Source organism: Streptomyces sp. NPDC042259, assembly GCF_055582085.1.
In genome coordinates, this window is sequence record NZ_JBVJDW010000009.1 from 113852 (window position 1) to 171052 (window position 57201).

Here is a 57201-nt window from a genome sequence, read left to right on the forward strand (position 1 = left end):
CCGCCGAGCTGGGCTCCACGCCCGAGCGCGTCGGTGACGTGCTGGACTGGGCCCGCGACCCCGTCAGCCTCAACATGCACGTGGACGACGAGGGCGAGACCCAGTTCGGCGATCTGCTGGAGGACACCTCCGCGGTGTCCCCGGAGCAGTCCGTGCTCACGCTGCTGCGCAGTGAGGAGCTGGAGGACCTCATCAGCCGTCTCGACCACCGCACCGCGTCGATCATCAAGGCGCGCTACGGCATCGAGGACGGCCGGGAGCGCACGCTGACCGAGGTCGGCAAGCAGCACGGGCTCACCCGGGAGCGGATCCGGCAGATCGAGAAGCACGCGCTGCTGGAGCTGAAGAAGATGGCTCACGACACCGGTTTCGACGCGGCGGCCTAAAAAGGGCATACTCTAGACATAACCCCATAGACCGGGCCCCGGCGCTACCCCCCCTGCGTCGGGGCCCTTCCCTTTTCCGGGGCCGCCCCGCCGCGCACACCGCGCCCGTACGGCGGTGTGCCCGGCGGTGTCCGTCGCCTTACGGTCTGCGGGCATGACGTCGGGTTCGCGCAGCCGGGCGGGGTGCCCCGCCCGCCCGGACGGGTCATGCCTCCGGCGCGCCCGCCGCGCGGGTGATGCGGGCGCCCAGCTCCCGCAGGTGGTCCACCAGCTCCGGCGGCTCGTGCGCCTCGAATTCGCAGTCGATCAGGGCGAGCCGGAAGGCCACCCACTCCAGCGAGTCCGCGACCGTGACGTCCAGCCGGCAGGTGTTCTCGTCGACTGGGACCGGGGTGCCGAGGGAGGACTGCGTCCGGGCGGCGACGAACGCGGCGGGCGCGTGCAGCGTCGCCACCACCCGGTAGGTCGGCTGGAGGCGGGACAGGGACCGGCTCATGAACTCCGCGGCGTTCGCCGCCGGCAGCTCGCGCGGGGTGAACCGGGCACCGGTGGCGAACGGTTCGCTGACCCGGTCGACGCGGAAGGTCCGCCAGTCGTCGCGGTCCACGTCGTACGCGACGAGATACCAGCGGCGCCCGGTGCTGACCAGCTGGTGCGGCTCCACCAGCCGCCGGGTCTTTGTCCCGTCGCCCTTGCGGTAGGCGAAGCGCAGCCGCTCGTGCCCGGTCGCGGCCGAGGCCATCACGGTCAGCGTGCGCGGGTCCACGCTCGCGCCGTCGCCGCCCACGAGCGGCACCGTCGCGGCCTGGAGGGCGGAGACGCGGTGGCGCAGCCGGGACGGCAGAACCTGCTCCAGCTTGGCGAGGGCCCGTACGGACGCCTCCTCGATGCCGTCCACGGCGTGCCCGGCGCCCGCCCGCAGTCCCACGGCGATGGCGACGGCTTCCTCGTCGTCCAGGACGAGGGGCGGCATCGCGGCGCCCGCGGCCAGCCGGTACCCGCCCTCCGCGCCCATCGTCGCCTGTACGGGATAGCCGAGGTCCCGCAGCCGCTCGATGTCCCGGCGGATGGTCCGCGAGCTGACCCCGAGCCGTTCGGCGAGTTCGCTGCCCGGCCATTCCCGGGGCGTCTGGAGCAGCGAGAGGAGATTCAGCAACCGTGCCGGTGTGTCGCTCATGACACCAGCTTGGCAGCCATATGGGACACAAGGTGTCCTACATGGCCCTTAGCGTCGTCGACGTCCCCGGAAGTGAAATGCCAGGAAAGGCCGTACAGCAATGACCACCGATTCGCCGCCCGCCGACCGCCGCCGCTGGCTGGCGCTCGCGGTGGTGATGACCGCGTCCTTCATGGACCTGGTCGACGTCACCATCGTCAACATCGCGATGCCCAGCATCCAGCGCGACATCGACGCCTCCTTCAGCGCCCTGCAGTGGCTCAGCGAGGGATACGCGCTCGCGTTCGCTATCGGCCTGATCACGGGCGGCCGGCTCGGTGACATCTACGGCCGCAAGAAGGTCTTCCTGCTGGGCATGGGCGGGTTCACCCTCGCCTCGATGCTCTGCGGTGTCGCGGCCGACCCGCAGATGCTCGTCGCCTCGCGGGTGCTGCAGGGCGCGATGGGCGCGCTGATGGTGCCTCAGGTGCTGTCGATCGTGCACGTGACCTTTCCCGCCCACGAGCGCGGCAAGGTCTTCGGGATGTTCGGCGCGATCATGGGCCTCGGCGCGGTCTCCGGCCCGCTGCTGGGCGCGCTGCTGACGCAGTGGAACCTCTTCGGCCTTGAGTGGCGGCCGATCTTCCTGATCAACGTGCCCGTCGGCATCGCCGGACTGCTCCTGGGCCGGCACTTCATCACCGAGTCCAAGGCCCCCAGGGCGCTGCGTCTGGACCTCGTCGGCGTGGCCCTGGCCAGCGCCGCGCTGCTGATGCTGCTCTACCCGCTCACCCAGGGCCGGGAGCACGACTGGCCGCTGTGGGGCTTCGTCTCCATGGCCGGTGCGGTGCCGATGCTCGCGGCGTTCATCGGCTACGAGCGGTACAAGACGCGCAAGGACGGCTCGCCGCTCGTCGAGCTGTCGCTGTTCAAGGTCAAGAGCTTCGCGGCGGGCATCGGCGTGCAGCTGACCTTCGGTGTCGCGTCCGGCATATTCTTCCTGGTGTGGACGCTGTACATGCAGCTCGGGCTGGGCTGGTCGGCGCTGCGGTCGGGTCTGACGGGCATTCCGTTCTCGCTGGCCATCTCGGTGGCGGCGGGGCTGTCCGTGCAGAAGCTGGTGCCGAGGTTCGGGCGCAAGGTGCTGCAGGCGGGCGCGCTGGTGATGGCGGCGGGCGTGCTGACCTACATCTGGGAGGCCGACCGGTACGGCGGGGACATCCGGTCCTGGCAGATGGCGCTGCCGCTGGCCGTGATGGGTCTGGGCATGGGCCTGATCGTCGCCCCGATCACCGACGCCGTGCTGTCCGAGGTGCCCCGCGCGCACGCGGGCTCGGCCTCCGGTCTGATCAACACGACGCAGCAGCTCGGCAACGCCATCGGACTGGGCCTGGTCTCCGTGGCCTTCTTCGGTGTCGTGGACGACGCCGACCCGCGCCGTGAGGCGCCGTCGGACATCTTCGGGGGAGCGTTCACGCACGCCATGTGGTGGGTCGCGGGCGGACTGCTGGCGGTCTTCGCGCTGATGTTCCTGCTGCCGAAGCGGTCGAAGCACCACGAGGCGGCCGAGGGTGACGCGGCCGAGAACGTCGCGGCCATAGGTGACGCGGACGAGGCGGACGCCCCGGTCACCGCCGGTGCGGACGTGGCCGTCCCGGGTGCTTCCGCCCCGGGTGACGGTGACGGCGTGCGCGCCGACGCGGGCGAGAAGGAACTGCTGAAGCGGTAGCGCTCGCGCACGCTCCGGGACACCGGGGGAGGACAGGGCCCGGTCGGTGATCCGACCGGGCCCGTTTCTGTGGATCCGATGCCCGAGTCTGTTTACATTCCCTCATCGTGGTCGTAATCTCGCGGTGAAACCACAGGGTCGGGCACGGAACGGACGTAAATCCACATGTACGCACCGGAGCGTCAGCAGGAGATCCTCCGCCTCGCGCGCGAGAGCGGCCGGGTGGACGTGCTGTCCCTGGCCGAGGAGTTCCAGGTCACCTCCGAGACCGTCCGGCGCGACCTCAAGGCCCTGGACCGGGCAGGGCTGCTGCGCCGGGTGCACGGCGGTGCGATCCCCGTCGGACGGCTCGACTTCGAGCCGGACCTCGCCGAGCGCGAGAGCACGGCGGCGGACGAGAAGGACGCCATCGCCCGGGCCGCGCTCGCCGAACTGCCCGCCGGCGGCAGTGTGATCATCGATGCCGGTACGACGGCCGCCCGCCTCGCGGCCCTCCTCCCGCTGGAGTGCGCCCTCACGGTCGTCACCCACGCCCTCCCCGTCGCCGCCCGTCTCGCGGACCACCCCGGCATCTCCCTGCACCTCGTCGGCGGACGGGTGCGGCACCGTACCCGCGCGGCGGTCGACGCGTGGGCGCTGCGCGCGTACGCGGAGATCAACGCCGACGTCGTCTTCCTCGCGACCAACGGCTTCTCCGTCGACGACGGCCTCACCACCCCGGACCTGGCCGAGGCCGCCGTCAAACGGGCCACCGTCGGCGCCGCGCGGCGGGTGGTGCTCCTCGCCGACTCCGGCAAGTTCGGCCGCCGGCACTTCGCCCGCTTCGGGGACCTCTCCGACGTGGACGTGCTGATCACCGACACCGGCCTCGCCCCCGAGGACGCCCACGCCATCGAGCGCGCCGGGACCCGGACGGTACGCGCGTGATCCTCACCGTCACCCCCAACCCGAGCCTGGACCGCACCTACGAGGTCCCCCAACTGGAGCGCGGCGCGGTGCTGCGCGCCGCCACCGACCGGGTCGACCCCGGCGGCAAGGGCGTCAACGTCTCGCGCGCGGTGGCCGCCGCCGGGCACCGCACGGTGGCGGTGCTGCCGCTCGGCGGGCCGGAGGGCGCGCTGCTGGGGCGGCTGCTCGGCGAGCTGGGCATCGAGGTGGCGGGCGTGCCGGTGCGGGGCTCGACCCGGGTCAACGTCGCGGTCGCAGAACCGGACGGCACCCTCACCAAGGTCAACGCCGCCGGGCCCGAACTGGCCCCCGCCGAGGCGGAATCACTGCTGGCGGCCGTCCGGGACCGGTCGGCGGGCGCCGACTGGATCGCCTGCTGCGGCAGCCTCCCGCGCGGCCTCGCGCCCGAGTGGTACGGGCGGCTGGTGGCCCGCACCCACGACGCGGGCGCCCGCGTCGCCCTGGACACCTCCGGCCCGTCCCTGACCGCCGCGCTGCGGATGCGCCCCGACGTCGTCAAGCCCAACGCGGAGGAACTGTCGCTGGCCGTCGGCCGCCCGCTCCGCACGGTCGGGGACGCGGCCGAGGCGGCGGCGGAACTGCGGGCCATGGGCGCGCGGGCCGTACTGGCCAGCCTCGGCGCCGACGGCCAGGTGCTGGTCGACGACTCCGGCAGTTACTTCGGCACCGCGCGCGTCCCGTTCGTCCGCAGCAACGTCGGCGCGGGTGACGCGTCGCTGGCCGGCTTCCTCGCCGCGGGGGGCACGGGCCCCGAAGCCCTCGCCGCCGCCCTCGCCCACGGCGCGGCGGCGGTCCGGCTGCCCGGCAGCGCGATGCCGGCACCGGCGGACCTGGACCCGTCGACGGTGACGGTGACCTCCGAGGTCCCCGCCGGCCGCGCCCTGACGGAGCCCGTGCGATGACCCCCGGCGCGGTCGCCACGGGAGCGGGCGCGCGCCGCCTCGCGGGGCCGTCCCGGCGACGGGCGACCGCGCCCGGGCCGCCGCGCGGCGGTGACCAGGAGGCGGCCCGGCGGCGACGCCGATCAACGCCGGGGAGCGTTCCGGCACCCACGCGCGAGACCTCACCCGCCGTCCCCTGACTTCTCTCCCCCCACATCGCCCGCAGGGCGCTACCGCGAGCAAAGGAGCCCGCGATGAGTGAGCTGATCACCGCGGATCTGGTCGATCTCGACCTGTCCGCCGAGACCAAGGAAGCGGCGTCGAGATCGCTCGCCGCACGCATGCGGGACCTCGGCCGCGTCACCGACCTCGACGGCTTCCTCGCCGACGTCGCCGCACGCGAGGCCCAGATGCCCACCGGTCTCGACGGCGGCATCGGCATACCCCACTGCCGCAGCGCGCACGTCACCGAACCGACCCTCGCCTTCGGCCGCTCCGCCACCGGCATCGACTTCGGCGCCCCGGACGGCCCGGCGGACCTGGTCTTCCTCATCGCCGCCCCGACAGGGGGCGACGCCGACCACCTGTCGATCCTCTCCGCGCTGGCCCGGCACCTGACGGACCCGGAGTTCACCTCCGCGCTGCGCGCGGCGCGGGAGGCGGGCACGGCGGCGGCCCTGATCCGCGGCGACGAACCCGAGCCGCCGACGCACGGGGGCGAAGCGACCGCGAGCGCGGCGGCGGCGAGCGAAGTGCCCCCTTCCGTCGGTGGCGACACGGCCGCGACGGCCGAGGCTCCCCCCTTCCGCATCGTCGCCGTCACCTCCTGCCCCACCGGTATCGCGCACACCTATATGGCCGCCGAGGCCCTGGAGTCGGCCGGGCGGGCCGCAGGGGTGGAAGTGGTGGTCGAGACCCAGGGATCCGCCGGGTTCGTGAAGCTGGACCCGGCGGTCGTCGCGGCGGCGGACGGCGTGATCCTCGCGCACGACGTGGAGGTGCGCGACAAGGAACGCTTCGCGGGCCTGCCCACCGTGGATGTCGCGGTCAAGGCCGGGATCAGCCGGCCCGGCGAGCTGATCGCCGAAGTGCGGCGGAAGGCCGCGCGGGGCGAACGCGCCGCTCCCGCCGTCCCCTTGGGCGCGGGTGGCACGTCAGCCCCCATGGACGCGGGGGCCGGCCCCGGGGACGGCTTCGCGACCCGGCTGCGCACGTGGCTGATGACCGGTGTCAGCCACATGGTCCCGTTCGTCGCGGCGGGCGGGCTGCTGATCGCCCTCGCCTTCGCCATCGGCGGTTACGGGATCGACAAGGCGCCGTCCGTGGCCGGCCACTTCGCGTGGACCGAGTCCACGAGCTGGGCCGCGCTGCTGTTCCAGACCGGCGGCGTCGCGTTCGCGTTCCTCGTGCCGGTCCTGGCCGGGTTCATCGCCTACGGGATGGCCGACCGCCCCGGCCTCGTCCCCGGTTTCGTCGGCGGGTCCATCGCGCTGACGGTCAACGCGGGCTTCCTCGGCGGTCTGATCGCCGGTCTCCTCGCGGGCGCGGTCGTGATGGCCGTGCGCCGGCTGAACGTACCGGCCGTGCTGCGCGGCATTATGCCGGTCGTGGTGATTCCGCTGCTGTCCTCGGCGGTCGTCGGATTTCTGATGTTCCTGGTGGTCGGCAAGCCCGTCGCCGCGCTGCAGAAGGCACTGACCGACTGGCTGGGCGGGCTGTCCGGAACCAACGCCGTCATCCTGGGCGCCCTCCTCGGCCTGCTCATGGCCGCCGACCTCGGCGGTCCGCTTAACAAGGTCGCCTACGCCTTCGCCGTCGGCGGTCTCGCCGATCCCAACGAGGGCAGCCTGAAGGTGATGGCCGCGGTCATGGCGGCCGGCATGGTCCCGCCGCTGGCGATGGCGCTGGCCACGACCGTGCGCGGACGGCTCTTCACCGCCTCCGAGCGGGAGAACGGCAAGGCCGCCTGGGTGCTCGGGGCGTCCTTCATCACCGAGGGCGCCATCCCGTTCGCCGCGGCGGACCCCCTGCGGGTGATCCCCTCGGCGATGGCGGGCGGCGCCGTCACCGGGGCCCTGTCCATGGCCTTCGGCTGTACGCTGCGCGCCCCGCACGGGGGTGTCTTCGTGGTGCCGCTGATCGGCTCGCCGTTGCGCTACCTGCTCGCCGTCGCGGCGGGCACGGCGGTCAGCGCCGCCGTGGTGCTGCTGCTCAAGGGCCTCCGCGATCCCGCCCGGCCGCGGACCGCCCTCCCGGCCGAGGACGGGGAACGGCTCACGTCGGCTGTCTGAACCCCGGCACCGGCCGTTTCGCAAAATCCCGCCTGGCCCGGGACGCCTGGCATCGGGGGCACGTCCCAGCGGTAGCCGGGGAAGCCCGCCGCGTTGTCGGGCCGCCCGAGTACGCCCGGTACGAGGGCGGCCCTCCGCCGTGCGATCGCACGCGCCAGACGCCCCGGGCCACGCCCCGCGGGCGTACGGCTCCTTTCCGGACCCGGCCCGGGCGCCCGCTCAGTCGCCGTACAGCTCGCGGTAGGAGGGGAAGACGCCGCCCGGGCCGTCCACCCCCTCCGCCGCGAGCACGGCCTTCACCACGGACCGGGTGAGGACGTCCGCGCCCGCCGCCAGGATCTCGTTGAGAACGCCGAGTTCCAGAACACCGCGCTCCACATCCCCCAGTTCCTGGGCGGCGCTCCCGGCGGTCATCGGCCGCTCACCCGTGGCCAGGGCGAACACCGTGTCACCGTCGGTCAGCAGGTGCACGGGCCGGACGGCGCGGGCCAGGCCGTCGTGGGAGGTGCCCGCCAGCTTCTGGGCCTGGGCACGGGTCAGCACGGCGTCCGTGGCGACGACGGCGATCGTGGTGTTGAGCGACGGCCGTACGGACGCGGCCGAGCGCTTCGCCGACTCCCGCCGCGCGGCCTCCAGGGCCCGCTGCGCGGCGGCGTGACGGTCCGGGGCCGGGTACTCGACCCGGCCCTCGAAGAGCCGCCCGTACAGCGCCCCCGTCAGCGGATCGGCCGCCGAGCCCACCGCGTTGACCACCGCCAGCGCCGCGACCGTCACCCCAGAAGGCAGCACCAGGCTCGCCGTGCCGACACCGCCCTTGAGGCCGCCGACCACCGCACCCGTGCCGGCGCCCACGTTGCCCTGCGCGACACGCGCCCCCGGCTCCGTACGGGCCGCCGCCTCGACGGCCTCCCGGCCGAGCGCCGCGTCGGGACGGGCCCGCCAGTCACCGCCGCGCCCCAGGTCGAACAGCGCCGCCGCGGGCACGACGGGCACCACCTGGGCGGGGTCCGGGCCGACACGGAAGCCCCGCCCCGCGTCCTCCAGCCAGCCCACCACCCCGGACGCGGCGTCCAGCCCGAAGGCGCTGCCGCCGGTGAGCACGACCGCCTCGACCCGCTGGACGAGATTGCGCGGGTCGAGCGCGTCGGTCTCCCGCGTCCCCGGCCCGCCGCCCCGCACGTCGACGGCCGCGACGGCGCCGCCCTCCTCGGTGAGCACCACGGTGGTCCCGGTCAGGGCCCCGCCGCCGGTGCGCCCCGCGTGCCCGACCCGCAACCCGGCCACATCGGTCAGGGCGTCCGACGGGCCGGGGCGTGGGCCGGCGCCGGGGGAGGCGAAGAAGAGGGCATCGGTGCTGCCGGCGGTCCGCGCGATCCGGTCGTCAGTCATGCGGCCATGCGTATCACGCGCCGAGCACCCGTCACCCCTCCCGTACCGGCCGCTCGTCGGCCGGATCCGCCCGCGCTGCCAGGGTGACGCCCACCGCGACCGTCAGGGCCGCCACCAGCCCGGTGAACAGCACCGCCGTCCGGCCCGCGCACGTACAGGCCAGCACGAGCACGGCCGAGACGGGCAGCGTCAACTGCTGGGCCAACCCCCGCTTGTGGTGCCGGGAATGGATCAGCCACACCGAGAACATGAACAACGCCGTGGGCACCGTGACCGCGCCGGCCGCCGCGAACGCCGAGATGTGCGCCTTGCCGACCGCCTCCTCGATCGCTACCTCGATGCCCGCCCCGATCGCCGCCGCCGACCCGAAGACCGGATAGTGCCCGTACCCCCAGGCGAACGCCTGCCGGTTGGAGGCCAGATGGAGATGGATGGGCACGGCGAAGTAGATCCAGTAGGCCGCGAAGATGATCAGCAGACCACCGCCCGCGAGCGGCAGCAGGGTGCCCAGCGCCTCGTCCTCGTCCAGGGCCGACTGGACGGCCACCGTGGACGCGAGGACCGTCTCGCCCAGCACGATGATCGTGAACAGCCCGTACCGTTCCGCGATGTGCCGCGGATGCCAGCCCGTCTGATACCGCCGCTCGGCGAACGCGGGCACCGCCATCTCGACGATCGCCATCCCCAGGAAAAGCCAGGGCTTAGCGCCGTCGGGCAGGAAAAGCACACCCAGCCAGCCGACCTGGCACAGACTCACCCCCGCCGCGTACCTCAGCGCCGTTCGCCGCTCCTCGCCTCCCGTCGAGTACGCGGCCCGCAGCCACTGGGTCACCAGCGCCAGCCGCATCACCAGGTAGCCGAACCACACCACCGCGAAGTCGCTGTCGTTGAAGGCCCGGGGGATACCCGCCGCCAGGATCAGCACCCCGGCCATCTGGACCAGCGTCACCACGCGATACGGAACGTCGTCCGTGTCGTACGCGGAGGAAAACCAGGTGAAATTCACCCAAGCCCACCAAATGGCGAAAAACATCATCAGGTAGCCCGGAATGCCCGTGCCGGGGTGCCCCTCGGCGAGCGCGTGCACCAGCTGCCTGCCCGCCTGGGCCACCGCGGCCACGAAGCACAGGTCGAAGAACAGCTCCAGCGGGGTCGCGGCCCGGTGCGCCTCTTCGCGGCCGCGCGCTGCCATGCGGCGCAGCACGGAGGCGGGTGGGTGCCCGGTCATTGTCGGCGCTCCGCGGGGGCCGGGCTTCCGTCGCGCCTGTACGGGGTGAGTGTGGGCGGTTTCATATGGTTCATGCGGAGATTGTCACCGGTGGTGGCCGTTGCCGCCTCTTGCCGGGCCGGCGGATGTTTGGCTGGCGGCCGGTTTCGCCGCCTGCGGCGGCTGAGCGCCCTGCGGGCGCGTCCTCAAGCGCCGGACGGGCTTGATTTGGCTGGGCTCGGCCGTCAGCTGCGCCTCCGCGCCGCCGATCGCCTCGCCCGTCCGGCGATGAGACGAGCGTCAGCGCGAACGTACCCTGGAGGCATGAGTACTGCTCCCGAGCCCGCTGCCGAGTCGCGTAAGCCTGCTGCCCTGATCTTTGACGACCCGCTGTCGCAGCAGTCTTCGGACGATACCGACCGCGGCTGGGGCGACCGGCCGAGTGGTGGTGACAGTGCGGGTGACCTGGCCCGGTTCCTGGACGAGAAGCCGCCTCACCACATCTGACGCCCGGCCGCCCGGCGGGCGGGCCCGTCTTTATCGCTGGACCGGTACGGACTCCGGGGCCGGGCCGCGGCGCTGTTCGACGAGCGCGTCCCGGATCTGCTCGAGCAGCTCGATCTCCGTCACCTGCACCGGGGTGGCCGTCGCCGGGGCCTTGGCGGCCTGGCGGTCCTGCCAGCGCTTCATCGGCAGCAGCATGAGGAAGTAGACGACCGCGGCGGTGATCAGGAACGTCAGCGCGGCGCTGAGCACCGAGCCCCACTGGATGAAGACCCCGCTGGTCACCTCGCCGGCCTTGTTCATGGCGCAGGGGCCCTTGAGGCAGGACGCGTAGCTGGTGAGGTCCTTGGTGCCGAAGGCGCCGACGATCGGGTTGATGACCCCCTTGACCACCGAGTTCACGATGTTGGTGAACGCCGCGCCGATGACAACGGCGACCGCGAGGTCTACCACGTTGCCCCGCATCAGGAAGGCCTTGAATCCCCCAAGGACCCCTGTCTTCTTCTCGCTCACCGAAAAGCCTCTCTCTGTACACACTCGTGGCGGAATGGTTGGTTCCATAACCTACGAGAGAGTCTGGCAGTCCTGTCCAATCCGTGGGTTCGATCAGGCGAACCGGAGCTGCGTCAGGGCGGGGGCGCACAGGATCACCGCCCCGGCGGCGGCCACGATCCCGGCGCCCAGCAGCCGCCTTCGGCGCCGCCCGGCCCGGCCCGTCCGGCGCCGCCCGCGCCCCACCCGCACTGGCGCGAAGTGCGGGACCCCACGCGTCGGCGGCGGCGTATAGGCGTACGCCCACGAAGCCGGTGACGGCGCGGAGACCGAAGGCCGTGGGGGAGGGGCGGGTGACGAGGGAGACGAAGACGAGGGAGACGAAGGGGACAGCGGGAGAGGGGCGAAAGAGGACACGGGCGACCACCGCCTGCCGTGAGGAGCACCAACCGGACGCTCCCCACGATCCCCGCAATTTCCCGGGCCCGCTGAGGCCTGTGGACTACCGCCCGGTTGTGGACAACCCCGTCACCCCCGCGAGGCCTCCCGCCCGCCCCCGCACCCCCTACGGCAGGGCGATCCCCAGGTCCCAGCCCTCGTGCACCCGGGTGCACAGGCAGGTCCGTCCGTCCGTCTCCGGCAGGGCGCAGACCGCCGCGAAGATCACCTCACGCAGCCGGCCCACGTTCTCGGCGAAGACCCGCATCACCTCCGCGTGCGACACCCCGTCGCCCGTCTCGGCCCCGGCGTCCAGGTCCGTGACCAGCGCCATCGAGGTGTAGCAGAGCTCCAGCTCACGCGCGAGCACCGCTTCCGGGTGCCCGGTCATGCCGACCACCGACCAGCCCTGGGCGGCGTGCCAGCGGGATTCGGCCCGGGTCGAGAAGCGCGGCCCCTCGACGACGACCATCGTTCCGCCGTCCACCACCGGCCCCCAGCCGTGCCCGCGCGCCACCGCGAGCGCCACCGCGCGGCCCGTGGGGCAGTAGGGGTCCGCGAAGGTCGTGTGCACCACGTGGGGGACCGATCCGTCGGGCAGCGGTTCCCCGTCGAAGAAGGACTGCCGACGGCTCTTGGTGCGGTCCACCAGCTGGTCCGGTACGAGCAGGGTCCCCGGCCCGTACTCCGGCCGCAGCCCGCCCACAGCGCAGGGGGCCAGCACCTGCCGTACGCCGAGGGAGCGCAGGGCCCACAGGTTGGCCCGGTAGTTGATGCGGTGCGGCGGCAGACGGTGGTCCCGTCCGTGCCGGGGCAGGAAGGCGACCTTCCGCCCGGCCAGCTCGCCGACGAAGAGCGAGTCGCTCGGATCCCCGTAGGGGGTCTCGACCGAGACCTCGGTCACGTCGTCGAGGAAGGAGTAGAACCCCGACCCACCGATCACACCTATGTCCGCCCGCGTCGCGCCGCTCGTGTCGATCATGAGCCCACCCTAGGCCGTGTCCGGCGGATCATGTGGGCGGACGCTGCGGCCCGTGGCGCCCGCACCACCGGCGATTGAGGACGCGCCCGCAGGGCGCTCGCCGCCGCAGGCGGCAAAGGCGGCCGGTAGCCGAAGATCCGCCGGACACGGCCCACGCGAACGGCCCGCCGCCTCGGTGTGAGGCGGCGGGCCGTGTCGTGCGCGGGGATCCGCGCGAAGTGCTGCGGAAGGCTGCGTCAGGCGGCCGAAGAGCTGCTGCTCGACGAGGCCGGAGCCGACGCGGTGCTCGTGGAGGTGCTGCTCGCGCCCGACCCGGAGGCCGAGGTCGAGCTCGTCGACGAGGACGAGTCCGAGCCGCTCTTGGCGGTCGTGGACTTCGCCGGGCTGCTGCTGGACGACGCGCCACGGCTGTCGTTCCGGTAGAAGCCGGAGCCCTTGAAGACGATGCCGACGGCGGAGAACACCTTCTTCAGGCGTCCGTCGCAGCTCGGGCACACGGTCAGGGCGTCATCGGTGAATTTCTGCACCGCCTCGAGGCCCTCGCCGCACTCGGTGCACTGGTACTGATACGTCGGCACTTGCTCCTCCTGGCACTCTCACTCGATGAGTGCTAACGACGATCCATAGTGCAGTATTCCGGCGCGTCAGTCCACCGAAACAGGCTCGCGGTGACCCACCCCACGTGCGGCGATCCGCGACTCGCCCTTCGGGGTGAGCGCCTTGCGCAGGGTGAGCAGGACCGCGAGGGCCAGTGCCGTACCGGCCAGCGGCACCAGGAAACCGGTGCTCGCGGAGTGTCCGTCGATCAGCTTGCCGCCGATGCTGGCACCGGCCGCCTGGCCGAGACCCACCGCGCCGGTCAGCCAGGTGAACGCCTCCGTGCGGGCCGTCGGCGGCACCAGCGACTCCACCAGCGTGTAGCCGGTGATCAGGGCCGGGGCGATGCACAGGCCGACGAGCAGGCCGAACCCGCCCAGCACCGGCAGCGCGTGCGCCGCCCACAGCGGGGTGGTGGCCAGGACCAGCAGCGGATAGGCGACCAGCAGTCGGCGCTGGGGGGTGACCTTCCAGGCGACGGCACCGCAGACGAGACCGGCGATCATGTTTCCGGCCGCGAACGTGCCGTACAGCAGACCGTTCAGACCCGGCTCGCCCATCTCCTTGGTGAAGGCCGTCATCGACACCTGCATGCCGCCGAAGACGGAACCGATGCCGAGGAAGGAGATCGCGAGGACGCGCACACCCGGCACGGACAGCGCCGACGCGCTCTTGACCGCCGGGCCGCCCGCAGAGCGGCTCGGCTCCGGCTGGGTGCGCCGCTGGGCGGCGAACAGCAGACCGCCGACGAGGGTGAGCGCCGCCTCGGTGATCAGACCGGCCGCCGGGTGGACGCCCGTGCACAGCGCGGTGGCCAGCACCGGGCCGATCACGAACGTGAACTCGTCGGTGACCGACTCGAAGGCCGCCGCCGTGGACATCAGCGGCGAGCCGTCGAGCTTCGCGGCCCAGCGGGCCCGCACCATGGGGCCGATCTGCGGGGTCGAGGCACCGGCGGGCACGGCCGCGGCGAACAGCGCCCACAGCGGCGCGTCCGCCAGCGCCAGCGTGATCAGCAGCGAGATCGCCGCGGCGTGCACGACGACACCGGGCACCAGCACCCGGCCCTGGCCGAAGCGGTCCGCGAGCTTGCCGCTCTGCGGGGCGAAGAGCGCCATGGAGACGCCCGCGGTCGCCGAGACGGCGCCCGCGATGCCGTACGAGTCCGTGGTGTGCTCGACCAGCAGCAGGATGCCGATGGTCAGCATCGCGAACGGCTGCCGGGCCAGGAAGCCGGGGAGCAGGAACGTCCAGGCACCGGGGGTGCGCAACAGCTGGCCGTATCCGGGGCGCGCCTCGGTGCGGTCGTTGACCGTGGATGCCACGGCCGGGCCTTTCCGCCGCCTGGTAGCGCACTCCCCACGGCATGGCCGTCACGGAGTGCGCCGAGAGCTGTCCTCTCGCGCAGGACCGTGGTAGATGCCGTGCCGGCCGCCTGGTGACGCGCGACCGCGGCCGCCGTGCGGTCGCGCCAGCCCTGCATCAGGCAGAGTTGGTTCGGTTTGGGGATATGGGATGCGGAAGTGGTGATCCAGCTCAGGAGAACGGTGATCCGGCCCAGGAGAACAGGGCGCGGTTCAGCCGCTCACTCAGGCGCCGCGCAGGTAATCCCGTAGGCAACACTGAGCAAACCGAGTCAATTGAATGCACTACTTCCCCCTTATCGTACCTGTAGCACCCAGCCATCCCGCAAGCTTTCCGCCCTCGGAGACCGCCCGCAGCCGCTTCTCGGCGGCGTCGCGCACCGGGTCGGTGGCGACCACCAGCAGCTCGTCGCCGTGCCGCAGCACGGTCGTGGGGGCCGGGACGAAGCTGGAGCCGTCCCGTACGACCAGCGTGACGGCGGCCCCGGGGGGCAGCCGCAGCTCCCCGACCTCCACGCCGTGCATCTTCGAGCCGTCGGGGATCGCCACGGACAGCAGATGGCCGCGCAGCCGCTCCAGCGGCGCGGACTCGATGCCCAGGTCCTCCGGCTCGGTCTCGCGCAGCCGCAGATGCCGCGCGAGCCAGGGCAGCGTCGGGCCCTGTACGAGGGTGTAGACGATCACCAGCACGAAGACGATGTTGAAGATCCGGCGGCTGTCGGGGACGGCGGCCACCATGGGGATGGTGGCCAGCACGATGGGCACGGCCCCGCGCAGCCCGGCCCAGGACAGCAGGGTCTTCTCCTGCCAGGTCATCCGGAAGGGCGCGGTCCCGAGGAAGACCGACAGCGGCCGCGCCACCATCGTCAGCACCAGTCCGACCACGAGCGCCGGGACGATGTCGTCGCCCAGCTCGTGCGGGGTGACCAGCAGACCGAGCAGGACGAACATGCCGATCTGCGCTATCCAGCCGAGCCCCTCGGCGAAGCCGCGGGTGGCGGGCCAGTGCGGCAGCTTGGCGTTGCCGAGGACGAGGGCCGCGAGATAGACGGCGAGGAAGCCCGAGCCGTGCGCGAGCGCGCCGCCCGCGTAGGCGACGGTGGCGATGGCCATCACGGCGATCGGGTAGAGGCCGGAGGCGGGCAGGGCCACGTGCCGCAGTCCGTAGGCGCCGAGCATGCCGATCGCGATGCCGACGGCCGCGCCGATCGCGAGCTCCAGGGCGATCTCGCCGATGAGCAGATACCAGTGGTCGACCGGGCCCGCGGCCGAGAAGGCGACGACGAGGATGACGACCGGGGCGTCGTTGAAGCCGGACTCGGCTTCCAGGACACCGGTCAGCCGGGACGGGAGCGGAACGTTTCGCAATACGGAAAAAACGGCCGCGGCGTCCGTCGAGGAGACCACGGCGCCGATGATCAGGGCCTGTCGCCACTCGACGCCGGCCAGATAGTGCGCGGCGGCCGCGGTGACGCCGACGCTCAGGGCCACGCCCACGGTGGAGAGCGCCGCCGCGGCGGGCAGCGCGGGTTTGATCTCGTGCCACTTCGTGCCGAGACCGCCCTCGGCGAGGATCACGACAAGTGCGGCATAACCGATGATCTGGGTCAGGCCGACGTCGTTGAAGGAGACGCCGATGCCGTCCTGGCCTATCGCGACGCCTATGCCGAGGTAGATGAGCAGGCTGGGAAGCCCGCTGCGGGAGGAGACCCGGACCGCCGCCACCGCGATGAGCAGGACGAGCGAGCAGATCAGCAGGAGTTCGTTGAGGTGGTGGACAGTCAGGGGCCAGGTCCCTTCACGAGGTCTTTCAGGCACTATCGACCGGAACGTTCTGTCGTCCGATCAGAACTTCATTTCCTAATCTAATCTTTTACGGGTTCTTGACGCGAGCTCGTGACGGCGGTGACCGTGCCATGACCCTTCGACGGGGGCGGGACGGCCGGGCCGCGGCCGTTTCCGGGGGCTGGTGGTGACACCGCGTCCGGTCGCCCGGTGCCCTGCGCCTATGGTTGCTCCAGCACCAGGACACCACCCTGCCCCTCTAAGGACAGCGATGCCCGCCAACAAGACCGGCCCTTCCGGCAAGAAGAAGACCGGTAAGAAGAAAGGCCGACGCGCCCGGCTGCTCGTGCTCACTCTCGTGCTGCTGATCGTGGCGGGCGTCGGCTTCGGCGCGTACTGGAGCGTCAGTACCGTCCGCGCCTCCTTCCCGGAGACGAACGGCACCCTGCAGCTCAAGGGCCTGTCCGCCGAGGTGAAGGTCCAGCGCGACGGGAACGGCATCCCGCAGGTCTACGCGGACAACGCCGACGACCTCTTCCGCGCCCAGGGCTTCGTGCAGGCGCAGGACCGCTTCTGGGAGATGGACGTCCGCCGGCACCTGACCGCGGGCCGTCTCTCCGAGATGTTCGGCTCGGGGCAGGTGGAGACCGACGCCTTCCTGCGGACCATGGGCTGGCGGAAGGTCGCACAGGAGGAGTACGACACCAAGCTCTCGGCGACCGCCAAGAAATACCTCCAGGCGTACTCCGACGGTGTCAACGCCTACCTCAAGGACCGCAAGGGCAAGTCGCTGTCCGTGGAGTACGCGGCCCTGGAGTTCGAGAACGACTACCGGCCCGAGAAGTGGACCCCGGTCGACTCGGTGGCCTGGCTCAAGGCCATGGCCTGGGACCTCCGCGGCAACATGGAGGACGAGATCGACCGCTCGCTCGCCGCGACGCGGCTGAGCCCCCAGCAGATCGAACAGCTGTACCCGGCCTACCCGTACAACCGGAACAAGCCGATCGTCGAGGGCGGCGCGGTCGACCCCGCCACCAAGCAGTTCGATCCCAAGGGCACCCCGGCCGCCCCGCAGAGCGGTGCGGGCCGGACGCCCGCCGGCTCGGGTGCCGCGGCCGGCGGTCTGCGCACCGGACTGAGTTCGCTGTCCAACACCCTCGACAAGATCCCGGCGCTGCTCGGCCCGAGCGGCAACGGCATCGGCTCGAACTCGTGGGTCGTCTCCGGCCGCTACACCACCACCGGCAAGCCGCTGCTCGCCAACGACCCGCACCTCGCACCGCAGATGCCCTCGCTCTGGTACCAGATGGGCCTGCACTGCAACAAGGTCGGCCCCGCGTGCCCGTTCGACGTGGCGGGCTACACCTTCTCCGGTCTGCCGGGCGTCGTCATCGGCCACAACCAGGACATCGCCTGGGGCATGACCAACCTCGGCGCCGACGTCTCCGACCTCTACCTGGAGAAGGTCACCGCCAACAGCTACCTCTACGACGGCAAGCAGGTCCCCTTCACCGTCCGCAAGGAGACCATCAAGGTCGCGGGCGGCAAGTCCCGGGACTTCACCGTCCGCTCCACCAACAACGGCCCGATCGTCTCCGACCGCAACGACGAGCTGGTCAAGGTCGGTCAGAGCGCCCCGGTCAAGGACCCCGCGCCCGACCGCGCCGACGGCTACGCGATCGCGCTGCGCTGGACGGCCCTCGACGCCGGCAAGACCATGGACGCCGTCTTCGGGATCAACGCGGCCACCGACTGGAAGTCCTTCCGCAAGGCCGCCGCCGACTTCGAGGTGCCCTCGCAGAACCTGATCTACGCCGACACCAAGGGCAACATCGGCTACCAGGCGCCGGGCCGGATCCCGGTCCGCGGCAAGGCCGCCGCCAAGGGTGACGGCACCACCGGCCCGAACGCGGAGAACGGCGGCACCGCCGCGAACCCCGAGGGCGGCACCGCCGCGAACGCCGACGCCAAGGCCGCCGTGCCCGACGGGCGCTACCCCGCGCCCGGCTGGGACCCCGCCTACCGCTGGACCGGCTGGATCCCGCAGGGCGAGCTGCCCTGGGACTTCAACCCCAAGCGCGGCTACATCGTCACCGCCAACCAGGCGGTCGTCGACAAGAAGTACCCCTACCCCCTCACCGGCGACTGGGGCTACGGCGCCCGCAGCCAGCGGATCAACGACCTCATCCAGTCGAAGATCAAGGACGGCGGGAAGATCTCGACGGATGACATGCAGAAGATGCAGATGGACAACACCAGCGAGATCGCCAAGCTGCTGACGCCCTACCTGCTCAAGATCGACGTCAAGGGCTCCAACGAACGCGAGACGAAGTACGTCCGCGAGGCGCAGAAGCTCCTGAAGGACTGGGACTACACCCAGGAGGCCGACTCCGCCGCCGCCGCGTACTTCAACGCGGTGTGGCGCAACACCCTCAAGCTCGCCTTCGGCAACAAGCTCCCCAAGGAGCTGCGCGTCAAGGGCCAGTGCCTGCGGGTCCGTCCGGCCAACGACTCCGGGCCGCAGGAGGACCTCGACGGCAACTCCCGGCTCGTCCAGGAGTGCGGCGAGCGCGACCCGGACAGCGCACAGCCCGACGGCGGCGACCGCTGGTTCGAGGTCGTCCGCTCCATCCTGGACAAGCCGAACGACGACTGGTGGAAGACCAGCGGCACCCGCGCCAACCGCGGCGCCGGCAACCGCGACGAGCTGCTCCAGCGCGCCATGAAGGACGCCCGCTGGGAGCTGACCTCCAAGCTCGGCAAGGACGTCAACTCCTGGAGCTGGGGCCGGCTGCACCAGCTGACGCTCAAGAACCAGACGCTCGGCAAGGAAGGCCCCGGCATCATCCGCTGGATGCTCAACCGGGGCCCCTGGAACCTGGCCGGCGGCGAGGCCGCGGTCAACGCGGCCGGCTGGAACGCGGCGGGCGGCTACGACGTGATCTGGGTGCCGTCGATGCGGATGGTCGTCAACCTCGGGGACCTCGACAAGTCCCGCTGGATCAACCTCACCGGCGCCTCCGGGCACGCCTACAACGCCCACTACTACGACCAGACCGACAAGTGGGCCAAGGGCGAGCTGCTCCCCTGGTCCTACAGCGCGGAGGCCGTGAAGGAAGCCACGGACGACACGCTGACGCTGAAGCCGTAGCGGCGTTCCGCCGCCCTTGGCGGGTGCACCTCCGCTGCGCGGCGGTGTCCTCAATCGCCGGACGGGCTGGTTTTGGCTGACCTCAGCCGATTCCAGCCCGTCCGGCGTTTGAGGACGCGCCCGAAGGGCGCTAGGCCGCCGCAGGCGGCGAGACGGGCCGGTGGCCGAAGATCCGGCCGGAGGCTGTCGCACCACCGCTGCGCGGCGGTTGTCCTCAATCGCCGGACCGGCTGGTTTTTGGCTGGGCTTGGCTGCCATGGCTCAGCCACATCAAGCCCCTGGGGGACCCTTCCAGCGGTAGCTGGGGAGTTTGAGGACGCGCCCGCAGGGCGCTAAGGCGGCGGAACCGGCCGGCCGAGACGCTAGTCGAAACGGCGGAGACCGCCAGGCGTGAGCACCGCGTGTACGGGGTGGTCGTGCGGTTCCTCCGGGACCCGGGCGACCACCTCGTTGTCGTAGAGCAGCACCACCCGCGCGGGCGTGGCGCCCGCCCGGTCCAGGCGGGCCAGCACCCGGTCGTACGAGCCGCCGCCGCGGCCGAGCCGCATGCCGCGGCCGTCCACGGCCAGGCCCGGCAGCAGCACGGTGTCCGCACCCGTCACGGCGTCCGGGCCGAGCCGTTCGCCGTCCGGTTCCCGCAGCCCCCGCGCCGCCCGCACGAGATGGCCGGCCCCCCGGTAGAGCCCCCAGTCCAGATCGTTGTCCGGCAGCAGCACCGGCAGCAGGACGCGCACGCCCCGGGCGCGCAGCATCTCAAGCAGCGCGCGCGTGCCCGGCTCGCGCCCCACCGAGACATAAGCCGCCACCGTCCGCGCCCGGGCCAGCTCCGGCAGCTCCAGCGCCCGGCGCCCGAGCGCCTCCTCGGCCACCCGTACGTCATCCGCGGTCAACCCCGCTCTCGCCGCCAGGAGGGCCTGTCGCAACCCGGCCTTATTACCGTCGTGCTCGATCACTGCTTTCGCGTACTCCTCGACTCGGGTCCTATCGGCGGAGCCTCTCGGTGGAGCCTCATCATCCCGACAATCCCAGCGGCTAGGGTTCCGTTTATGACTCAATCGCGTCCTCGGATCAGCAAGGCTGTCATCCCTGCCGCCGGCCTCGGGACCCGCTTTCTCCCGGCGACCAAGGCCACGCCCAAGGAGATGCTGCCGGTCGTCGACAAGCCGGCGATCCAGTACGTGGTCGAAGAAGCGGTGCACGCCGGACTGTCGGACGTCCTCATGATCACCGGGCGGAACAAGCGCCCCCTGGAGGACCACTTCGACCGGAACTACGAGCTGGAGGAGGCCCTGCGCCGCAAGGGCGACGAGTCCCGGCTCGCCCGCGTCCAGGAGTCCAGCGACCTGGCCACCATGCACTACGTCCGCCAGGGCGACCCGCGCGGTCTCGGCCACGCGGTCCTGTGCGCCGCCCCCCACGTGGGTGACGAGCCCTTCGCCGTCCTCCTCGGCGACGACCTCATCGACGCCCGCGACCCGCTGCTCTCGCGCATGGTCGACATCCAGCGCAAGCACGGCGGCAGTGTCATCGCCCTCATGGAGGTCGACCACTCCCAGATCCACCTCTACGGCTGCGCGGACGTCAAGCCCACCGACACCGAGGACGTCGTCGAGGTCACCGGGCTGATCGAGAAGCCCGACCCGGCCGACGCCCCCAGCAACTACGCCGTCATCGGCCGCTACGTCCTCGACCCCGCCGTCTTCGACGTGCTGCGCGAGACCCAGCCCGGCCGCGGTGGCGAGATCCAGCTCACCGACGCCCTGCAGTCCCTCGCCGCCGCGCCCGGTCTCGGCGGTCCCGTGCACGGAGTGGTCTTCAAGGGCCGCCGTTACGACACCGGGGACCGTGGTGATTATCTGCGTGCCATTGTCAGACTGGCGTGCGAACGTGAAGATCTGGGACCGGACTTCCGAGCCTGGCTTCGCAGGTATGTCACCGAGGAGATGTAGCCCTTGAGCAGCACCGCCGACAAGGCCGCCGCACCGGACCGCTTCTGGTCGGTGGACGAGCACCTCGACGACATCCTCGGGAAGATCCGCCCGTTGGAGCCGATCGAGCTGCAACTCCTGGACGCCCAGGGCTGTGTGCTCGTCGAGGACGTCACCGTCCCCGCCGACCTGCCGGGCTTCGACAACAGCTCGATGGACGGCTACGCGGTCCGCACGGCGGACGTCGAGGGTGCGAGCGAGGAGTTCCCGGCGGTGCTCACCGTCATCGGCGACGTCGCCGCGGGCTGCGGCGAGCTGCCCACCGTGGGCCCCGGCGAGGCCGCCCGCATCATGACCGGTGCGCCGCTGCCGCCCGGCGCCGAGGCCGTGGTGCCCGTCGAGTGGACCGACGGGGGCACCGGCGGCGGCCCCGCCGCCGGCATGGCCGCCCGCAGCGCCGCCCCGGACCAGGCCTTCGGAGAGGTCCGGATCCACCGCCCCGCCACCGCCCGCGCCCACATCCGCGCGGCCGGCAGCGACGTCACCGCGGGCGACCTCGCCCTGCGCGCCGGCACCGTCCTCGGCCCGCCCCAGATCGGCCTGCTCGCGGCGGTCGGCCGCGCCACCGTCCGGGTCCGCCCGCGCCCCCGCGTGGTGGTCATGTCGACCGGCAGCGAGCTGGTCGCCCCCGGCGAGAGCCTCGGCCCCGGCCTCATCCACGACTCCAACAGCTATGTGCTGACCGCCTGCGCCCGGGACGCCGGGGCCCTCGCCTACCGCGTCGGCGCGGTCGCCGACGACGCCGAGACGCTGCGCTCCACCCTGGAGGACCAGCTCGTACGCGCCGACGCCGTCGTCACCAGCGGCGGCGTCAGCGTCGGCGCGTACGACGTCGTCAAGGAGACCCTCTCGGAGTTGGCGGGTGACGAGGGCAGCGTCGACTTCCGCAAGCTGGCCATGCAGCCCGGCAAGCCCCAGGGCTTCGGCCGCGTCGGCCCCGACCGCACCCCGCTGCTCGCCCTGCCCGGCAACCCGGTCAGCGCCTACGTCTCCTTCGAACTCTTCGTCCGCCCCGCCATCCGCGCCCTGATGGGGCTGGAGCCGCACGACCGCGAGCGGGTCACCGCGGTGTGCGCCGAACCCATCGCCTCCTCGCCCGGGGGCCGCCGCCAGTTCCTGCGGGCGCGCTACGCGGACGGGGAGGTCACCACCGTCGGCGGCCCGGGCTCGCACCTCGTCAAGGCCCTCGCGGAGGCGAACGCGCTGATCGTCGTCCCCGAGGAGACCACCGCGGTCGAGGCGGGCGCCGAGGTGGAGGTCATACTCCTCGGCTGACCCCCGCCGGTCAGCCCCGCGTGGCCCCTGACGTGGTCCTTCCCGCCCGGCCGCCCGGCCCGCCCGGTACGGTGTCTGCCCACAAGGACCGGACCGGGAGAACGATGAGCAGCGCCCAGGACCCTTTGCCCCCCGCCATTGCGCACCGCCTCACCCATCTCGACGACGCGGGGGCGGCCCGCATGGTCGACGTCTCGGAGAAGGCCGTCACCACCCGCACCGCCCGGGCGAGCGGCCGGGTGCGTGTCTCCGCGCGCGTCGTGGAACTCCTGCGCGGCGAGGGCGTCCCCAAGGGCGACGCCCTCGCCACCGCCCGCATCGCGGGCATCATGGGGGCCAAGCGCACCCCCGACCTGATCCCGCTGTGCCACCCGCTCGCGGTGTCCGGGGTGAAGGTCGACCTGTCGGTCGCCGACGACGCGGTCGAGATCCTCGCCACCGTCAAGACCACCGACCGCACGGGCGTGGAGATGGAGGCCCTGACCGCCGTCACCGTCGCCGCCCTGACCGTCGTCGACATGATCAAGGCCGTCGACAAGGACGCCGTCATCACGGACGTCCGCGTCGAGGAGAAGACCGGCGGGAAGTCCGGCACCTACCTCCGCGCCCCGGCGGCGGGGGAGACGGCAGTGACGGGGGAGACGGCATGAGCGCCGCCGCACGGGGCCGCGCGCTCGTCGTCACCGCCTCCAACCGTGCCGCCGCCGGGGTGTACGAGGACAAGGGCGGCCCGCTCCTCGCCGAGGGCCTGGCCCGGCTGGGCTTCACCGTCGACGGCCCGCGCGTGGTGCCCGACGGCGACCCCGTCGAGGCCGCCCTGCGCGAGGCGGTGGCCGGTGCCTACGACGTCGTCCTGACCACCGGCGGCACGGGCATCTCGCCCACCGACCGCACCCCGGACGCCACCCGCCGGGTCCTCGACTACGAGATCCCCGGCATCCCCGAGGCCATCCGGGCCGAGGGCCGGGAGAACGTCCCCACGGCGGCCCTCTCCCGGGGGCTCGCCGGGGTGGCCGGGCGCACCCTGATCGTGAACCTGCCCGGTTCGACGGGCGGGGTCCGCGACGGGCTCGCCGTACTGGAACGGCTGCTGCCGCACGCCGTCGACCAGCTCCACGGCGGGGACCACCCCAGACCGGCCGGGAGCCCCAGCTGAGCGCCGGGTGGCCCGTCCAGCTGGTGGACGGCGATGTCGCGCTGCGCCCGATAAAACTGCGTGACCAGCGGGTCTGGCGGGAGGTCAACGGCCGCAACCGCGACTGGCTGCGCCCCTGGGAGGCGACCGTCCCGCCGCCACCGCCCGGCGCGCCCCCCACCCGGCGTCCCACCTACCGGCAGATGGTCCGCCATCTGCGGACGGAGGCCCAGGCGGGACGGATGCTGCCGTTCGTCATCGAGTACCGGGGGCAGCTGGCGGGGCAGCTGACCGTCGCGGGCATCACCTGGGGCTCGATGTGCTCGGCCCACATCGGCTACTGGGTGGACCAATCCGTCGCGGGCCGGGGCGTCATGCCGACCGCCGTCGCGCTGGCCGTCGACCACTGCTTCCACACGGTCGGGCTGCACCGGATCGAGGTGTGCATCCGGCCGGAGAACCTGCCCAGCCGGCGCGTCGTGGAGAAACTCGGATTCCGCGAGGAGGGGCTGCGCCCGCGGTATCTGCACATCGACGGCGCCTGGCGCGACCACCTCGTCTACGCCCTGACCGCCGAGGAGGCCGGGGAAGGGCTGCTGGCCCGCTGGCGCCGCTTCCAGGTAATTGAATAAACGTTCGAATTTGACTGTCAATTGACGGTATTCGACCCTCTTCGGGCCCAACAATCACAAAAAAAGTTCGAGATATCAGCCGGATTGCGCGACACACCGGGCCAATTGGCGGAATCCCTTGTGCGGTCCCCTCTACGGTGTGAAGTGTGAGCAGCAGCGGCCTCATCTACGCAGTCATCGTCGGGGCCTGGGCCGCCTACTTGGTGCCGATGTGGCTCCGTAGGCAGGACGAGCTCAATGAAGCCCGTCCGACGGAACGCTTCAGCACAGCCATCCGGCTGCTGTCCGGACGGGCGGGCATGGAGCGCCGTTACGCCAAGGACCTGGAAGTGCGCGCGACCGACGACGCGCCGGCCTCCGCCGACCCGGCGGAGCCGGAGTTTCGCGCGCCCGCGCCGGACGCCGCGACCGAAATGGTCGACGTCCGGTCATTCGGCGCGCCCTCGCCCGCCCCGACGCCCTCGGCGGCCGAGCGCGCCCGGCGTTCGAAGGTCCTCGCCCGGCGGCGGCGCACCACCGTGCTGCTCTTCCTCGCCTTCACCCTCGGCGCGATCGTCGCGGGCGTCGGCGGTCTGGCCTTCCTGTGGGCGCCGGCCGTGCCGGCGGCCCTGCTGAGTGCCTACATCGTCTATCTGCGGGTCCAGGAGAAGCGGCGGTTCGCCTTCACCATGGACCAGCGCCGCGCCGAACTCGCCGCGCAGCGGCTCCGCGAGGGCCGACCCCACCCTCGTCCGGCGGCGCCGGACCCCGCGACCGCCGCCGCCCCCGCTGACCCCGACGCCGCCGCGGCGTCCGCGCCGGCGGCGCAGCCCGACCCCTCGGCACACAGCGCGGGCCGCCGCGCGCTCGTCGAACAGACCGACCACGCCGAGTGGGTCGACCAGCAGCGGGACCGCGACCGCGGCACGGGCGAGGGCTGGGAGCCCGTGCCCGTACCGCTGCCGACGTATGTCACCGCGCCGGTCGCCCCGCGCGCGAGCGGCCAGGTCGACCTCGGCGCCCCGGACACGTGGAGCTCCGCGCGCTCCAGCACCGCGGAGCCGGCCGCCGACCGCAAGCCCGCCGAGGAGCGCCGCGGCGGCCGCTCCCGCCGCCGCCCCCGCGAGCGCGGCCGCACCCCGCTCTTCGACCAGTACGCCGACGACGACCGCCCGCGCGCGGCCAACGAGTGACGGCGGTCACCTCCCGCCACCTCCGCTGACCAGGGAGGGAGCCCCCGGGAAGCGGATTTCCGAGCACCCGGACGGAGGTGCTAGAGTTTCACTCGTTGCAAGGGCCTGTGGCGCAGTCCGGTAGCGCACCTCGTTCGCATCGAGGGGGTCAGGGGTTCGAATCCCCTCAGGTCCACAACATGACTGTTCTTGGGTTCACCCAAGGAGAGTTGACGAGATCCCGTCCGATCACTTGATCGGGCGGGATCTTCGCGTATGGGCGGTGTTCATGCCGCCGGACAGGCCCTAGGCGGGCAAGGGTTCGTCCGCGAGGTACGGCGGGGCCGGTTCGTACTGGATGTAGCGGCGGACCGCGCGGGCGTGTTCGGGGGTGTGGATGCGGCCGATCAGCCACAGTGCCATGTCGATCCCCGCGGAGACGCCCTGACTGGAGACCAGGTTGCCGTCCACGACATAGCGCGCGTCGCGGACCACGGTGATGTCGCCGCGGGATTGCAGGGTGTCCTCGAAGGCGTGGTGGGTGGCCACCCGTCGGCCGCGGGCCGGGCCGGCCTCGTGCAGGAGGAGGGCGCCCGTGCAGACGCTGGTGACCCAGGGGGTCCCGGCGGACGTCCTGGTGATCCAGTCGATCAGGGCGGGGTTGTGCACCTGGTCGCGGGTGCCGTTGCCGCCGGGGACCAGGAGGACGTCCAGCGGCGGGTGGTCGTCGAGGGTGTGGTCGGGAAGCACCCGCATGCCCTTGTTGCAGCGGACGGGGCCGGGGTGCTCGGCTATCAGGACCACGGTGTCGGTGTCCTCGCGCAGCATGGAGGAGGAGGTGAACACCTCCCACGGTCCGGCGAAGTCCAGCTCCTCCGCGCCCTCGAAGATCAGTAGGCCATAGGTGGTCATGTGTACTCCTTCGCCGACCGGAACCGGTCGCGGTAGTCGGACGGTGGGACGCCGAGATGGCGGTGGAACGCGCGTCGCAGCGTCTCGGCGGTGCCGAGGCCGCAGCGGCGGGCGATGGCCGTGACGGGCGCGTCGCCTTCGGCGAGTGCGCGCCGGGCGGCCTCGATGCGGACCCGCTCCACGTACTCGGCGGGTGGGACGCCGAGTTCGGCGGTGAACCTGCGCTGGAAGTGGCGGGGGCTCAGTCCGGCGCGGGCGGCCAGATCGTTGATGGTGTGCGGGCCGCCGGGGTCGGCGTGAACGGCCGCCACCACGGCCCGGATCGGGTCGGTGGACGGCTGGGCCGACCACAGGGGGACGCTGAACTGCGCCTGGCTGCCCGGTCGGCGCAGGAACAGCACCAGTTCCTGGGCGATCGCGTGGGCGACCTCCCGGCCGAGATCGTCCTCCACCAGGGCGAGCGCCAGGTCCATGCCGGCGGTCACCCCCGCGGAGGTCCACACCCGGCCGTCGCGGATGAAGATCGGGTGGGTGTCGACGGCCAGTTCCGGGTGTTCCCGGCGGAGTTGGGCCTCGCGGCTCCAGTGGCTGGTGACCCGGTGCCCGTCGACCAGCCCGGCGGCGGCGAGCAGGAACACGCCACTGCACACGGAGGCCACCCGGCGGGCCGTGGCCCCGGCGGCGGCGATCCACGCCACCAGCGCCGGGTCCGCGCGGGCCTCTTCGACCCCGCTGCCCCCGGCCACCACCAGGGTGTCGATCCCGTGCGGGGCCAGCTCGTCGATGCCGTGGTCCGCGTGGACCCGCAGACCGCTGCTCGCCCGCAGGAGCCCCCCGGCGGGCGCCACGGTCGCGCAGGAGTAACCGGGGCGGAGCCGGGCGGCCTGCTGGAACACTTCGAACGGGCCGGTGAGATCGAGGAGCTGGAACCCCTCGAAGGCGACGAAGACGATGCGTTGCTGATCCACGGGTTCAGCCTGCGGCTGCCTTGGGGTGGCGTCAACGACGGGTGTCCCACGGTTTGCGCCATGGCCTTGCCGGCTGGTCTTTGCCGCCTGCGGGCCATCTCTGCCGCCTGCGGCGGCGAGCACCCCGCGGGTGCGTCCTCAAGCGCCGGACCGGCTGGGCGTCACAGCTTGGCCGCCACCTTGCGCGCGACGCGGACGATGTCACCCGTGGGCTTCGCGGAGTAGCCGGGGTGACGGCGGGTCCAGCGGTCCTCCAGCGCGAACCAGTCGATCGCCTTCGGCTTGCGGCGGGCCGCCAGGGCCGCGTCCAGTTCGTCGAAGTACGTCTTCCAGCGCAACCGGTAGAGCCCGCCGACCAGGCCGGCCCATTCGCGGTTGGCGTAGTCGTGCAGCTTGCCGCGATTCGCGGAGGTCTGGCCGCCCCAGGTCGTCAGCAGGGACACGGCGTCGTATTCGAGACGGTCCCGCTCGGCGGCGGAGGAGCCCCAGGCGCGGGCGTCGGCGATCCAGCGGCCCAGCAGGTGGCGTTCGTCCGTGGCGACCGCCTGTTCCAGGAGGGTCATCCAGTCCAGCCATTGGCGGGTGAGATCGCGGAAGAGGGGCCGGTTGCCGGCGTCGTAGGCGGCCTTCACGCGCGGGAGCAGCAGACGGCTGCGGTTGGAGACGGTCTGCCGGGTGACGTCGAGCAGGTCGTAGCGGTACGCGGTGCTCTTGCGCAGGGCGGGGGCGACGGCGAGGAGCGCGGGCAGTGCCTTGTCGAACTCCTTGGCGTCGTAGCGCAGTTGCTTGGGCGACCAGCTGGCCGCGCGGACGGCGGCCAGGTCGGGGCGGGCGCCGAAGAGGCCGTCGGCCGGTTCGCCCCAGCCGTCGGCGCGCGTGGTGCCGTAGGCGGTGCGGCGCAGTACGTCCCAGGCGCGGACGGCCTGGGCGTCGTCGGCGCCGTAGCGGTAGTGCGGCCACTGCCGGAACCAGTCCGTCAGGGCGACCCGCCCCTCCGTCCACGGCAGGTCGCTGAAGAGGGCGAGGGCGGCGGGGTTGTTGTCGGCGGCCTCGGGCAGCAGCGCGATGCCCTTCAGGGCGCTGCCGTCCTTCGTGCGCCACCGCTCGTAGAGGTCGGCCCAGTCGCGGGTGTTGGCGCCCAGCGCGGTGTGGCCGCCGAAGTTCCAGATCGAGCCGAAGGCGTAGGGGGTGCCGGACCAGTCCGCTTCACGGTCGGTGACGTTGGGGTAGTGGTCGGAGATCCCGTCGAGGATGAGCATCCGGGACCGGTCGACGGCCTGGATGATCTCGCGCCGGGGGTTGTCCTGCCAGCCGAGGATGACCCACGTCGCGTCGGGGTGTGCGGCCCGCAGGGCCTTCTCCACGGCCCGGGCGGCGTCGCCGACGGGGACGTCACCGGGTTTGCCGCCCTCGTGCAGCAGGTCCATCTTGTACATGGACGTCGCCCCGTACAGCTCCCGCTGCACCTTGTAGAAGGTGTGGGCGACGCGGCCGAAGGCGGCGGTGCGGGGGTCGAGCCAGTCGGGGCGGGGGAAGCCGCCCCAGTCGCCCTGGGGGATGACCCGCGCACCGGGTTCGCGCTTCGCGAAGCCCGGCGGCACGGTGCCGAAGTAGCCCGGGAAGACCGGGGTCATGCCCAGCTCGCGCAGCCGCCGCACGATCTTCCGCGCGAGGGCGACGCGCCGGTCGAGGAGGCCGGTGGAGACCGGGCCGCCGAAATCCGACATGTTCTGCAGCAGCCACCACGGCTGGTGCGCGGGGCCGGGAACCCACCGGCGGACCTCGGCGTCGCTGTAACCATGTTCGATAAATGTGCGGTGGTAGACGGCGTCTGCGCCGGCGTAGACCAGGACCTCGTTGAAGCCGTGCAGCGCCAGGACGTCGAGTTCGCGTTCCCAGTACGCCCAGCCCTGGTAGGGGCCGGTGTAGCCGTCGTTGGTGTCGTTGAGGACGAACCGGTGCGTGACGTTCGAAGTCCGGACGAGAGGGGTACGCACGCCGGGGAGGCGGTCGGGGAGGTCGGTCTGCGCGCCGGTCCAGGAGAAGTGGGCGTGCGCCACATGTCTGAGGTACCAGTGGAAGCCGGTCAGCCGGACGGCCGGAGTGCTGCCTTCCACGACGATCGCGCCGTCCTGCCCCGAGACCCGGAAGGTGTCCGCGCCGTCGCGGGCCGGGACGGCGCGGAAGGTGACCTGCCGGTGGTGGCGGGGCAGCAGCCGGGCCAGCGCCGCCGCGGCCGCGTCGCCCGCGGCGGCCGGGGGCGTACGGGCGCCCGGGTCCGCCGGCCGGCCGGGCGTCGCACCCGCGGCTTCCCACGCTCGGGACGCGGCCGAGGCGGCGGGTGTGCCCGCCGCGGTGAGGGCGGCGGTTCCCGCGAGGGCGCCGAGGATCGAACGTCGGGCGATGTGCATGAGTGACCTCCACCATGGCACTGCGGCGACTGGACTGGACCACTTGAGCGCGAAGATCCTATGAGCAAACGATCGAACGGGTCCAAGGGCACGGGCGGCAATCCAGCCACGCCGGTTACATTTGGCACGAATGGCCCCACGGGATGCGACCGACCCGCGGGGCACGCTCCCCGCACCCCGGTTCAGTCAGCTCGCGTCAGCCCGCTCCGTCCCATCGGCATGAGGAAACCCGTGCGACCACTCACCGCGACCCTCGGCGCCCTGGCGCTCGCCGGCGGGCTGCTGGGCGTGTTGTGCGGGTGCTCCGACCCCGGCGGGCTGAAGGTCTCCGGCCCCGCGCAGAGCCCCTCACTCGCCCCCGGCCCGGTCTTCGTGGCCCAGGCGGGAGCGGAGCCGCCGCTGCGACGGCCCGAGTCCTTCGATCCCGGCGGGGGCGTCACCCTCACCGGGCTGCGCTGGCGGACGTGGGGCGGGGCGAGCGCCGAGGCGACCGGCGAGGTGTCGGGCCCCGGGTGCGCGCCCGCGTGCCGCGACAAGCCGCTCCAGGCCGACGTCACGTTCACCGGCCTCGTCCGGCACGACCGCGTCGGCTACTACAGCCGGGCCGCGGTCAGCGCCGGGGGGCTGCCGGGCGACCAGCGCGAGAAGCTGCGCGACCTGCGGCTCTTCGTCCCCCAAGGCTGATCCCGGAGACCCCCGGGCCGATCTCCAGACCGGTCCCGGACCGATTCCCAGACCGATCCCCCGGCCGGCCCCGGCCCCGGAACCGACTGTCCAGCCGACCCGCCGAGGAGCTGCGATCCCATGGGACTGCGTACGAAGATCGGCGTGGTGATCACCGCCACCGCTGCCCTGGTCGCCGTCATCATGGGGCTCGTCGTGCACCACCGCACCGCCGTGAACCAGCTGGAGACCGCACGCGAGGCCCTCGACGCCCGGCTCGGCACGGCCGTCGAGGACCACATCGCCGGCGTCGACCGGCACCGTGCCCCCGACCGGCGCCGCGCGCTCGTCAATCCCGCGCGCCTGCCCGGCCCGCTGCGCGAGGCCGCCGAACGCGGCAAGCGCGCCACCTATCTGGACCGCAGCGGCGGCCGCCCCGTCCTGTGGGCGGCGAGCCGTGCCGGTGACGACATCATCGCCCTCAGACACCCCTACGAGCGCCAGACCCGCAACCTGCGGGACCTCGACGAGGTCCTCTGGCTGGCGGGCGGCCTCGGCACCGCCTTCGCGGGCGTCGTCGGCGTGACGCTGGCGGCCGTGGCCGGGCGCCGCCTCAACGCCTCCGCCCGCATCGCCGAGCGGATAGCCCACGGTGACCACAGCGCCCGGCTCCGCCCGCGCGGCGGCAAGGACGAGATCGCCCGGCTGACCATCGCCGTCAACACCATGGCCGACGCCCTCTCCGCCCGCCTCCAGGCCGAACGCGAGGTGACCGCCAACATCGCCCACGAGCTGCGCACCCCCGTCGCGGGCCTGGTCGCCGCCGCCGGGCTGCTGCCGCCGGGCCGGCCGGCGGAGATGGTGCGGGAACGGGCCCAGCGGGTGCGCGGCCTGATGGAGGACGTCCTGGAGGTGGCCCGCCTGGACGGCCTCGCCGAGCGCGCCGAGACGGACGTACGGGCGCTGGGCGAGCTGACGCGGCGGGCGGTCGGCTCGGTCGTCACGGACGGCCGGGAGGCGGCGGAGGTGCGCGTCGTGCGGGACTGCGCGGTCGACACCGACGCCCGGCGCGTCGAGCGCGTCCTGACCAACCTCGTCAGCAACGCCTTCCGGCACGGCGGCGCGCCGGTCGTCGTGGAGGTCGACGGGGGTGTCGTCCGGGTGCGGGACCAGGGACCGGGCTTCCCGCCGGACCTCCTGGCGCGCGGCCCGCAGCGGTTCCGCACGGGCTCGGGCTCGGGGCTCGGCCTGGGGCTGACGATCGCGGCCGGTCAAGCACGGGTGCTGGGGGCGCGCCTGACGTTCGCGAACCCGCGGGGCGGGGGAGCGGAAGCCACGCTGGATTTGCGGGCGTCGGTGACCGGACGGAGCACCGGACGGAGCACCGGGCCGAGTGGCGGGCGGAGTGCCGGGCCGAGTCCCGGGCAAGGGGACAGCTGAGGTGCGCCGCCGGGCGGCAGCCCCAAGAGTGGAAGCGTGCGGAAGATCGGATGAGGGGAGCGACATGATGGACGAGAACGTCCTGTTCATGAACGTCGACGGGCCCGACGCGGGCCACCGGGCGCTCGACGCGCTGCGCAAGGCGCACGCCGACGACGACATCAGGCTGCACGAGGGGGCGGTGATCAGCCGGGACGCGAACGGCGTCCTCGACTTCCCCGACGCCGTCGACAACACCGGCACCGCGCGTGCCTTCGCCGTGGGCGGCCTGATCGGCGGACTCCTCGGCATCCTCGGCGGCCCGCTCGGCATCATGATCGGGTTCGGTGCGGGCGGCCTGATCGGGGGCGCGCACGACGCCCGCGAGGCCACCGCCGGCAACGCCGCGCTGGAGATGCTCGCCGCCGAGGTGCCGCCCGGCAGCACGGTCCTGGTCGCCGAGCTGGACGAGAACGGCCCGGACGTGGTGGACGACCTCCTCGCACCGTACGGCGACGTCTCGACGCGCTACCCGGCGGACCGGGTGCGCGAGGAGGTCGAGCGGGCGATCGCGGAGGGGCGCTCGTAGCCGGCCCTACGGCTGCCGGCGGCCGGGGCGGGGGAAGGGTGCCGTCAGCCGCCGTGCGCAAGCGCGAGCGGCTTGGCGAAGCAGCGGCTGCCGTCGTGCTCGCGGTACAGCCCGAACTTCGACGCCTCCGGGGCGTAGCCGCTCGACAGGTACAGGGCTATGGCCTCGGGCTGCTGGTCACCGGTCTCCAGGACCATGCGCCTGCGCCCCGCCCGCCTGGCGCTGTCCTCCAGCGCCGCCAGGATCCGCCGCGCCAGCCCCCGCCCGCGTGCCTCGGGGATCACGTACATCCGCTTCAGCTCGGCGTCGCCGTCCGCGTACCCCTCCCCGTCGCGTTCCCGCGCGCGCCAGCCGCCGGTGGCGACGGGCGTGCCGTCGGCGTCGTAGGCGATGAGATACAGGCCACGTGGCGGGGTGAACTGCGAGGGGTCCAACGGCGTGAGATCACCGTCGCCGTAGCGCGCGACGTACTCCAATTGCACCTGGTCATTGAGCTTTACGGCATCGGGATGGTCGTACGCGGCGGTCACGATCTGCATCCGGAAATCGTAAGGGCGTACGGGTCGCGTGCGGCAAGGGTGTCTCAGAGGTCGGTATCGTGCCGGAATGCTCACCGTGACCACCGTGAACGTCAATGGCCTCCGCGCCGCCGCCAAGAAGGGCTTCGTCGACTGGCTGGCGCGGACCGACGCCGACGTCGTCTGCCTCCAGGAAGTGCGCGCCGAGCCGCACCAGCTCCCCGACGAGGTGCGCGAGCCCGCCGGCTGGTACACCCTGCACGCCCCGGCGGCGGCCAAGGGCCGCGCGGGCGTCTCCCTCTACTCCCGGCGCGAGCCGGAGGCCGTCCGCGTCGGTTTCGGCTCGGCGGAGTTCGACGGCAGCGGCCGCTACGCGGAGATCGACCTGCCCGGCGTCACGGTCGCCAGCCTCTACCTTCCCTCGGGCGAGGTCGGCACGGAACGGCAGGACGAGAAGGAACGCTTCATGGCGGAGTTCCTGCCGTACCTGGTGGGCCTGAAGGCCCGCGCGGCGGCGGACGGGCGCGAGGTGCTGGTCTGCGGTGACTGGAACATCGCCCACACCGAGGCGGACCTGAAGAACTGGAAGGCCAACCGCAAGAACGCGGGCTTCCTGCCCGAGGAGCGGGAGTGGCTGACGAAGGTCTTCGAGGAGTACACGGACGTGGTCCGCGCCCTGCACCCGGGGGTCGAGGGCCCGTACTCCTGGTGGTCCTACCGGGGCCGCGCTTTCGACAACGACTCCGGCTGGCGCATCGACTACCTCGCCGCGACGCCGGGCCTGGCGGAGCGGGCCCTCAAGGCGGTCGTGGAGCGGGCGGCGACGCACGACCTGCGGTGGAGCGACCACGCCCCGGTGACGGCGGTCTTCGACAAGTAACGCACGGCAGGGGCCCCGCCCGCGTGCCTCGGGGCGGCGGCACTCCGCACAGGGGCCGTACGGGCTCCGGGGCTCAGTCCGCCGTCGGAGGGGGTGGGGACGGCCAGGAGTCCAGTTCCGCTCGGACGCGGCGGTCCATCGCCATGGAGATCTCCGCGTCGACCACCGTCTTCACGATCGGTCGCAGCTGGTCCAGGGCCTCCGTCACGCGGGCGATCTCGGTGGGCGGGACGGGGGCGCCCGAGGCCGCGTGGGTGAGGACGTCCGCCAGGACGTGGCGGCGGACCAGGGTCGTGAACGTCTCGGCCAGAGCGTCCGCGTGGCCGCGCACCTCCCGGCCCGCCGCGATGACCGCCGACAGCGGAACGCCGTTGCGGACCAGGTCCTTTGTCGCGTCCAGCAGACGGCGGCTGGTGTGGACGAGATCGTCGCCGTCGGCCGTCAGATAGCCGAGGGCCAGCGCGGCCGACAGGTCTTCCTCGGTGACCTGGCCCGGGAAGTGGTCGGCCAGGGCCTCGGGGGTCAGGCGGACCGGGGATTCATGGGACCAGGGGGCGGTCAGCGCGCCGCTGAGGCCCAGGAGTTCACCGACGTCGCGCCCGCATTCGAAGGCGCTGAGGAGTTCGGCGATGCCGCCGAGGGTGTGGCCCCGGTCCAGGAGGGCCGCGATGGTGCGCAGCCGGGTGAGGTGGTGGCCGTTGTACCAGGCGATGCGGCCTTCCCGGCGCGGCGGCGGGACGAGCTTGCGCTCGCGGTAGAAGCGGAGCGTGCGGACGGTGATGCCGGCCTCCTCGGCCAGCTCCGCCACGCGGTACTCGCGCTCCTCGTCGGGGGTGCCCGTGTCACCGCTCTCGTCATTGGCCACCCTCGCAGCGTATTGCCTGTCCGGCAGGCCTTCGGCTGAGGCCCGCTGCCGCCTGCCGCAAGCGCCGGGCGGGATTGGTGTGACCGGGGGTAACTTCCTTTCCTTTTACCTCTATCGCTTCGCCGAGCACCTGTCCTACGCTCCCACCATGCCAGTGATTGCTGGCACGGTCGAGTCGGTCCGGAGGCGGCGGCATGGTCGGCGGCAAGGTCGAGGGCGCAATCGAGCACGTACGGGTGGCGGTTCTCGGGGCGGGGATCGGGGGGCTGGGAGCCGCCGTGCGGCTGCGGCGCGAGGGCGTCACCGATTTCGTGGTCCTGGAGCGGGCCGACGCGGTCGGCGGGACGTGGCGGGACAACACCTATCCGGGCTGCGCGTGTGACGTGCCCTCCCACCTGTACTCCTTCTCCTTCGCCCCCAACCCCGACTGGCCGCGCGCCTTTTCGGGCCAGCCGCACATCCGCGCCTATCTGGAGCGGGTCACCGACGTCTTCGGCCTCCGGCCCCATCTGCGGTTCGGCGCCGAGGTGCGGTCCCTGCGCTGGGACGCCGACGAGCTGCGGTGGGAGATCGACACCGCCGCCGGCCCCCTGACCGCCGACGTCGTCGTCTCCGCGACCGGCCCGCTGTCCGACCCCAAGCTCCCGGACGTGCCCGGACTCGGCACCTTCCCCGGCAAGGTCTTCCATTCCTCCCGCTGGGACCACGGCTACGACCTGCGCGGCAAACGCGTCGCGGTGATCGGTACCGGCGCCTCAGCCGCCCAGATCGTCCCGGCCGTCCAGCCCGGCGTGGCGCGGCTCACGCTCTTCCAGCGCACGGCCCCCTGGGTCCTGCCGCGCTTCGACCGCCGGATCACTGCCGCCGAGCGCTGGCTGCACCAGCATGTCCCCGCCACTCGGGCGGTCCGGCGCGGACTGCTGTGGAGCGTGCGGGAGTTGCAGGTCAGAGCCTTCACCAAGCGGCCGACGCAACTCGCTCTCGCGGAGAGCGTCGCCAAGGCCCATCTGCGCAGGGCCGTCAAGGATCCGGAGCTGCGGGCCAAGCTCACCCCCGGCTACCGGCTCGGCTGCAAGCGCGTGGTGCTCTCCAACGACTACTACCCGGCCCTCGCCCGGCCCAATGTGGACGTCGTGGCGTCGGGGCTCGCCGAGGTGCGCGGCTCCACGCTCGTCGCCGCCGACGGCACGGAGACCGAGGCCGACGCCATCGTCTTCGGCACCGGCTTCCACGTCACCGACCTGCCGATCGCCGAGCGGGTGACCGGCACCGACGGCATCACGCTCGCCGAGTCCTGGAAGGACGGCATGAAGTCGCTGCGCGGCGCCAGTGCCGCCGGCTTCCCCAACTTCCTCACCGTCATCGGGCCCAACACCGGCCTGGGGAACAACTCGCTGATCCTCATCGTGGAGGCACAGTTGAACTACCTGGCCGACTTCCTCCGCCAGCTCGACACCCTCGGCGGCAGGGCCGCGCTCGACGCCCGCCCCTCGGCCGTCAACGCCTGGGACCGGACGATCCAAACGCGCATGGCACACACGGTCTGGAGCACCGGCGGCTGCGACAGCTGGTACCTGGACGCGCACGGCCGCAACACCACCCTGTGGCCCGGCACCACCGCCGAGTTCCGCAGGGCCACCCGCCGGGTGGACCTCGCCGAGTACCGGATCCTGCGGGTGCCACGCCCCGCCCGGGTCACGACCGGGGCCGGCCGGTGAGCCGCCGCGCGGGCCTTCTCGAAGGGCGGGTCGCCGTCGTCACCGGCGCGGCCCGGGGCGTCGGCGAACTGCTCGCCCGCAAGCTCTCCGCGCGCGGCGCGAAGCTGGCCCTCGTGGGCCTGGAACCGGACGAGCTGAGCCGCGTCGCCGCATCGCTGTACGGGGAAGCCGCCCACTGGCACGCCGACGTCACCGACCACGAGGCGATGACCCGCGTCGCCCAGGAGGTCAAGGCCCGCTTCGGCAAGGTGGACATCGTCGTCGCCAACGCGGGTGTCGCCGGCGGCGGCCCCTTCGTCGCCTCCGACCCCGACGAGTGGCGCCGGGTCGTCGAGGTCAATCTGATCGGCAGCGCCGTCACCGGCCGCGCCTTCCTGCCCGCCCTGGCCGAGAGCCGGGGCTATCTGCTGCAGATCGCCTCGCTCGCCGCCATCGCCCCGGCGCCCATGATGAGCGCCTACTGCGCCTCGAAGTCGGGCGTCGAGGCGTACGCGCACTGTTTGCGCACCGAGGTCGGCCACAAGGGTGTACGGGTCGGGGTCGGCTATCTGAGCTGGACCGACACCGACATGGTGCGCGGGGCCGACCAGGACGAGGTGATGCGCGAGCTGCGGCGGCGGCTGCCCTGGCCCGCGAACCGCACCTACCCGCTGGGCCCGGCCGTCGACCGGCTTGTGGCGGGCATCGAGCGGCGCTCGGCGCATGTGTACGCGCAGGGGTGGCTGCGCGGCATGCGGGCCGTACGCGGTGGCCTGCCCGGGCTCCTCGCGGTCGGCGGGCAGCGCGAGATGCGGCGCTTCGAGCCCCGGCTGACCGGGATGCGGGGCGGGCTGGTGGGGGCCGGGGGAGCCGCCGACGAGAAAGCCCGCGCGAGCGATAGCGCAGAGTAATCGTACGATATGCGCGCTGTGAGGCTGCGTGCCACGCTGATTCGGGGCCGCCCGAACGGTCCCGCACACTCACCCTCACTAGGAGTGAACCAGCATGGGCATCAAGGACGAGATGCAGGAGAAGGCCCAGAAGGCCAAGCAGAAGATGCAGGACAAGAAGGACGAGACGTCTCAGCGCGGCCAGAGCGAGCAGGACCGCCTGCGCCAGCGCGCCGACGAGACACGTCAGCAGGGCCAGCGGTCCTTCGACGACGTCCAGGACGATTTGGACGACCGCCGGTAAGAGGCAAGAGCCGGTAAGGGGCGCATCCCACGGGGGTGCGCCCCTTACTCGTGCCCTCGGCGAAGGCGATCAGACGGGCTGTTCAGGTGATCAGCGCGGCGGCAGCTTCGGCCGTCGCAGGTCCGGCACCGCCGAGTAGTCCGGCGGCTTCGCACAGCCGTGGCGCTCCAGCAGGTCCAGGGCCAACCGCACCGCGTCGTCCAACTGCTTGTGCCGGCCCTCCGCCCAGTCGAGCGGCGTGCGGTCCACCTCGATGTCGGGGTCGACGCCGTGGTTCTCCACGCCCCAGCCGTACGCGTCGAACCACGCCGCGTTCATCGGCACGGTGATCGCGGTGCCGTCACCGAGCCGGTGCCGGCCGGTCATTCCGACCACCCCGCCCCAGGTGCGCAGGCCGACCACCGGGCCGATGCCCTGGAGCTTGAACGCGGCGGTGATCATGTCGCCGTCGGAGGACGTCATCTCGTCGGCGATCGCCACCACCGGGCCGCGTGGGGCGTTGCTCGCGTAACTCACCGGCTGGGCGTCGCGCGTCAGGTCCCAGCCGACGATCGTGCGGGTCAGCTTCTCCACCACCAGTTCGCTGATGTTGCCGCCCGCGTTGCCCCGGACGTCCACGATCAGCGCCTGGCGTGACATCTCCATCCGCAGGTCCCGGTTGAACTGCGCCCAGCCGGAGCCGCCCATGTCGGGGATGTGCAGATAGCCGCACTTGCCGTCGCTCAGCTCCCGGACGACCGCGCGGCGCTTGGTCACCCAGTCCTGGTAGCGCAGCGGCCGCTCGTCGACCAGCGGCACGACGGCCACCCGGCGGGCGGGCGGGGGCGTGGCGTCGTCGGCCCCCTCCTCCGGTGGGGCGGGGCGGAACGTCAGCTCCACCGTGGTGCCGCCCGCCGCCGCGAGCAGCGGATACGGGCCGGTGACCGGGTCCACCGGGCGCCCGTCGACGTGGGTGAGCGCCGCGCCCTCGCGGATGCCCGAACCCGCCAGCGGCGAACGGGCCTTGGAGTCGGAGGACTCCCCGGGCAGGATGCGCCGCACGGTCCAGGCGCCGTCCTTGCGGCGCGTGAGGTTGGCCCCCAGGAGGCCGATCGCGCGCTGGTAATGCGGGGGGCCCTCGTTGCGGCGGGCCGCCGCGACGTAGGCGTGCGAGGTGCCCAGCTCGCCGAGGACCTCCCGCAGCAGGTCGGCGAACTCGTCGGGCGAGGCGACCCGTTCGACCAGCGGCCGGTACTGGTCCAGCACCCCGTCCCAGTCGATCCCGCACATGTCCGGCGCCCAGAAGTAGGCGCGGACGATCCGGCCCGCCTCCTCGAACGCCTGCCGCCACTCCGCCGCCGGGTCGACGTCGTGCAGGACGCGCCGCATGTCGATGTAGACGGTCGAGTCCGGGTCGCCGACGTCGGTGGCGGGAACGGCCCGCAGCTCGCCCTCGTCGTTGACGACCAGCCGGGTGCCGTCGCCGCTGACCGCGAACCAGTCGACGGAACTGGTGAGTTCGGTGCGCTTGGCCTTGCCCAGGTCGAAGTGTTCCAGCGTCGGACGGCCCGAGGTGTCGGCCGGGTTGGCGAAGGTCTCGCCGAGCGCCCCGGAGATCGGCCAGCGCAGCCACACCAGGCCGCCGCCGCTGACCGGGTACAGCGCCGAGTACTTGGAGGCGGCCACCGGGAACTGCGTCACCCGGCTCGCCAGCCCCTCCACCTCCACGATCACCGAGCCGTCGCCGCCGGTGTCGTCGTCCGCGTCGAGACCGCCGGCCGCCGGCCTGCCCTCCGCGGACAGCGCGAACGGCGAGGGCGTCGCCGACGACAGCGGCACCAGATAGGGGCGGCAGCCCAGCGGGAACGACAGGTCACCGGTGTGTACGTCGTAGACCGGGTCGAAGCCGCGCCAGGAGAGGAAGGCGAGATAGCGGCCGTCGCGGGTGAACACCGGCTGTTCGTCCTCGAACCGGCCGTTGGTGACGTCCACGGTCAGCCGGTCCGACAGCCGGGCGATCTTGATCTGCCGCAGGGAACGGCCGATGCCGGGATGCGACCAGGTCAGCCATGCCGAGTCGGGGGAGAAGGCCAGGTCGCGCACGGGCCCGTTGCCGGACCGGATCAGCTCGGACACCTCGCCGTCCCCCTCGGGCGAGGTGTCCACGAGCAGCAGCCGCCCGTCGTGCGCGGCGACCGCCAGCAGCGTGCCGTCCGGCGAGGCGAGCGTCTCCTGCACCCGCCCGATCCGGCCCGCCGCCAGCCGGCGCGGCTCGGCGGGCCCGGTGGCACGCGGCAGTTGCGCGATCTCGACGGCGTCCTCGCCCTCGGCGTCCGTCACATAGGCGACCTGCCCGGTCGAGCCCAGCATCTCCGGCAGCCGGACCCGCACCCCCGGGGTGTCGGCGATCGTGCGGGCCGGGCCGTCGCGGTGGGTGAGCCAGTACAGGCTGCCGCGTACGTTGACCGCGCTCGCCCGGCCCGTGGTGTCCACGGCCAGCGCCCCCACGTGGGACGCGGCCTGCACCTGGTACGTCCGCCGCCCGGCCCGTGGCCCGCCGAGCCGGACCCGGAGCCTGCGGGGGGTGGCCGCCGGGCCCAGGTCGTCCACCAGCCACAGATCCCCCGCGCACTGATAGACGACCCGCGCGCCGTCGGTGGCGGCGTGCCGGGCGTAGAAGTCCGCGTGGTCGGTGTGCCGGCGCACATCGGAGCCGTCGGGCAGGCACGAGTACAGATTGCCGACGCCCTCGTGGTCGGAGAGGAACGCGATCCGGCCGCCGACGAACATCGCCGAGTCCAGATGGCCGCCCAGATCCGGCACCAGGCGCCGCCCGTGCAGCCACAGCCGGCCCGTCGCCCCGCCCCGGTAGCGCTTCCACGACGCCGGCTCGTGCGGTGGCTTGCCCGTGAGCAGCAGGGTGCGGTGCTCCCCGTCGACCTCGCCCACCGCGATGTCGGACAGCGGGCCCCACGGCAGCCGCAGGCCGGGGCTGCCGTCGGTGGGCAGCCGGTAGGCCCAGGAGAAGTAGGAGAAGGGCTGGCCGTGCGAGGAGACGGCGAGGATGTCATGGCCACCGTCGCGGTCGGAGGGCGCCCAGCCGCAGACGCGGGTGTCACCGCTGCCCCAGTAGGTGAGCCGGCGGGCCGGGCCGCCGGCCACCGGCGCGAGGTGGATCTCGGGGTCGAGGCTGCGCCAGCTCGTGAACGCGATGTCCCGGCCGTCGGGCGAGAAGCGCGGATGCCCCACCCGCGTCCGGTCCACGGTCAGCCGCCAGGCCCGGCCGGTGTCGCCGGGGTCACCGCCCGCTCCCTCGGGATCGAGCGGAGCCACCCAGAGGTCGTCCTCGGCGACGAAGCAGAGCAGATCGCCATGCAGATGGGGGAACCGCAGATACGCATCGCTCACCCGACCATCGTTTCGGGCCCCGCACCCCGCGGCAACTCGGTCCGTGACGCAGAACACCCATCGAAACGACCCCGTTTCGCTCACTCGCGCCGTACGCTTCTTGTGTACGAAACCGTTTCGTTCAATGACCCGGAGGGAGGCGCGGCATGCCGACGGACCCACCCAAGCCACCGGCGCGGCGCACCCGGCTGACGTCCGAGCGAGCCGGAGAGCTGTACGACGCGGTGCTCGATCTGCTGCGCGAGGTCGGCTACGACGCCCTGACCATGGACGCCGTGGCGGCCCGCACCCGCTCCAGCAAGGCCACCCTCTACCGCCAGTGGAAGGGCAAGCCGGAGCTGGTCGCGAGCGCGCTGCGGCACGGCAAGCCCATGCGGCTGGGGGAGATCGACACCGGCAGTGTGCGCGGTGACCTCCAGGCCATGGTGTGCAGTGCCGACGAGGCGCAGATGGAGAAGGACACCGCCCTCATGCGGGGGCTCGGACATGCCGTCCACACCAACCCGGACCTGCTCCGGGCGCTGCGTGAGCTGTTGGTCGAGCCCGAGATCGCCGCACTGAACGCGATGCTGCAACGCGCGATCGACCGGGGCGAGATCGCCCCGGACGTCCCCGCGCTGCGCTACGTCACCCACATGCTGCTCGGGGCCTTCATCGCCCAGCCGCTGATCGAGGACCGGCCGGTGGACGCGGAATTCCTCACCGCCTACGTCGACGCCGTGATCGTCCCCGCGCTCGGCCTCTGACACCCCCACCGACCACCTGACGCGCCGCTCTCGTCGTCGGGCTGGTACCCCACGCCCTGTTCCGCATCTCGACCCGACGGGAGCACAACTCCTCGTGGCCACGTTCCTCTACAAACTGGGCCGTCTCGCCTTCCGGCGACGCCGGCTCGTCGCCCTCATATGGGTGGCGCTGCTGGCGGTCGCCGGCGTCGGCGCCGCCACCGCACCCAGCCCCGGCAGCACCAGCTTCTCCATCCCCGGCACCGAGGCGCAGCGCGCCTTCGACCTGCTGGAGAAGCGCTTCCCGGGCCAGAGCGCGGACGGCGCCGCCGCCCGCGTCGTCTTCAAGGCCCCGGCCGGCCAGAAGATCACCGACCCGAAGAACAAGGCCACGGTCGAGAAGGCCGTCGGCGAGCTGACGGGCCCGCAGGTGGCCTCGACCGTCAACCCCTTCCAGGCACGGGCCGTCAGCAAGGACGCCACCACCGCCTATGTGTCGGTCACCTACAAGGTCGACGCCAACAGCCTCACCGACGACTCGCTCGACACCCTCAAGGGCGCAGCGACGCACGGGCGGGACGCCGGGCTGACCGTGGAGACCGGCGGCAGCGCCCTCCAGGCGATACCCGAGGCCGGCGGGGCCTCCGAGATCATCGGCATCGCCGTCTCGGCGGTCGTCCTGGTGATCACCTTCGGCTCGCTGATCGCCGCCGGGATGCCGCTGCTCACCGCGATCATCGGCGTCGGCATCGGGGTCTCCTCGATCGCCGCCCTGGCGTCCGCGCTGGACCTGGGCTCCACCACCTCGACGCTCGCCACGATGATCGGCCTCGCCGTCGGCATCGACTACGCGCTGTTCATCGTCTCCCGCTACCGGGCCGAGCTGGCCGAGGGCCGCGACGGCGAGGAAGCGGCGGGACGCGCGGTCGGCACCGCCGGTTCGGCGGTCGTCTTCGCCGGTCTGACGGTCGTCATCGCCCTGGCCGGGCTCGCCGTCGTCAACATCCCGATGCTGACGAAGATGGGCATGGCCGCCGCCGGCACGGTCGCCATCGCCGTCCTCATCGCGCTCTCCCTCATCCCGGCGCTGCTGGGCTTCGCGGGCCGCAAGGTGCTGGCCCGCAAGGACCGCAAGGCCGAGCCGGCTGCGACGCGGGACGACGCCAAGCCCAACATGGGCACCCGCTGGGCCCGCTTCGTGCTGCGCAAGCCGGCCCTGGTGCTGGTGGCCGGTGTGCTCGGGCTCGGCGCCGTCGCCGTCCCCGCCGCCTCGCTGGAGCTGGGCCTGCCGGACGACGGCGCGCAGTCGACCTCCACCACCCAGCGCAAGGCGTACGACCTGCTCTCCGAGGGCTTCGGCGCCGGATTCAACGGCCCGCTGATGGTCGTCGTCGACGGGGCCGGCGGGGACGACCCGAAGGCCGCCGTAGCGGCCGTGGCCAAGACCATCGGGGGCCTCGACAACGTCGCCGCCGTCGTTCCGGTCGGCCCGCAGAGCTACAACAAGGCCGGTGACACGGCCATCGTGACGGTCATCCCGAAGTCGAAGCCGAGCAGCTCGCAGACCGAGGAACTGGTCCACGCGATCCGCGACAAGGGTGCGGCCACCGCCGCGGACCACGACGCGCGGGTGCTCGTCACCGGTCAGACGGCGATGAACATCGACGTCTCGCAGAAGCTGAACGACGCCCTGCTGCCCTACCTCGGGCTCGTCGTCGGCCTCGCCTTCCTGCTGCTGATGGTCGTCTTCCGGTCGGTGCTCGTACCGCTCAAGGCCGCGCTCGGCTTCCTGCTGTCCGTGGTCGCCGCGCTCGGCGCGGTCGTCGCGGTCTTCCAGTGGGGCTGGCTCGGCTCGCTGTTCGGCGTCGAGGAGACCGGGCCGATCATGAGCATGATGCCGATCTTCATGGTGGGTGTCGTCTTCGGGCTCGCGATGGACTACGAGGTCTTCCTCGTCACCCGGATGCGCGAGGCGTTCGTGCACGGGGAGCGGCCCGGCCAGGCGATCGTGACCGGCTTCCGGCACGGCGCCCGGGTCGTCAGCGCCGCCGCCGTCATCATGATCAGCGTCTTCGCGGGCTTCATCGGCTCCTCGGAGGCGATGGTCAAGATGATCGGCTTCGGTCTGGCCATCGCCGTCTTCTTCGACGCGTTCATCGTGCGCATGGCCATCGTCCCCGCCGTCCTCGCACTGCTCGGCAAGGCCGCCTGGTGGCTGCCCGGCTGGCTCGGCAGGATCCTGCCCAACGTGGACGTCGAGGGCGAGGGGCTGCAGAAGCAGCTCGCCGCCGAAACCCCCGCGGAAAGCGACCGTGACCCCGACGCGCGGCGGGAGTCCGTCCGCGTCTGACCCGTGACGTCCGGGGCCGGCCGACCTCGTCGGACGGCCCCGGCGACCGCGCCGACCCCGTGGGGACGGGGGCCGCGCGCGGGCCGCCCGGCGGCGGTCTCCTGATGACCGAGGAGACCGCCGCCGGGCCTTTTCACGGGCGGCGGCATGTGGCGTACGTCACGAAAGGGAACCGTTGGTCCTTCTACGGGCGTTTTCCCCAGTCCACACCTGTGGGCGCGGTCGGGGGGCGCGTGCGACGGAAAGGGCTCCCAGCGTTGAACCTGCTCGATGTGCTCCTCCTGCTGGTCGTCGTCGGCTATGCCGTCTCCGGCTACCGGCGGGGCCTGGTCGCGAGCGCCGTGCTGCTCGCCGGTTTCCTCGGCGGGGCGGTGCTCGGCGTCTGGGCCCTGCCCTACGCCCTGGAGCCGTTCGAGACCGGGACGCGGGGCGCGGCCGTCGCCGCCGTCCTGGTGGTCCTGCTCCCCGCGGCGGCCGGACACGCACTGGCCGGACGGCTCGCCTGGCGGCTGCGCCGCCGGCTGACCTGGGCGCCCGTGCGCGGCGTCGACGGCGTCGGCGGCGCGGCCGTCAACTCACTGGCGGTGCTGCTCGTCGGCTGGGTGGCCGCGAGCGTCCTCGTCTCGGCGAACTCCGCGCCGCTGACCAAGGAGATCAAGGAATCCACCCTGCTCGGCGCGGTGCAGAAATCGATGCCCGAGCAGGCGCCCACGTGGTTCAGCCGCACCACGGACGCGCTGGCCGGCGCGGGCTTCCCGCAGGTCTTCAACCCCTTCGAGAACGAGCCCGCGACGAGCGTCGCCAAGCCGTCCGGTGACGCGGTCACCGCGGCGGCGACCCGGGCGGCGCGCGAGAGCGTCGTCAAGGTCGAGGGCGTCGCCGACGTCGGGGACGGGCGCCGCGGCCAGGAAGGCAGCGGCTTCGTCTACGCCGCGCACCACGTGATGACCAACGCGCACGTCGTGGCGGGGGTGAGCGACCCGACCGTACGGGTGGGCGGAGTCGGCCGCGTCTACCGGGCGAAGGTCGTCCACTTCGACCCGCGGACCGATGTGGCGGTCCTCGACGTCCCCGGCCTGGACGCCCCCGCGCTGGCCTTCGACAAGAGCGCCGGGCGCGGTGACGCGGCGGTCGTGGCGGGCTTCCCCGAGAACGGCGGCCTCGACCTGCGGGCGGCCACCGTCGCCAACGAGGTCCGCGCCAAGGGCCAGGACATCTACGGCGACGGCGTCACCACCCGCACGGTCTACTCCGTCCGCTCCACGGTCCGCCCCGGCAACTCCGGCGGCCCGCTTCTGACGCCCACCGGCAAGGTCTACGGCGTCGTCTTCGCCCGCTCCACGTCGAACTCCGAGACGGGCTATGTGTTGACCGCCGGTCAGGTCTCCACGGCGGCGGCCGGTGCTGCCGCGTCCAGTGAGGCCGTCTCTACGGGGAGCCGGGCGGCGCTTTAGGGGGCGCACGGGCCTTTCGCTGCGCGGCGGTGTCCTGTGCTGTGTCCTCAATCGCCGGACGGGCTTGATTTTCAAGCCCGTCCGGCGTTTGAGGACGCGCCCGCAGGGCGCTTGCCGCCGCAGGCGGCGAGACGGGCCGCGGCCGAGGAACTGCCGGATCGCGGCGCGTAGGCCGTCCCGTCCGGCACCACCGCTGCGCGGCGGTTGTCCTCAATCGCCGGACGGGCTGGTTTTCCCAGCGGTAGCTGGGGCGCTTGCTGCCGGTGCCCGCTACACCGCGAGGTGAACCCGGTCCTCGGAGTCCTCCTCCAGCAGTCGTTCCGCCATGTTGTTCAGGGCGCGGTCGAGGCGGGCGCGGTCTTCGGGGTCGGTGATGTCCCAGTCCTCCAGGCGGGTGTCGAGCCAGTGGCGCCACGCCGCGCTCAGGCGTTCGATCTCGGTTTCGCCCGCCGGGGTCAGGGACAGCCGGTCGCCGTCCAGGCGGGCATAGCCCGCGTCCGCCGTGCGGGTGAAGGCCGGTGCCAGGACCTCCGGCGGCATCCGGTGGGCGGCGGCCACCGCGCTGAGGGACGCGCCGCCCAGGATCCGGTGGCGCCAGTGGATCTGGCCCAGGGTCCACGCGTCGGCCGGACTGAGCGGGCTGCCGGATTCCGCGAGGATCTGCCGGGTGGCCGGGCGGCCCTCGGCGTGACTCATGACAGTCGCCACCGCCCGTTCCAACTGCTGGTCCGCCTCGGCCGAGGACGGCGCCGCGAAGGCCTCGCCCATGTCGGACGCCCCGGCCCGGGCACTGTCGCGCAGCGGCACCTCCTTGAGGAACCACGCCACCAGGAAGCCGAGCAGCGCGACCGGTACGACCCACAGGAACACGTAGTTGATCGTCTCGGCGTAGGCGTCGATGACGGGCCGTGCCTGCGCGGGGGAGAGCCGTGCGAGGTCCTGCGGGCTCTGTACCGCCGACGGTGGGATGCCGGGGGTGCGGACGAGCGCCTCCTCCAGATTCGGCCGCAGCTGCTTGGTGTAGAGCGTGCCGAAGATGGCCGTGCCGAAGGCGCTGCCGAGCGTGCGGAAGAACGTCACGCCCGAGGTCGCGGTGCCCAGCTCGTGGTACGGCACGGTGTTCTGCACGGCGATCGTCAGCACCTGCATGGCCAGCCCGATACCGGCGCCGAGCACGAACATGTACAGCGACTCGAGCCACGAGCCCGTCGTCGCGCCCATCGTCGACATCAGATACAGACCGAGGGCCATCACGGCCATGCCGGCGATGGGGAACACGCGGTAGCGGCCGGTGCGGCTGATGGCGATGCCGGAGAGCAGGGAGGCCCCCAGCAGCCCCGCCACCATCGGCAGCGCCCGCACGCCCGACATGGTGGCCGACACCCCGTCCACGTACTGCAGATACGTCGGCAGATACGTCAGCGCACCGAGCATCGCGAAGCCCACGATGAAGCTGAGCACGGAGCAAATGGTGAAGACGGGGTTGCGGAAGAGATGCATGGGGAGCATCGGTTCCTTCGCCCGCCGCTCCACCAGGACGAACGCGGCCAGCAGGACGATCGCGCCCGTGAACAGACCGATGATGACGGCCGAACCCCACGCGTATTCGTTGCCGCCCCACTCCAGGGCGAGGACCAGGCCGGAGGCGCCGAGCGCCACCAGGGCGATGCCCGCGTAGTCGATCACGGGCCGTACCGCCGAGCGGACGACGGGGATCGTCCGGGCCGCCATGATCACCATGACGATCGCCACCGGCACGTTGACGTAGAAGCACCAGCGCCAGGTGGCCTGGTCGGTGAAGATCCCGCCGAGGGTCGGGCCGACGACCGTGGTCACACCGAAGACGGCACCGAGCGCGCCCTGGTACTTGCCGCGCTCGCGCAGCGGGATGACGTCCGCGATCAGCGCCATGGCGGTGACCATCAGCCCGCCGCCGCCGATGCCCTGGAGGGCGCGGGCGGCGATCAGCACGGGCATGGAGCCGGCGGCGCCCGCGAAGACCGAACCGCCCGTGAAGACGACCGCACTGAGCTGGAAGACGATCTTCCGCCCGAAGAGGTCGCCGAACTTGCCGACCAGCACCGTCGAGACGGTCTCGGCCAGCAGATAGGCGGTCACCACCCACGCCATGTGCCCGCCGCCGCCCAGATCCGCCACGATCGTCGGCAGCGCGGTGGAGACGATGGTCTGGTCGAGGGCGGCGAGCAGCATCCCGAGCACGATCGTGACGAAGACGAGATTCGTCCGGCGGCGGCTGAGCGCGGGCGGGGCCGCGGGTGCCCCCGCCGCCGATGCGGTGGCCGTGGTCATGTGACGCACCTCCCGACCTCAGCATTTGGGGAGATGTCCGCTCTCGCCACCTTTGCTGCTGCGGGGGAGGGCCCGAACGGGCGAGGGGCGTGCAGCAGCGGCGCGCACGCTCTTGCGAGGTATTCGCAACGGGCCCCTATCATCGGACGACTCCGGAGTGGTTCACCGCTGAACGGACCGGGCCCGAACGGGCGGGCGCACCGGGCCACCCGCCCGCGCTGTCCCGTGTCCTGACGACCCCGACGATCCGACCGCACCATCCAGCAGAGCGGAGCCCCGCATGCACGTCCCCGATGGATTCATCGACGCCCCGGTGTCCGTGGCGACCGGCGCCGTCGCCGCCGCGGCCATCGCGGTGAGCCTGCGCGGCGCCCGGCGCGAACTCGGGGCCACCGCCCCCGCCGACGGCCTCGGCGGAGAGCGCACCGCGCCGCTCGCCGGGCTGGTCGCGGCCTTCGTCTTCGCCGTCCAGATGCTGAACTTCCCCGTCGCGGCGGGCACCAGCGGCCATCTGCTGGGCGGCGCCCTCGCCGCGATCCTCGTCGGCCCGTTCACGGGAGTGCTCTGCATATCCGTGGTGCTGCTGATGCAGTCCGTGCTCTTCGCGGACGGCGGCCTCACCGCCCTCGGCGTCAACATCACCGACATGGCCGTGGTCACCACCCTCGTCGCGTACGGGCTGTTCCGGCTGCTGCTGGCGGTGCTGCCCCGCCGGCGCTCCTCCGTCACCGCCGCCTCCTTCGTGGCCGCACTCGTCTCCGTACCGGCCGCGGCCTGCGCGTTCACCCTGCTCTACGCCCTCGGGGGCACCACCGACGTGGCCCTCGGCACGGTCTTCACCGCGATGGTCGGCGTGCACGTCCTGATCGGCGTCGGCGAGGCGGCGATCACCGCGCTGACGGTCGGCGCCGTCCTCGCCGTACGGCCCGACCTCGTCCACGGCGCCCGGGGACTCACCACGCCGCTCCGCCTGCGCACCTCGCCCCTGGGGTCCCCGGAGTCCCCTGAGCCCCCGGTGGCGCCCGGGCCCGCCCCCAAGCCCGCCCGCTCCACGCGCCGCTTCGCGCTCGCCGGTCTGCTCACCGCCCTCGCGCTCGCCGGCGTCGGCAGCTACTACGCCTCGGCCAGCCCCGACGGCCTGGAGAAGGTCGCCCACGACAAGGGCATCGACGGCAAGACCCGGGAGCACGCCGCCAAGGACTCCCCGCTCGCCGACTACCAGGTCGCCGACATCACCGACGGCCGGATCTCCGGCGGTCTCGCCGGGGTCATCGGCGTCGGCGCGACCCTCCTCGTGGGCACCGGCGTCACCTGGGTGGTGGTGCGCCGCCGCCGTGACCGGGCCGCGGCCGCCGTGACCGAGACCGCCGCCTGACATGGGCGCGGGGCACGCACACCGGCTCTACGCGCACGGGCACTCGCCCGTGCACCGGCTGCCGGCGCACTGCAAGATCACGGCCGTCCTCTGCTTCGTCCTGGCCGTCGTCGCCACCCCCCGCGAGGCGGTGTGGGCCTTCGGGGCCTACGCGGCCCTGCTCGCCGTCGTCACCGCCACGGCCCGGGTACGCCCGGCCCTCCTGCTGCGGCGGCTGCTCATCGAGGTGCCGTTCGTGGCCTTCGCCGTGCTCATGCCGTTCGTGGCCGAGGGCGACCAGGTGCGGGTACTGGGCGTCACGCTCAGCGAGCCCGGCCTGTGGGGCGCCTGGAACATCCTCGCCAAGGGCACCCTCGGCGTCGCCGCCTCCGTGCTGCTCGCCGCCACCACCGAGCTGCGCGACCTGCTGCTCGGCCTGCAACGGCTGCGGCTGCCCCCGCTGCTCGTCCAGATCGCGTCCTTCATGATCCGCTACGGGGACGTCGTCACCGACGAGCTGCGGCGCATGCGGGTGGCCCGCGAATCCCGCGGCTTCACCGCGCGCGGCGTGCGCCACTGGGGAGTGCTGGCCAAGACCGCGGGGGCGCTGTTCATCCGCTCCTACGAGCGGGGGGAGCGCGTCCACCTGGCGATGCTCAGCCGTGGCTACACCGGCACCATGCCGATGACCGACGACGTGCGGGCGACGCGTGCCCAGTGGACGCACGCCGCCGCGCTGCCGCTGGCCGCGCTCGCGGTCTGCCTGACCGGACGGATCCTGACATGACCGCTGCTTCCCCGCCCTCCCTGGAGGTCTCCGGCCTCGCCTTCGCCTATCCCGACGGGCATCAGGCCCTCTTCGGCGTCGACCTGACGGTCGGGCGGGGAGAGCGCGTCGCCCTCCTCGGGCCCAACGGCGCCGGCAAGACCACCCTCGTCCTGCACCTCAACGGCATCCTCGGCGGCGGCCTCGGCAGCGTGCGGGTGGCCGGACTGCCGGTCGACCGAGCGCACCTCGCCGAGATCCGCCGCCGGGTGGGCATCGTCTTCCAGGACCCCGACGACCAGCTCTTCATGCCGACCGTGCGGGAGGACGTCGCCTTCGGCCCGGCCACGGCCGGGCTGCGCGGCGCCGAGCTGCACGCGCGCGTGCACGAGGCCCTGTCCCGGGTCGGCATGGCGGACTTCGCCGACCGGCCCCCGCACCACCTCTCCTTCGGGCAGCGGCGACGGGTGGCGGTCGCGACCGTCCTCGCCATGGAGCCCGAGATCCTCGTCCTGGACGAGCCCTCCTCCAACCTCGACCCGGCCTCCCGCCGGGAACTGGCCGACATCCTGCGCTCCCTGGACGTCACCGTCCTGATGGTCACCCACGACCTGCCGTACGCCCTGGAGCTGTGCCCCCGCGCGGTGGTGCTCAGCAACGGCGTCATCACGGCGGACGGCACCACCCAGGAGCTGCTGTGCGACGAGGAGCTGATGCGCGCCCACCGGCTGGAGCTGCCGTTCGGCTTCGACCCCCGCTCGGTGGTCCTCCCGAGCCGGTAGAGCCGGTTCGGGGTGCCCCGGTCTACGCGCATTGACGACCGCGTTGCACCATGGTGGAGGGATTTGTAGCGATCGGCACGGTGGGAGCAGACAACAGTGGACGTCCAGGGCACGGTGGCGGACGGTTTCGAACCGGTCCGGGACGCCTTCGCGGGCAATTTCGCGCGGCGGGGCGAGCGCGGCGCCGCCGTCGTCGTCTACCGCGACGGACACAAGGTCGTCGATCTGTGGGGCGGTGCCAAGGACGCCGACGGGCCGTCCGGTGACGCGCCCGGTGAGCCCTGGGCCCGGGACACCGCGCAGGTCGTGCGCTCCGCCACCAAGGGCGTCGCCGCCGCCGTGCCGCTCCTGCTGCACCAGCGCGGGCTGGTCGACCTGGACGCCCCCGTCGGCACGTACTGGCCCGAGTTCAAGGCGGCGGGCAAGGAACGGCTGCTCGTCCGGCATCTGCTCTCGCACCGCGCCGGGCTGCCCGTCCTGGACACCCCGCTGACCCCCGCCCAGGCCATCGACGGCGTCAGCGGCCCCCGCGCCGTCGCCGCGCAGGCGCCCGCCTGGGAGCCCGGCACCGCCCACGGCTACCACGCGCAGACCTACAGCTGGCTGCTCGGCGAACTGGTCCGGCGGGTCACCGGCCGGACCATCGGCCGCTGGGTGGCCGAGGAGATCGCCGGGCCGCTCGGCCTGGACCTGTGGATCGGACTGCCGGACGCCCAGCAGGACCGGGTCGGCCGGATCGCCGACATCGCGCCCCCCGCCGAGCCCGCCACCCCCGGACTGCGGCTGCGCCCCAAGCGGTCCGTCTCCGACGCCTACGGCGACCCCGCCTCCCTGACCCGCCGCGCGTTCGGCGCGATCGACCCGCAGGCAGACGAGAACGACCCCGCCTACCGCGCCGCCGAACTCCCCGCCTCGGCGGGCATCGCCACGGCCGGGGCCCTCGCGCGCTTCTACGCCTCCCTGATCGGCGACCTCGACGGCACCCGGCGGCTCTTCGCGCCCGCGACCCTCACCCTGGCCCGCACGGAGGAATCCGCCGGACCCGACAAGGTGCTCGTGGTGGGCACCCGCTTCGGCCTCGGCTACATGCTGCACGGCCCGGCCTGCCCGCTGCTGGCCCCCGGCTCCTTCGGCCACCCCGGCCGCGGCGGCTCCCTCGCCTTCGCCGACCCCGAGTCGGGCATCGCCCTCGGCTACGTCACCAACGGCATGCAGAAGAACGTCACCGCCGATCCACGCGCCCAGGCGCTGGTCCGGGCGGTCGGCCAGGTACTCGCCGGCTGAGGGCGTACGGGGTGGTTGCCGCCGCCCCTGCTGGGTATCGCTTGCCGCATGGCACTACGGTTCGACGGCTACGCGGTACTGATCACCGGCGCGGGGCGCGGCATCGGCGAGGCCACCGCGCGGCGCTTCGCCGATGAGGGAGCCCGGGTGCTCCTCACCGACCTCGACGGCGCGCGGGCCGAGCGGGCCGCCGAAAGGCTGCGGGCGGACGGCCTCGCCGCCGAGTCGCTCGCCTGTGACGTCGGCGACCGCACGGCCGTCGAAGCGGCCGTGACCCACGCGGTCCGCCGCTTCGGGCGGCTCGACGTCCTGGTCAACAACGCCTTGTCCTGCCATCCCGACGCGCCCCTCGTCGAGGACCAGCCGGACGACACCTGGTTCAAGGACCTCGACATCACCCTCACCGGAGCCTTCCGGTGCGTACGCGCCGCCATGCCGCACCTCGCCGCGGCCGACGGGCGCGGATCGGTCGTCAACATCGGTTCCGTCAACGCCGAACAGGACTTCGGCAACCACGCCTACAGCGCCGCCAAGGCCGGACTGGCGAGCCTGACCCGCACCCTGGCCGGGCACTGCGCCGCGCGCGGCGTACGCGTCAACCTCGTCGCACCCGGCACGGTCGACACCCCCAACTGGGCGGACCGCCAAGACGCATTGGAGCGGGCCGCCGCACACTACCCGCTGGGCCGGGTCGGCCGGCCCGAGGACATCGCGGCCGCCGTCGCGTTCCTCGCCTCCCGAGACGCGTCGTGGATCACCGGGGTGACACTGCCGGTCGACGGCGGAATCCTGATCGGCAACGGGGCCCTGCGGGGGGCGCTGCGCGGCGATTGACGGGTGGGCTCCGCCGTCCCGCACCACCGCTGCGCGGTGGTTGTCCTCAATCGCCGGACGGGCTGGATTTTGGCTGACGTCGGCCACATCAAGCCCGCAGGGCGCTAAGCCGCCGTAGACGGCAAAGACGGCCCGCAGGCCAGGCCCCGGCCCCTACGCGAGGAGCATCAACCCGATCCCCACCACCATCAGCCCCGCGGCAGCGACCCGCGGTGCGCCGAATCGTTCCTTGAAGAACAGCGCCCCGATGGCCGCGCCCACGATGATCGACGACTCCCGCAGGGCCGCGACGGGGGCGAGGGCCGCCCGGGTCTGGGCCCAGACCACGAGGCCGTATGCGAAGAAGGACAGCACCCCGCCGATCAGGCCGCGCACGGCGTTCGGCCGTGCTTCGGCGAGGAGCCGGCCGCGCCGGGTGGCCAGCGCGTAGAGGGGGATCGGGAGCCCTTCGAGGACCATCAGCCAGGCGATGAAGCCCAGCGCCGTGCCGGAGGCACGGGCACCGAGTCCGTCGATGACCGTGTACGAGGCGATGGCCAGTCCCGTCGCGATCGCCGCGGCGATCGCGGCCCAGTGCGGTGGGGCGCCCGAGCCCCGGATGCCCCACAGGGCGAGGCCGACCAGTCCGGCCGAGGCCACCGCGACCCCGGCCAGTTGCGGGGCGCCGGGCAGTTCCGCGGCGAAGACGGCGGCGAGGACGGTGACCACCAGGGGAGCGGTGCCGCGCGCGATCGGGTACATCTGACCGAAGTCGCCGAGCGTGAACGACCGCATGAGCAGCGCTTGGTAGACGACGTGCACCACCACCGAGGCGATCAGATAGGGCCAGGCCCCGGCGGCGGGCGTCGGCACGAACGGCAGCAGCACCAGCCCGCAGAGCGAACCGCCACCGCCCACGAGCGTGAAGGCGACCAGCTTGTCCTTCATGGCCGCCGCCAGGGCGTTCCAGCCGGCGTGCGTGACCGCGGCGGTCAGGACCGCCGCGGCTATCAGGGGGGTCATGCGCCGTGCTCACGGCAGCGGCGCGGACGGCAGGCGGGGTCTGCGGTGCTCATGATCAGACGCTAGCGCCCGGTGTAGGGGCCACGCTGTCGCGTGCGTCACGGATGCGTTGTCCTCAATCTCCCCCAGCTACCGCTAGGAGGTGCCCCCAGCGGGCTCAATTAAGCCCGTCCGGCGATTGAGGACGCGCCCGCAGGGCGCTTGCCGCCGCAGGCGGCCAAGACGGCCCGCAGCCGACGAACCGCCGGCCAGGCGAGAGGCGCTAAGCCGCCGCAGGCGGCACCGCGGGAAACGTCAACCCGCCCGCAGGACCGCCGCCACGATCGGGCCCGCCGAGTCGCCGCCGTGGCCGCCCTGGGGGACGACGGCCGCGGCGGCCATGTCGCCCCGGTAGGCGGTGAACCACCCGTTGGGCCGTGGCTGGTTGTCGACCTCGGCCGAGCCGGTCTTGGCGCCGACGTCGCCGCCGAGGCCGGCCATGGCCCGTGCGCCCGTGCCCGAGAGCGCGGTGAGCCGCATCATCGAGCGCAGGTCCCGGGCGACCGGGGCCGGCAGGGGGCGGGCCGCCCGGGCGAGTTCCCGGTCGTCCACCGACGGCGCCACGAGATAGGGCTGGTGGAAGGATCCCGTCCGCACGGTCGCGGCGACGGAGGCCATGTTGAGCGGGCTCATCTGCACCCGGCCCTGGCCGATCATCGCCGCCGCCTTGCCCGCCCCGCCGTCGGCGGGCACGCTGCCGTCGAAGCTCCCTATGCCGGTCTTCCACTCCAGGCCGAGCCCGAAGACGTCCTTGGCCTCGGCGGCGAGCGCGTCGTCGGGGAGGTCGTCGGCGAGCGAGATGAAGGCGGTGTTGCAGGAGGCGGCGAAGTCCTGCGCGAACGTCGCCTTCGGGTTCTCGCTCTCCTCCACGTTGTGGAAACGCATGCCGTACGTGGCGTACTTCGGGCACGGCAGCGGCTTGCCCGGCGCGGCCTTGCCCTGCTCCAGCAGTGTCGCCGCCGTGACGACCTTCATCGTGGAGCCCGGCGCGGTCTGCCCCTGGAGCGCCGGATTGAACTCGGTCTTCTTGGAGTTGGCGACGGCCAGGATCTCGCCCGTGCTCGGCTTCACCGCCACCACCGACGCGTCGTCGCGCTTGGCCACGGCCGCTTCGGCGGCGGCCTGCGCGTCCGCGTCGAGCGTCGTGCGCAAGGTGCCCGGCTTGCCCTTGGAGACCACGTGCAGGGTCCGGGTGCCGGGGCCGCCGGCCGGGTCCCCGGCCCGTACCTCCACCGCCGGCTCACCGCCCGCCTTCTCCCCGAAGCGCTTGCGCAGTTGCGGCAGTACGGGGGCGAGCGAGGGAAGGTCCTTGGGGTCCAGTTCCGCGCCGTCCCGGTCGAGGGCGGTGACCTGCGGGGCGGCGACGGCGTCCGTCCGGAGCGTCCCGCCGGTGCGCAGCTCCGGGTGGACCACCGTGGGCTGCCAGTCGACGAGGGCCTTGCCGCTGGTCCTGCCCCGGACGACGTCGAGCGAGGAGGCGTACTTCCACGTCGAGTGCTGCTTGCCGTACGTGATCTCGGCGGTGACCGTGAAGGGCACCTTCGCGCCCGTCGCCGCGCCGGGCTCCAACGTCACCTTCTCGACATGGGCGTTCTCGCGGTAGCCGGTCAACGCGGCCGACGCGGCGGAGGCGTTGTCGGTGAGACCGGCGGCGTGTTCGGTGTCGCCCGCCGCCCACGCGGCGAGGAAGTCGTGCGCGGTCTTGTCGATCTCGCCCCCGGTCGGCGGCCCGGTGCGCACGGGGGCCGCCTCGCCCGTGGCCCCCGTGCCGTCCGCGACCGCGTCCACCAGGTTGTACGCGCCGAGCCCCGCCGCCCCCACCATCGCGACGGCCACCCCGCCCACCGCGAACTTCGCGCCTTTGCGCATGTCCATCCCCCTCCAGGCCCCCGCCCAGTTCCCGGCGTTTTTAATCAGGTGATCAAAACGTCTGTACCGGAACTCTACGGGACGGCAGTGACGCACGAGGGAACATGGCCGGAAGCGGCCGGTGGGCTCCGGCCGGGCTCCGCTCAGATCCAGGTGTCGAACCACATCCGGTTGCGCCACGCGTCCAACGGGATGGCCTGGCCCGTGTAGATGGGGAAGAAGTAGACGAAGTTCCAGGCGATCAGCAGGACCAGCGTCCCCGCGCCGACCGCCCCCGCGATCCGCCGCCGCTCCGAGGATCCCGGCGGCCCCAGCAGGGCCCCGATCATCATCGCCACCGCCAGACAGAGGAACGGCACGAACACCACCGCGTAGAACACGAAGATCGTCCGCTCCTGCCACATGAACCACGGCAGATAGCCCGCGGCGACCGCGCACAGCACCGCGCCCGCCCGCCAGTCACGCCGGAAGGCCCACCGGTAGAGCAGATACACCAGCGCGAAGCACGCCGCCCACCACAGGAGCGGGGTGCCCAGTGCGAGCACCTCCCGCGCGCACTTGTCCGCCGCGTCGGCCGGGCACCCGTCGGTCCCGGGCTTGGGGGACTCGTAGAAGTACGACACCGGGCGCGACTGGACCAGCCAGCTCCACGGGTTGGACTGGTACGTGTGCGGCGAGGAGAGGTTGGTGTTGAAGTCCCAGACGTCGTTCTCGTACTTCCACAGGCTGCGCAGCGGGTTGAGGACGCCCGCGAGGAAGCCGTCCGGGCTGTGGCCGCCCTCGGTCTCCGCCCAGTGCCGCAGATAGCCGCTGTGCTGCCAGCCGCCCTCCTTGGTGTACGTGCCGCTGTTGGCGAACCAGCCGGCCCAGGAGGCGAGATAGACGCCGAGCGCCACCGGCACGGTCGACAGGAACGCCCACGGCACATCGCGCCGCAGAGTCGCGAGATACGGGCGCCGCGCCCCGGCGAGCCGGCGCGCGCCGAGGTCCCACACCACGACCAGCACCCCGAACGCCGCCAGGTACACCGCCCCGTTCCACTTCGTGGCGCACGCCAGGCCGAGGAAGACCCCGGCCGCGACGCGCCACGGCCGCAGGCCCAGACGGAGCCGTTCGCCGACGGAGGCGTCCGGCCGTGCCGTGCCCTCCTCGTCGACCGGCAGCGCCGCCGCCAGCCGGGCCCGGGCCCGGTCGCGGTCGACCAGCACACAGCCGAACGCCGCCAGTACGAAGAACATCAGCACCGAGTCGAGCAGGGCGGTGCGGCTCATCACGAAGTGCAGGCCGTCCACGGCGAGCAGGGCGCCGGCCAGACAGCCCAGGAAGGTGGAGCGGAACATCCGCCGTCCGATGCGGCACAGCATCAGCACCGACAGCGTGCCGAGCAGCGCGACCATGAACCGCCAGCCGTACGGGGTCAGCCCGTG

Annotated in this window: 47 protein-coding genes and 1 tRNA gene (2 of these 48 only partly in view); 29 read left to right on the top strand and 19 right to left on the bottom strand. The window is 72.8% G+C overall.

What is annotated here, in order from left to right:
- Positions 1-386, top strand: partial view of a sigma-70 family RNA polymerase sigma factor gene (locus tag ACZ6MA_RS23415; RefSeq protein WP_469435871.1) — the final stretch only. Its footprint begins 628 nt before the window's first position; only the last 386 of its 1014 coding nucleotides appear in the window; its start codon lies beyond the left edge, outside the window; it ends in the stop codon at positions 384-386.
- 205 nt (positions 387-591) lie between these two features.
- Here ACZ6MA_RS23415 and ACZ6MA_RS23420 read toward each other — a convergent pair whose 3' ends face one another.
- A complete protein-coding gene (locus ACZ6MA_RS23420) occupies positions 592-1563 on the bottom strand; it encodes a helix-turn-helix transcriptional regulator (protein ID WP_469435872.1) in 972 nt (323 codons plus the stop codon).
- Between the two features lie 100 nt (positions 1564-1663).
- Here ACZ6MA_RS23420 and ACZ6MA_RS23425 point away from each other — a divergent pair, with 100 nt between their 5' ends.
- The 4 genes from ACZ6MA_RS23425 to ACZ6MA_RS23440 all read left to right on the top strand — a co-directional run bounded on the left by ACZ6MA_RS23425 (position 1664) and on the right by ACZ6MA_RS23440 (position 7412).
- Positions 1664-3271 carry an MFS transporter gene (locus ACZ6MA_RS23425; RefSeq protein WP_469435873.1) on the top strand — a complete coding sequence of 536 codons (1608 nt, stop codon included), beginning with the start codon at positions 1664-1666 and terminating at the stop codon, positions 3269-3271.
- A 165-nt stretch (positions 3272-3436) separates the two neighbouring features.
- Entirely contained in the window at positions 3437-4198 is a 762-nt protein-coding gene (locus tag ACZ6MA_RS23430) for a DeoR/GlpR family DNA-binding transcription regulator (protein ID WP_469435874.1), read from the top strand.
- Entirely contained in the window at positions 4195-5142 is a 948-nt protein-coding gene (pfkB, locus tag ACZ6MA_RS23435) for a 1-phosphofructokinase (protein WP_469435875.1), read from the top strand. The genes ACZ6MA_RS23430 and pfkB overlap by 4 nt, the downstream gene beginning before the upstream one ends.
- A 233-nt stretch (positions 5143-5375) precedes the next feature.
- The gene (locus ACZ6MA_RS23440) at positions 5376-7412 is read left to right on the top strand and encodes a PTS fructose transporter subunit IIABC (protein WP_469435876.1); all 2037 of its coding nucleotides are present in this window, start codon (positions 5376-5378) and stop codon (positions 7410-7412) included.
- Positions 7413-7631: 219 nt separating this feature from the next.
- Here ACZ6MA_RS23440 and ACZ6MA_RS23445 read toward each other — a convergent pair whose 3' ends face one another.
- Positions 7632-8801 carry a P1 family peptidase gene (locus tag ACZ6MA_RS23445; protein ID WP_469435877.1) on the bottom strand — a complete coding sequence of 390 codons (1170 nt, stop codon included), beginning with the start codon at positions 8799-8801 and terminating at the stop codon, positions 7632-7634.
- Between the two features lie 31 nt (positions 8802-8832).
- Entirely contained in the window at positions 8833-10029 is a 1197-nt protein-coding gene (locus ACZ6MA_RS23450) for a low temperature requirement protein A (protein ID WP_469435878.1), read from the bottom strand.
- Positions 10030-10332: 303 nt separating this feature from the next.
- Here ACZ6MA_RS23450 and ACZ6MA_RS23455 point away from each other — a divergent pair, with 303 nt between their 5' ends.
- Positions 10333-10515: a hypothetical protein gene (locus ACZ6MA_RS23455; protein WP_469435879.1), complete on the top strand. Its 183-nt coding sequence runs from the start codon at positions 10333-10335 to the stop codon at positions 10513-10515.
- Between the two features lie 30 nt (positions 10516-10545).
- On the opposite strand, the gene mscL is transcribed toward ACZ6MA_RS23455, so the two are convergent.
- The 5 genes from mscL to ACZ6MA_RS23480 form a co-directional block, all read right to left on the bottom strand.
- Positions 10546-11025: a large conductance mechanosensitive channel protein MscL gene (gene mscL, locus ACZ6MA_RS23460; protein ID WP_469435880.1), complete on the bottom strand. Its 480-nt coding sequence runs from the start codon at positions 11023-11025 to the stop codon at positions 10546-10548.
- Positions 11026-11569: 544 nt separating this feature from the next.
- Positions 11570-12424 (bottom strand): S-methyl-5'-thioadenosine phosphorylase, encoded by an 855-nt coding sequence (locus ACZ6MA_RS23465; RefSeq protein WP_469435881.1) that lies wholly within the window; start codon positions 12422-12424, stop codon positions 11570-11572.
- A gap of 236 nt (positions 12425-12660) precedes the next feature.
- Positions 12661-13002 carry an FmdB family zinc ribbon protein gene (locus ACZ6MA_RS23470; RefSeq protein ID WP_469435882.1) on the bottom strand — a complete coding sequence of 114 codons (342 nt, stop codon included), beginning with the start codon at positions 13000-13002 and terminating at the stop codon, positions 12661-12663.
- Positions 13003-13068: 66 nt separating this feature from the next.
- Positions 13069-14346, bottom strand: a complete 1278-nt coding sequence (locus ACZ6MA_RS23475) for an MFS transporter (protein WP_469435883.1) — start codon at positions 14344-14346, stop codon at positions 13069-13071.
- A gap of 324 nt (positions 14347-14670) precedes the next feature.
- Positions 14671-16203, bottom strand: a complete 1533-nt coding sequence (locus ACZ6MA_RS23480) for a potassium/proton antiporter (RefSeq protein WP_469435884.1) — start codon at positions 16201-16203, stop codon at positions 14671-14673.
- Between the two features lie 238 nt (positions 16204-16441).
- Here ACZ6MA_RS23480 and ACZ6MA_RS23485 point away from each other — a divergent pair, with 238 nt between their 5' ends.
- Positions 16442-19321 (top strand): penicillin acylase family protein, encoded by a 2880-nt coding sequence (locus tag ACZ6MA_RS23485; protein ID WP_469435885.1) that lies wholly within the window; start codon positions 16442-16444, stop codon positions 19319-19321.
- Positions 19322-19683: 362 nt separating this feature from the next.
- Here ACZ6MA_RS23485 and ACZ6MA_RS23490 read toward each other — a convergent pair whose 3' ends face one another.
- The gene (locus ACZ6MA_RS23490; RefSeq protein WP_469435886.1) at positions 19684-20274 is read right to left on the bottom strand and encodes a 5-formyltetrahydrofolate cyclo-ligase; all 591 of its coding nucleotides are present in this window, start codon (positions 20272-20274) and stop codon (positions 19684-19686) included.
- A 93-nt stretch (positions 20275-20367) separates the two neighbouring features.
- Between ACZ6MA_RS23490 and galU the strand changes: the two genes are divergently transcribed.
- From galU to ACZ6MA_RS23525, 7 genes are all read left to right on the top strand, one after another.
- Positions 20368-21270 (top strand): UTP--glucose-1-phosphate uridylyltransferase GalU, encoded by a 903-nt coding sequence (galU, locus tag ACZ6MA_RS23495; RefSeq protein ID WP_469143293.1) that lies wholly within the window; start codon positions 20368-20370, stop codon positions 21268-21270.
- Positions 21271-21273: 3 nt separating this feature from the next.
- On the top strand, positions 21274-22584 hold the full coding sequence (gene glp, locus ACZ6MA_RS23500) for a molybdotransferase-like divisome protein Glp (protein WP_469435887.1): 1311 nt from the start codon (positions 21274-21276) through the stop codon (positions 22582-22584).
- A 104-nt stretch (positions 22585-22688) separates the two neighbouring features.
- The gene (moaC, locus tag ACZ6MA_RS23505) at positions 22689-23234 is read left to right on the top strand and encodes a cyclic pyranopterin monophosphate synthase MoaC (protein WP_469435888.1); all 546 of its coding nucleotides are present in this window, start codon (positions 22689-22691) and stop codon (positions 23232-23234) included.
- Complete coding sequence (locus ACZ6MA_RS23510; protein ID WP_469435889.1) at positions 23231-23740, top strand: MogA/MoaB family molybdenum cofactor biosynthesis protein; 510 nt, start codon at positions 23231-23233, stop codon at positions 23738-23740. Before moaC ends, ACZ6MA_RS23510 begins: the two co-directional genes overlap by 4 nt.
- The gene (locus ACZ6MA_RS23515) at positions 23737-24351 is read left to right on the top strand and encodes a GNAT family N-acetyltransferase (protein WP_469436040.1); all 615 of its coding nucleotides are present in this window, start codon (positions 23737-23739) and stop codon (positions 24349-24351) included. Before ACZ6MA_RS23510 ends, ACZ6MA_RS23515 begins: the two co-directional genes overlap by 4 nt.
- 146 nt (positions 24352-24497) lie before the next feature.
- A complete protein-coding gene (gene sepX, locus ACZ6MA_RS23520) occupies positions 24498-25523 on the top strand; it encodes a divisome protein SepX/GlpR (RefSeq protein ID WP_469435890.1) in 1026 nt (341 codons plus the stop codon).
- 101 nt (positions 25524-25624) lie between these two features.
- Positions 25625-25698 (top strand) — tRNA-Ala (locus ACZ6MA_RS23525).
- Between the two features lie 110 nt (positions 25699-25808).
- On the opposite strand, the gene ACZ6MA_RS23530 is transcribed toward ACZ6MA_RS23525, so the two are convergent.
- The 3 genes from ACZ6MA_RS23530 to ACZ6MA_RS23540 form a co-directional block, all read right to left on the bottom strand.
- The gene (locus tag ACZ6MA_RS23530; RefSeq protein ID WP_469435891.1) at positions 25809-26414 is read right to left on the bottom strand and encodes a DJ-1/PfpI family protein; all 606 of its coding nucleotides are present in this window, start codon (positions 26412-26414) and stop codon (positions 25809-25811) included.
- Positions 26411-27382 carry a GlxA family transcriptional regulator gene (locus ACZ6MA_RS23535; protein WP_469435892.1) on the bottom strand — a complete coding sequence of 324 codons (972 nt, stop codon included), beginning with the start codon at positions 27380-27382 and terminating at the stop codon, positions 26411-26413. Before ACZ6MA_RS23535 ends, ACZ6MA_RS23530 begins: the two co-directional genes overlap by 4 nt.
- Positions 27383-27543: 161 nt before the next feature.
- Positions 27544-29793 carry an alpha-N-acetylglucosaminidase gene (locus ACZ6MA_RS23540; protein ID WP_469435893.1) on the bottom strand — a complete coding sequence of 750 codons (2250 nt, stop codon included), beginning with the start codon at positions 29791-29793 and terminating at the stop codon, positions 27544-27546.
- Positions 29794-30024: 231 nt separating this feature from the next.
- On the opposite strand from ACZ6MA_RS23540, the gene ACZ6MA_RS23545 reads away from it, so the two are divergent.
- The 3 genes from ACZ6MA_RS23545 to ACZ6MA_RS23555 all read left to right on the top strand — a co-directional run bounded on the left by ACZ6MA_RS23545 (position 30025) and on the right by ACZ6MA_RS23555 (position 32464).
- Complete coding sequence (locus ACZ6MA_RS23545; RefSeq protein ID WP_469435894.1) at positions 30025-30477, top strand: hypothetical protein; 453 nt, start codon at positions 30025-30027, stop codon at positions 30475-30477.
- Between the two features lie 120 nt (positions 30478-30597).
- On the top strand, positions 30598-31896 hold the full coding sequence (locus tag ACZ6MA_RS23550) for an ATP-binding protein (RefSeq protein ID WP_469435895.1): 1299 nt from the start codon (positions 30598-30600) through the stop codon (positions 31894-31896).
- Between the two features lie 64 nt (positions 31897-31960).
- Positions 31961-32464, top strand: coding sequence for a DUF1269 domain-containing protein (locus ACZ6MA_RS23555; protein ID WP_469435896.1), 504 nt, complete (start codon positions 31961-31963; stop codon positions 32462-32464).
- A 44-nt stretch (positions 32465-32508) separates the two neighbouring features.
- Here ACZ6MA_RS23555 and ACZ6MA_RS23560 read toward each other — a convergent pair whose 3' ends face one another.
- Positions 32509-33003, bottom strand: a complete 495-nt coding sequence (locus ACZ6MA_RS23560; protein ID WP_469435897.1) for a GNAT family N-acetyltransferase — start codon at positions 33001-33003, stop codon at positions 32509-32511.
- Between the two features lie 67 nt (positions 33004-33070).
- On the opposite strand from ACZ6MA_RS23560, the gene ACZ6MA_RS23565 reads away from it, so the two are divergent.
- Positions 33071-33862, top strand: coding sequence for an exodeoxyribonuclease III (locus ACZ6MA_RS23565; RefSeq protein WP_469435898.1), 792 nt, complete (start codon positions 33071-33073; stop codon positions 33860-33862).
- A 73-nt stretch (positions 33863-33935) separates the two neighbouring features.
- Here ACZ6MA_RS23565 and ACZ6MA_RS23570 read toward each other — a convergent pair whose 3' ends face one another.
- Positions 33936-34727, bottom strand: a complete 792-nt coding sequence (locus ACZ6MA_RS23570) for a MerR family transcriptional regulator (RefSeq protein ID WP_469435899.1) — start codon at positions 34725-34727, stop codon at positions 33936-33938.
- A gap of 194 nt (positions 34728-34921) precedes the next feature.
- Here ACZ6MA_RS23570 and ACZ6MA_RS23575 point away from each other — a divergent pair, with 194 nt between their 5' ends.
- The 3 genes from ACZ6MA_RS23575 to ACZ6MA_RS23585 all read left to right on the top strand — a co-directional run bounded on the left by ACZ6MA_RS23575 (position 34922) and on the right by ACZ6MA_RS23585 (position 37618).
- Positions 34922-36445, top strand: a complete 1524-nt coding sequence (locus ACZ6MA_RS23575; protein WP_469435900.1) for a flavin-containing monooxygenase — start codon at positions 34922-34924, stop codon at positions 36443-36445.
- Entirely contained in the window at positions 36442-37335 is an 894-nt protein-coding gene (locus ACZ6MA_RS23580; protein ID WP_469435901.1) for an SDR family oxidoreductase, read from the top strand. Before ACZ6MA_RS23575 ends, ACZ6MA_RS23580 begins: the two co-directional genes overlap by 4 nt.
- Positions 37336-37429: 94 nt before the next feature.
- Positions 37430-37618: a hypothetical protein gene (locus ACZ6MA_RS23585; protein ID WP_469435902.1), complete on the top strand. Its 189-nt coding sequence runs from the start codon at positions 37430-37432 to the stop codon at positions 37616-37618.
- Positions 37619-37708: 90 nt separating this feature from the next.
- On the opposite strand, the gene ACZ6MA_RS23590 is transcribed toward ACZ6MA_RS23585, so the two are convergent.
- Positions 37709-41005, bottom strand: a complete 3297-nt coding sequence (locus ACZ6MA_RS23590) for a S41 family peptidase (protein WP_469435903.1) — start codon at positions 41003-41005, stop codon at positions 37709-37711.
- Between the two features lie 146 nt (positions 41006-41151).
- Here ACZ6MA_RS23590 and ACZ6MA_RS23595 point away from each other — a divergent pair, with 146 nt between their 5' ends.
- The 3 genes from ACZ6MA_RS23595 to ACZ6MA_RS23605 all read left to right on the top strand — a co-directional run bounded on the left by ACZ6MA_RS23595 (position 41152) and on the right by ACZ6MA_RS23605 (position 45534).
- Positions 41152-41751 carry a TetR/AcrR family transcriptional regulator gene (locus ACZ6MA_RS23595; protein WP_469435904.1) on the top strand — a complete coding sequence of 200 codons (600 nt, stop codon included), beginning with the start codon at positions 41152-41154 and terminating at the stop codon, positions 41749-41751.
- A gap of 94 nt (positions 41752-41845) precedes the next feature.
- Entirely contained in the window at positions 41846-44080 is a 2235-nt protein-coding gene (locus ACZ6MA_RS23600; protein ID WP_469435905.1) for an MMPL family transporter, read from the top strand.
- Positions 44081-44337: 257 nt separating this feature from the next.
- Positions 44338-45534: a MarP family serine protease gene (locus tag ACZ6MA_RS23605; RefSeq protein ID WP_469435906.1), complete on the top strand. Its 1197-nt coding sequence runs from the start codon at positions 44338-44340 to the stop codon at positions 45532-45534.
- Positions 45535-45804: 270 nt separating this feature from the next.
- On the opposite strand, the gene ACZ6MA_RS23610 is transcribed toward ACZ6MA_RS23605, so the two are convergent.
- Entirely contained in the window at positions 45805-47844 is a 2040-nt protein-coding gene (locus ACZ6MA_RS23610) for an MDR family MFS transporter (RefSeq protein ID WP_469435907.1), read from the bottom strand.
- 280 nt (positions 47845-48124) lie between these two features.
- Here ACZ6MA_RS23610 and ACZ6MA_RS23615 point away from each other — a divergent pair, with 280 nt between their 5' ends.
- The 5 genes from ACZ6MA_RS23615 to ACZ6MA_RS23635 all read left to right on the top strand — a co-directional run bounded on the left by ACZ6MA_RS23615 (position 48125) and on the right by ACZ6MA_RS23635 (position 52864).
- Positions 48125-49219 carry an energy-coupling factor ABC transporter permease gene (locus tag ACZ6MA_RS23615; protein WP_469435908.1) on the top strand — a complete coding sequence of 365 codons (1095 nt, stop codon included), beginning with the start codon at positions 48125-48127 and terminating at the stop codon, positions 49217-49219.
- Position 49220: 1 nt separating this feature from the next.
- Positions 49221-49985 carry a cobalt ECF transporter T component CbiQ gene (gene cbiQ / locus ACZ6MA_RS23620; protein ID WP_469435909.1) on the top strand — a complete coding sequence of 255 codons (765 nt, stop codon included), beginning with the start codon at positions 49221-49223 and terminating at the stop codon, positions 49983-49985.
- A complete protein-coding gene (locus ACZ6MA_RS23625) occupies positions 49982-50746 on the top strand; it encodes an energy-coupling factor ABC transporter ATP-binding protein (RefSeq protein WP_469435910.1) in 765 nt (254 codons plus the stop codon). Before cbiQ ends, ACZ6MA_RS23625 begins: the two co-directional genes overlap by 4 nt.
- A 96-nt stretch (positions 50747-50842) precedes the next feature.
- The gene (locus ACZ6MA_RS23630) at positions 50843-52030 is read left to right on the top strand and encodes a serine hydrolase domain-containing protein (RefSeq protein ID WP_469435911.1); all 1188 of its coding nucleotides are present in this window, start codon (positions 50843-50845) and stop codon (positions 52028-52030) included.
- A gap of 48 nt (positions 52031-52078) precedes the next feature.
- Entirely contained in the window at positions 52079-52864 is a 786-nt protein-coding gene (locus tag ACZ6MA_RS23635; protein WP_469435912.1) for an SDR family NAD(P)-dependent oxidoreductase, read from the top strand.
- Between the two features lie 153 nt (positions 52865-53017).
- Here the strand turns inward: ACZ6MA_RS23635 and ACZ6MA_RS23640 are convergent, their stop codons facing one another.
- The 3 genes from ACZ6MA_RS23640 to ACZ6MA_RS23650 all read right to left on the bottom strand — a co-directional run.
- The gene (locus ACZ6MA_RS23640; RefSeq protein WP_469435913.1) at positions 53018-53866 is read right to left on the bottom strand and encodes an EamA family transporter; all 849 of its coding nucleotides are present in this window, start codon (positions 53864-53866) and stop codon (positions 53018-53020) included.
- Positions 53867-54160: 294 nt separating this feature from the next.
- Positions 54161-55780: a penicillin-binding transpeptidase domain-containing protein gene (locus ACZ6MA_RS23645; protein WP_469435914.1), complete on the bottom strand. Its 1620-nt coding sequence runs from the start codon at positions 55778-55780 to the stop codon at positions 54161-54163.
- 137 nt (positions 55781-55917) lie between these two features.
- Positions 55918-57201: the 3' portion of a dolichyl-phosphate-mannose--protein mannosyltransferase gene (locus ACZ6MA_RS23650; RefSeq protein ID WP_469435915.1), read on the bottom strand. The gene runs 480 nt beyond the window's last position; the window shows 1284 of its 1764 coding nt (coding positions 481-1764); the start codon falls outside the window, past its right edge; the stop codon is at positions 55918-55920.

Excerpts from the sequence above, each read along its gene's own strand:
- ACZ6MA_RS23420 (WP_469435872.1), bottom strand. The coding sequence starts at position 1,563 with ATGAGCGACACACCGGCACGGTTGCTGAATCTCCTCTCGCTGCTCCAG.
- ACZ6MA_RS23425 (WP_469435873.1), top strand. The coding sequence starts at position 1,664 with ATGACCACCGATTCGCCGCCCGCCGACCGCCGCCGCTGGCTGGCGCTC.
- ACZ6MA_RS23430 (WP_469435874.1), top strand. The coding sequence starts at position 3,437 with ATGTACGCACCGGAGCGTCAGCAGGAGATCCTCCGCCTCGCGCGCGAG.
- ACZ6MA_RS23440 (WP_469435876.1), top strand. The coding sequence starts at position 5,376 with ATGAGTGAGCTGATCACCGCGGATCTGGTCGATCTCGACCTGTCCGCC.
- ACZ6MA_RS23445 (WP_469435877.1), bottom strand. The coding sequence starts at position 8,801 with ATGACTGACGACCGGATCGCGCGGACCGCCGGCAGCACCGATGCCCTC.
- ACZ6MA_RS23450 (WP_469435878.1), bottom strand. The coding sequence starts at position 10,029 with ATGACCGGGCACCCACCCGCCTCCGTGCTGCGCCGCATGGCAGCGCGC.
- ACZ6MA_RS23455 (WP_469435879.1), top strand. The coding sequence starts at position 10,333 with ATGAGTACTGCTCCCGAGCCCGCTGCCGAGTCGCGTAAGCCTGCTGCC.
- ACZ6MA_RS23465 (WP_469435881.1), bottom strand. The coding sequence starts at position 12,424 with ATGATCGACACGAGCGGCGCGACGCGGGCGGACATAGGTGTGATCGGT.
- ACZ6MA_RS23485 (WP_469435885.1), top strand. The coding sequence starts at position 16,442 with ATGCCCGCCAACAAGACCGGCCCTTCCGGCAAGAAGAAGACCGGTAAG.
- galU (WP_469143293.1), top strand. The coding sequence starts at position 20,368 with ATGACTCAATCGCGTCCTCGGATCAGCAAGGCTGTCATCCCTGCCGCC.
- moaC (WP_469435888.1), top strand. The coding sequence starts at position 22,689 with ATGAGCAGCGCCCAGGACCCTTTGCCCCCCGCCATTGCGCACCGCCTC.
- ACZ6MA_RS23510 (WP_469435889.1), top strand. The coding sequence starts at position 23,231 with ATGAGCGCCGCCGCACGGGGCCGCGCGCTCGTCGTCACCGCCTCCAAC.
- ACZ6MA_RS23530 (WP_469435891.1), bottom strand. The coding sequence starts at position 26,414 with ATGACCACCTATGGCCTACTGATCTTCGAGGGCGCGGAGGAGCTGGAC.
- ACZ6MA_RS23540 (WP_469435893.1), bottom strand. The coding sequence starts at position 29,793 with ATGCACATCGCCCGACGTTCGATCCTCGGCGCCCTCGCGGGAACCGCC.
- ACZ6MA_RS23550 (WP_469435895.1), top strand. The coding sequence starts at position 30,598 with ATGGGACTGCGTACGAAGATCGGCGTGGTGATCACCGCCACCGCTGCC.
- ACZ6MA_RS23555 (WP_469435896.1), top strand. The coding sequence starts at position 31,961 with ATGATGGACGAGAACGTCCTGTTCATGAACGTCGACGGGCCCGACGCG.
- ACZ6MA_RS23560 (WP_469435897.1), bottom strand. The coding sequence starts at position 33,003 with ATGCAGATCGTGACCGCCGCGTACGACCATCCCGATGCCGTAAAGCTC.
- ACZ6MA_RS23565 (WP_469435898.1), top strand. The coding sequence starts at position 33,071 with ATGCTCACCGTGACCACCGTGAACGTCAATGGCCTCCGCGCCGCCGCC.
- ACZ6MA_RS23575 (WP_469435900.1), top strand. The coding sequence starts at position 34,922 with ATGGTCGGCGGCAAGGTCGAGGGCGCAATCGAGCACGTACGGGTGGCG.
- ACZ6MA_RS23585 (WP_469435902.1), top strand. The coding sequence starts at position 37,430 with ATGGGCATCAAGGACGAGATGCAGGAGAAGGCCCAGAAGGCCAAGCAG.
- ACZ6MA_RS23595 (WP_469435904.1), top strand. The coding sequence starts at position 41,152 with ATGCCGACGGACCCACCCAAGCCACCGGCGCGGCGCACCCGGCTGACG.
- ACZ6MA_RS23610 (WP_469435907.1), bottom strand. The coding sequence starts at position 47,844 with ATGACCACGGCCACCGCATCGGCGGCGGGGGCACCCGCGGCCCCGCCC.
- ACZ6MA_RS23615 (WP_469435908.1), top strand. The coding sequence starts at position 48,125 with ATGCACGTCCCCGATGGATTCATCGACGCCCCGGTGTCCGTGGCGACC.
- cbiQ (WP_469435909.1), top strand. The coding sequence starts at position 49,221 with ATGGGCGCGGGGCACGCACACCGGCTCTACGCGCACGGGCACTCGCCC.
- ACZ6MA_RS23625 (WP_469435910.1), top strand. The coding sequence starts at position 49,982 with ATGACCGCTGCTTCCCCGCCCTCCCTGGAGGTCTCCGGCCTCGCCTTC.
- ACZ6MA_RS23635 (WP_469435912.1), top strand. The coding sequence starts at position 52,079 with ATGGCACTACGGTTCGACGGCTACGCGGTACTGATCACCGGCGCGGGG.
- ACZ6MA_RS23640 (WP_469435913.1), bottom strand. The coding sequence starts at position 53,866 with ATGACCCCCCTGATAGCCGCGGCGGTCCTGACCGCCGCGGTCACGCAC.
- ACZ6MA_RS23645 (WP_469435914.1), bottom strand. The coding sequence starts at position 55,780 with ATGGACATGCGCAAAGGCGCGAAGTTCGCGGTGGGCGGGGTGGCCGTC.